49 protein-coding genes and 1 tRNA gene (1 of these 50 running past the window's edge) are annotated in these 56,593 nt (G+C 74.7%); 23 read left to right on the top strand and 27 right to left on the bottom strand.

Annotated features, from left to right (window positions below; genetic code table 11):
- The 3 genes in view from IE271_RS21815 to IE271_RS21805 are tightly spaced (at most 10 nt apart) and all read right to left on the bottom strand, a layout consistent with a single transcriptional unit that may run on beyond the window.
- Positions 1-330 carry the 5' portion of an FAD:protein FMN transferase gene (locus IE271_RS21815; protein WP_190192063.1) on the bottom strand. Its footprint begins 420 nt before the window's first position, so the window shows 330 of its 750 coding nt (coding positions 1-330); its start codon is at positions 328-330; its stop codon lies beyond the left edge, outside the window.
- Position 331: 1 nt separating this feature from the next.
- A complete protein-coding gene (locus IE271_RS21810) occupies positions 332-757 on the bottom strand; it encodes an FMN-binding protein (protein WP_190192062.1) in 426 nt (141 codons plus the stop codon).
- A gap of 10 nt (positions 758-767) precedes the next feature.
- Positions 768-2,105, bottom strand: a complete 1,338-nt coding sequence (locus IE271_RS21805; RefSeq protein ID WP_190192061.1) for a ferredoxin reductase family protein — start codon at positions 2,103-2,105, stop codon at positions 768-770.
- A gap of 152 nt (positions 2,106-2,257) precedes the next feature.
- Between IE271_RS21805 and IE271_RS21800 the strand changes: the two genes are divergently transcribed.
- Together IE271_RS21800 and IE271_RS21795 are read left to right on the top strand one after the other, a co-directional pair.
- Positions 2,258-2,983: a response regulator transcription factor gene (locus IE271_RS21800; protein ID WP_190192060.1), complete on the top strand. Its 726-nt coding sequence runs from the start codon at positions 2,258-2,260 to the stop codon at positions 2,981-2,983.
- Positions 2,980-4,455, top strand: coding sequence for a sensor histidine kinase (locus tag IE271_RS21795; RefSeq protein ID WP_190192059.1), 1,476 nt, complete (start codon positions 2,980-2,982; stop codon positions 4,453-4,455). The genes IE271_RS21800 and IE271_RS21795 overlap by 4 nt, the downstream gene beginning before the upstream one ends.
- A 417-nt stretch (positions 4,456-4,872) precedes the next feature.
- On the opposite strand, the gene IE271_RS21790 is transcribed toward IE271_RS21795, so the two are convergent.
- Positions 4,873-6,087 carry a sensor histidine kinase gene (locus IE271_RS21790; protein ID WP_190192058.1) on the bottom strand — a complete coding sequence of 405 codons (1,215 nt, stop codon included), beginning with the start codon at positions 6,085-6,087 and terminating at the stop codon, positions 4,873-4,875.
- Positions 6,088-6,195: 108 nt separating this feature from the next.
- On the opposite strand from IE271_RS21790, the gene IE271_RS21785 reads away from it, so the two are divergent.
- The 5 genes from IE271_RS21785 (at position 6,196) to IE271_RS21765 (ending at position 12,234) form a co-directional block, all read left to right on the top strand.
- Entirely contained in the window at positions 6,196-7,137 is a 942-nt protein-coding gene (locus IE271_RS21785; RefSeq protein WP_190192057.1) for an ABC transporter ATP-binding protein, read from the top strand.
- Between the two features lie 2 nt (positions 7,138-7,139).
- A complete protein-coding gene (locus tag IE271_RS21780; protein ID WP_190192056.1) occupies positions 7,140-7,874 on the top strand; it encodes an ABC transporter permease in 735 nt (244 codons plus the stop codon).
- A gap of 301 nt (positions 7,875-8,175) precedes the next feature.
- A complete protein-coding gene (locus IE271_RS21775; RefSeq protein ID WP_190192055.1) occupies positions 8,176-8,607 on the top strand; it encodes a PPOX class F420-dependent oxidoreductase in 432 nt (143 codons plus the stop codon).
- Positions 8,608-9,023: 416 nt separating this feature from the next.
- The gene (gene selA / locus IE271_RS21770) at positions 9,024-10,433 is read left to right on the top strand and encodes an L-seryl-tRNA(Sec) selenium transferase (protein WP_190192054.1); all 1,410 of its coding nucleotides are present in this window, start codon (positions 9,024-9,026) and stop codon (positions 10,431-10,433) included.
- 7 nt (positions 10,434-10,440) lie between these two features.
- Complete coding sequence (locus IE271_RS21765; RefSeq protein WP_190192053.1) at positions 10,441-12,234, top strand: selenocysteine-specific translation elongation factor; 1,794 nt, start codon at positions 10,441-10,443, stop codon at positions 12,232-12,234.
- Between the two features lie 80 nt (positions 12,235-12,314).
- Here IE271_RS21765 and IE271_RS21760 read toward each other — a convergent pair.
- Positions 12,315-12,407 (bottom strand) — tRNA-Sec (locus IE271_RS21760).
- Positions 12,408-12,542: 135 nt separating this feature from the next.
- Between IE271_RS21760 and selD the strand changes: the two genes are divergently transcribed.
- From selD to IE271_RS21740, 4 genes are all read left to right on the top strand, one after another.
- Positions 12,543-13,571 carry a selenide, water dikinase SelD gene (selD, locus tag IE271_RS21755; RefSeq protein ID WP_190192052.1) on the top strand — a complete coding sequence of 343 codons (1,029 nt, stop codon included), beginning with the start codon at positions 12,543-12,545 and terminating at the stop codon, positions 13,569-13,571.
- Between the two features lie 225 nt (positions 13,572-13,796).
- Positions 13,797-14,978 carry an acyl-CoA dehydrogenase family protein gene (locus IE271_RS21750; RefSeq protein ID WP_190192051.1) on the top strand — a complete coding sequence of 394 codons (1,182 nt, stop codon included), beginning with the start codon at positions 13,797-13,799 and terminating at the stop codon, positions 14,976-14,978.
- Positions 14,975-15,826, top strand: a complete 852-nt coding sequence (locus IE271_RS21745; RefSeq protein WP_190192050.1) for a phosphate/phosphite/phosphonate ABC transporter substrate-binding protein — start codon at positions 14,975-14,977, stop codon at positions 15,824-15,826. The genes IE271_RS21750 and IE271_RS21745 overlap by 4 nt, the downstream gene beginning before the upstream one ends.
- Complete coding sequence (locus tag IE271_RS21740; RefSeq protein ID WP_229919475.1) at positions 15,823-17,085, top strand: ferritin-like domain-containing protein; 1,263 nt, start codon at positions 15,823-15,825, stop codon at positions 17,083-17,085. The genes IE271_RS21745 and IE271_RS21740 overlap by 4 nt, the downstream gene beginning before the upstream one ends.
- 39 nt (positions 17,086-17,124) lie before the next feature.
- Here IE271_RS21740 and nrfD read toward each other — a convergent pair whose 3' ends face one another.
- Genes nrfD through fdh form a run of 3 tightly spaced genes read right to left on the bottom strand, consistent with a single transcriptional unit; the run spans position 17,125 to position 22,519 of the window.
- The gene (gene nrfD / locus IE271_RS21735; protein WP_190192049.1) at positions 17,125-18,210 is read right to left on the bottom strand and encodes an NrfD/PsrC family molybdoenzyme membrane anchor subunit; all 1,086 of its coding nucleotides are present in this window, start codon (positions 18,208-18,210) and stop codon (positions 17,125-17,127) included.
- Positions 18,207-19,226, bottom strand: coding sequence for a 4Fe-4S dicluster domain-containing protein (locus IE271_RS21730; protein WP_190192048.1), 1,020 nt, complete (start codon positions 19,224-19,226; stop codon positions 18,207-18,209). The genes nrfD and IE271_RS21730 overlap by 4 nt, the downstream gene beginning before the upstream one ends.
- The gene (gene fdh / locus IE271_RS21725; RefSeq protein ID WP_229919474.1) at positions 19,223-22,519 is read right to left on the bottom strand and encodes a formate dehydrogenase; all 3,297 of its coding nucleotides are present in this window, start codon (positions 22,517-22,519) and stop codon (positions 19,223-19,225) included. Before fdh ends, IE271_RS21730 begins: the two co-directional genes overlap by 4 nt.
- 612 nt (positions 22,520-23,131) lie before the next feature.
- On the opposite strand from fdh, the gene IE271_RS21715 reads away from it, so the two are divergent.
- From IE271_RS21715 to IE271_RS21695, 5 genes are all read left to right on the top strand, one after another.
- Positions 23,132-24,979, top strand: a complete 1,848-nt coding sequence (locus tag IE271_RS21715; RefSeq protein WP_190192046.1) for a sensor histidine kinase — start codon at positions 23,132-23,134, stop codon at positions 24,977-24,979.
- A 125-nt stretch (positions 24,980-25,104) separates the two neighbouring features.
- The gene (locus tag IE271_RS21710; RefSeq protein ID WP_190192045.1) at positions 25,105-25,524 is read left to right on the top strand and encodes a roadblock/LC7 domain-containing protein; all 420 of its coding nucleotides are present in this window, start codon (positions 25,105-25,107) and stop codon (positions 25,522-25,524) included.
- Positions 25,521-25,877, top strand: coding sequence for a DUF742 domain-containing protein (locus IE271_RS21705; protein WP_190192044.1), 357 nt, complete (start codon positions 25,521-25,523; stop codon positions 25,875-25,877). The genes IE271_RS21710 and IE271_RS21705 overlap by 4 nt, the downstream gene beginning before the upstream one ends.
- A complete protein-coding gene (locus IE271_RS21700) occupies positions 25,858-26,472 on the top strand; it encodes a GTP-binding protein (RefSeq protein WP_190192043.1) in 615 nt (204 codons plus the stop codon). Before IE271_RS21705 ends, IE271_RS21700 begins: the two co-directional genes overlap by 20 nt.
- Positions 26,469-27,734: a cytochrome P450 gene (locus tag IE271_RS21695; RefSeq protein WP_190192042.1), complete on the top strand. Its 1,266-nt coding sequence runs from the start codon at positions 26,469-26,471 to the stop codon at positions 27,732-27,734. The genes IE271_RS21700 and IE271_RS21695 overlap by 4 nt, the downstream gene beginning before the upstream one ends.
- 123 nt (positions 27,735-27,857) lie before the next feature.
- Here IE271_RS21695 and IE271_RS21690 read toward each other — a convergent pair whose 3' ends face one another.
- Both IE271_RS21690 and IE271_RS21685 read right to left on the bottom strand, forming a co-directional pair.
- Positions 27,858-29,084 carry a cytochrome P450 gene (locus IE271_RS21690; RefSeq protein ID WP_190192041.1) on the bottom strand — a complete coding sequence of 409 codons (1,227 nt, stop codon included), beginning with the start codon at positions 29,082-29,084 and terminating at the stop codon, positions 27,858-27,860.
- A 188-nt stretch (positions 29,085-29,272) separates the two neighbouring features.
- Positions 29,273-30,523 carry a cytochrome P450 gene (locus IE271_RS21685; RefSeq protein ID WP_190192040.1) on the bottom strand — a complete coding sequence of 417 codons (1,251 nt, stop codon included), beginning with the start codon at positions 30,521-30,523 and terminating at the stop codon, positions 29,273-29,275.
- 273 nt (positions 30,524-30,796) lie between these two features.
- Here IE271_RS21685 and IE271_RS21680 point away from each other — a divergent pair, with 273 nt between their 5' ends.
- Positions 30,797-31,336 (top strand): hypothetical protein, encoded by a 540-nt coding sequence (locus IE271_RS21680; RefSeq protein ID WP_190192039.1) that lies wholly within the window; start codon positions 30,797-30,799, stop codon positions 31,334-31,336.
- Positions 31,337-31,373: 37 nt separating this feature from the next.
- On the opposite strand, the gene IE271_RS21675 is transcribed toward IE271_RS21680, so the two are convergent.
- A complete protein-coding gene (locus IE271_RS21675) occupies positions 31,374-33,749 on the bottom strand; it encodes an ATP-binding cassette domain-containing protein (protein WP_190192038.1) in 2,376 nt (791 codons plus the stop codon).
- 220 nt (positions 33,750-33,969) lie between these two features.
- Positions 33,970-35,070 (bottom strand): carboxylate-amine ligase, encoded by a 1,101-nt coding sequence (locus IE271_RS21670; RefSeq protein ID WP_190192037.1) that lies wholly within the window; start codon positions 35,068-35,070, stop codon positions 33,970-33,972.
- A 673-nt stretch (positions 35,071-35,743) separates the two neighbouring features.
- Between IE271_RS21670 and IE271_RS21660 the strand changes: the two genes are divergently transcribed.
- Positions 35,744-35,923 (top strand): hypothetical protein, encoded by a 180-nt coding sequence (locus IE271_RS21660; RefSeq protein ID WP_190192036.1) that lies wholly within the window; start codon positions 35,744-35,746, stop codon positions 35,921-35,923.
- Between the two features lie 184 nt (positions 35,924-36,107).
- Positions 36,108-36,551, top strand: coding sequence for an SPW repeat domain-containing protein (locus IE271_RS21655; protein ID WP_190192035.1), 444 nt, complete (start codon positions 36,108-36,110; stop codon positions 36,549-36,551).
- Between the two features lie 86 nt (positions 36,552-36,637).
- Here IE271_RS21655 and IE271_RS21650 read toward each other — a convergent pair whose 3' ends face one another.
- Complete coding sequence (locus IE271_RS21650) at positions 36,638-37,039, bottom strand: STAS domain-containing protein (protein ID WP_190192034.1); 402 nt, start codon at positions 37,037-37,039, stop codon at positions 36,638-36,640.
- 108 nt (positions 37,040-37,147) lie between these two features.
- Here IE271_RS21650 and IE271_RS21645 point away from each other — a divergent pair, with 108 nt between their 5' ends.
- Positions 37,148-37,492: a helix-turn-helix transcriptional regulator gene (locus IE271_RS21645; protein ID WP_190192033.1), complete on the top strand. Its 345-nt coding sequence runs from the start codon at positions 37,148-37,150 to the stop codon at positions 37,490-37,492.
- Between the two features lie 93 nt (positions 37,493-37,585).
- Here IE271_RS21645 and IE271_RS21640 read toward each other — a convergent pair whose 3' ends face one another.
- The 5 genes from IE271_RS21640 to IE271_RS21620 form a co-directional block, all read right to left on the bottom strand.
- Positions 37,586-38,359 carry a ferredoxin reductase gene (locus IE271_RS21640; protein ID WP_190192032.1) on the bottom strand — a complete coding sequence of 258 codons (774 nt, stop codon included), beginning with the start codon at positions 38,357-38,359 and terminating at the stop codon, positions 37,586-37,588.
- Complete coding sequence (locus tag IE271_RS21635) at positions 38,352-38,957, bottom strand: sulfite oxidase-like oxidoreductase (protein ID WP_190192031.1); 606 nt, start codon at positions 38,955-38,957, stop codon at positions 38,352-38,354. Before IE271_RS21635 ends, IE271_RS21640 begins: the two co-directional genes overlap by 8 nt.
- 172 nt (positions 38,958-39,129) lie before the next feature.
- Positions 39,130-41,076 (bottom strand): glycoside hydrolase family 15 protein, encoded by a 1,947-nt coding sequence (locus tag IE271_RS21630; RefSeq protein ID WP_190192030.1) that lies wholly within the window; start codon positions 41,074-41,076, stop codon positions 39,130-39,132.
- 326 nt (positions 41,077-41,402) lie between these two features.
- On the bottom strand, positions 41,403-42,587 hold the full coding sequence (locus IE271_RS21625; RefSeq protein ID WP_190192029.1) for a GDSL-type esterase/lipase family protein: 1,185 nt from the start codon (positions 42,585-42,587) through the stop codon (positions 41,403-41,405).
- Between the two features lie 244 nt (positions 42,588-42,831).
- On the bottom strand, positions 42,832-43,401 hold the full coding sequence (locus IE271_RS21620) for a TetR/AcrR family transcriptional regulator (RefSeq protein ID WP_190192028.1): 570 nt from the start codon (positions 43,399-43,401) through the stop codon (positions 42,832-42,834).
- 119 nt (positions 43,402-43,520) lie between these two features.
- Here IE271_RS21620 and rfbB point away from each other — a divergent pair, with 119 nt between their 5' ends.
- Positions 43,521-44,513 carry a dTDP-glucose 4,6-dehydratase gene (rfbB, locus tag IE271_RS21615; protein WP_190192027.1) on the top strand — a complete coding sequence of 331 codons (993 nt, stop codon included), beginning with the start codon at positions 43,521-43,523 and terminating at the stop codon, positions 44,511-44,513.
- 221 nt (positions 44,514-44,734) lie between these two features.
- A complete protein-coding gene (locus IE271_RS21610; RefSeq protein WP_190192026.1) occupies positions 44,735-45,346 on the top strand; it encodes a flavin reductase family protein in 612 nt (203 codons plus the stop codon).
- 155 nt (positions 45,347-45,501) lie between these two features.
- Here IE271_RS21610 and IE271_RS21605 read toward each other — a convergent pair whose 3' ends face one another.
- The 8 genes from IE271_RS21605 to IE271_RS21570 form a co-directional block, all read right to left on the bottom strand.
- Positions 45,502-45,795 (bottom strand): hypothetical protein, encoded by a 294-nt coding sequence (locus IE271_RS21605; RefSeq protein ID WP_190192025.1) that lies wholly within the window; start codon positions 45,793-45,795, stop codon positions 45,502-45,504.
- 178 nt (positions 45,796-45,973) lie between these two features.
- Complete coding sequence (locus IE271_RS21600; RefSeq protein WP_190192024.1) at positions 45,974-46,459, bottom strand: DUF3618 domain-containing protein; 486 nt, start codon at positions 46,457-46,459, stop codon at positions 45,974-45,976.
- On the bottom strand, positions 46,456-46,827 hold the full coding sequence (locus IE271_RS21595) for a phage holin family protein (protein ID WP_190192089.1): 372 nt from the start codon (positions 46,825-46,827) through the stop codon (positions 46,456-46,458). Before IE271_RS21595 ends, IE271_RS21600 begins: the two co-directional genes overlap by 4 nt.
- Positions 46,828-47,118: 291 nt before the next feature.
- Positions 47,119-48,204, bottom strand: a complete 1,086-nt coding sequence (locus IE271_RS21590) for a YihY/virulence factor BrkB family protein (RefSeq protein WP_190192023.1) — start codon at positions 48,202-48,204, stop codon at positions 47,119-47,121.
- Between the two features lie 174 nt (positions 48,205-48,378).
- Entirely contained in the window at positions 48,379-48,615 is a 237-nt protein-coding gene (locus IE271_RS21585; protein WP_190192022.1) for a hypothetical protein, read from the bottom strand.
- 268 nt (positions 48,616-48,883) lie between these two features.
- Positions 48,884-49,759, bottom strand: coding sequence for an aminoglycoside phosphotransferase family protein (locus tag IE271_RS21580; RefSeq protein ID WP_190192021.1), 876 nt, complete (start codon positions 49,757-49,759; stop codon positions 48,884-48,886).
- Positions 49,760-49,830: 71 nt separating this feature from the next.
- A complete protein-coding gene (locus tag IE271_RS21575; RefSeq protein ID WP_190192020.1) occupies positions 49,831-50,139 on the bottom strand; it encodes an STAS domain-containing protein in 309 nt (102 codons plus the stop codon).
- Positions 50,139-54,326 carry a SpoIIE family protein phosphatase gene (locus IE271_RS21570; RefSeq protein ID WP_190192019.1) on the bottom strand — a complete coding sequence of 1,396 codons (4,188 nt, stop codon included), beginning with the start codon at positions 54,324-54,326 and terminating at the stop codon, positions 50,139-50,141. The genes IE271_RS21575 and IE271_RS21570 overlap by 1 nt, the downstream gene beginning before the upstream one ends.
- A 286-nt stretch (positions 54,327-54,612) precedes the next feature.
- Here IE271_RS21570 and IE271_RS21565 point away from each other — a divergent pair, with 286 nt between their 5' ends.
- Positions 54,613-54,975, top strand: coding sequence for an STAS domain-containing protein (locus IE271_RS21565; RefSeq protein ID WP_190192018.1), 363 nt, complete (start codon positions 54,613-54,615; stop codon positions 54,973-54,975).
- A gap of 61 nt (positions 54,976-55,036) precedes the next feature.
- On the opposite strand, the gene IE271_RS21560 is transcribed toward IE271_RS21565, so the two are convergent.
- Positions 55,037-56,524, bottom strand: a complete 1,488-nt coding sequence (locus tag IE271_RS21560; protein ID WP_190192017.1) for an MFS transporter — start codon at positions 56,522-56,524, stop codon at positions 55,037-55,039.
- Positions 56,525-56,593 lie beyond the last annotated feature (69 nt).

Raw genomic sequence — 56,593 nt, 5'->3', positions numbered from 1 at the left:
GGCCCGCTGCACCGACCAGCCCTTCACCACCGCGCAGGGGTCGAGGCCGCGGCCGGGCAGGCGCACGTCGAAGGCGCCCCCCGTGGCGACGCGGTAGTGCTCGCACAGATCGAGGACCTCCCGCAGGTCCGCGCTGATCCCGTCGGCCGGCAGCTCGCCCCGGTCCAGCCGGGACACCTCGCTGTCCGCCTTGAAGGGGCTGAAGCGCGCGTCGGTCTCGTGCAGCCAGGCGAACACGGCGTCCACGGCGTCCGCGACCCGCGCGGGAGGACCGGCGTCGTCGATCCGCAGCGACACCGGGAAGCCCATGACGTGCTCGACGCGCCGCACCTCAGGCGCCCTTCGCGTCGAGGGCGGCCTGGAGGGACTCCCTGTACCCCTCGCTGGTGATCGTGGCGCCCGACACCGTGTCGATGTCGGCGCTCTGCGCCTGGAGGGTCTCCTCGATCAGGGTCGGCACCGCGGCCGTGGTCTGCGGGTGGTTCGGCTGCTGGAGCATCCGCACCGAACCGATCCGGTCGCCCTCGAAGACCACCTCCACCTGCACGGTGCCCTTCTCGGTGTCGACGGCGGTGCCCTGCACGGTCCGCGGGGCGTCGCCCGAGGACGAGGAAGCCCCTGAAGACGACGTCGGCGACGGTGCGGGGGCCGGTGCGGCCGGCTGCGCCGTGGCGGCCGTGCCGGCCGACGGCTCGTAGCGCCACAGCGGGACCAGGCCCGCGACGGTCAGGATCAGGACGGGCAGTGCTCGCTTCATCGTGTCTTCCTCATCCCGCCAGGCTGAAGCGCTCGAAGTGGATCTGCTGCTTGGGCACGCCCAGCTCGCGCAGGCTGCCGAGCACCGCGGTCGTCATGCCGGGCGGCCCGCACACGAAGACGTCCCGGTCGGCCACGTCGGGCACGAGCCGCGCGAGTTCCGCGGGGGCCAGCCGGTCCGGTACGGCGGGCCCGGTCACCAGGTGCAGCTCGGCACCCTTGGCGTGGGCGAGTTCGCGCAGTTCGTCGTAGAGGACCGCGTCCCGGTCCGCCCCGACCCGGTAGATGACGACCGCGTGGCCGTGCAGCTCCTCCAGCAGGGCCCGGATCGGGGTGACGCCCACGCCGCCGGCGATGAGCAGGGCCTCGGGGCGCGTGCGGTGCAGGGCGGTGAAGGCGCCGTACGGGCCCTCGGCGAACACCCGGGTGCCCGCCTTCAGGTGCCGCAGCGCGGCGGTGGCGTCACCGGCCGTCTTGGCGGTGAGCCGCAGCGTGCGGCCGTCGGGCGCGGCCGACAGCGAGAACGGGTTGGCCTTCCACCAGCGGTCCCGGGTGAGGAAGCGCCACAGGAAGAACTGGCCCGCGCGGGCCGGCAGCCGGTCCAGGTCGCGGCCGGTGACGTAGACGGAGACGACGGTGTCGGACTCGGGGACGACGGCGCTGACGCGCAGTTGGTGGCGCAGGTTCCGCCACAGCGGCAGCGCCACCCGGCCCGCGAGCAAGGCGCCGAGCGCGACGCCCCACAGGGCGTACCAGTACGCGGTGGCCGCGGACGAGGCGGTGAAGGTGGTGCCCACCGCGACCTGGTGGGTGAAGGCCAGCACGACCGCGACGTAGGTGTACAGGTGGATGAAGTGCCAGGTCTCGTAGGCGAGGCGGCGGCGGGCGAAGCGGGCCGAGACGGCGCCGACGGCCAGGATCAGGAAGAACGCGACGACCGCGCGCAGCACGCCCTCCACGGTCCCGGCGAGGTCCACGATCTGGTTCACCGGGTCCATCGAGGACAGCTCGGCGTAGCCGAAGGCGATGAACACCGCGTGGCCCAGCAGCGTCCACAGCAGGCCGAAGCCGACCCAGCGGTGCCAGGAGGTCAGCCGGTCCATGCCGATGCGGCGGTCGAGCCACGGCAGCCGGGCCACCAGCAGCAGCTGGAAGGCCATCAGCAGCGCGCCGTAGAGCCCGGTCAGCCGGCCCAGCACGATGAGGGCGTTGGAGCCGAACCCGGCCTGTACGAAGAAGAAGGTCACCACGGCCGCGTTCGCGGCCGGCACGGCGTACAGACCCGTGCGGGCCACCACCCTCGGGCGTATCGCCGTGGGGGGCGCGGGGGGCGATTGGACGGTCGTCACGGGCGGCAGCTCCTCGATCGGGTCCGGGGGGACCAAGCTTCTCCGGCGGAACCTGTCGATCTGCTGTCGTAGAACTTTCAAGTGGTTATCGATGTGGCCACGGAGGGCGGCCGGGAGGCGGCCCGCGCGAGCGCGTGCAGCACTATGAACGGGTGGAAAAAGTACGCCTGCTCGTCGTGGACGACGACCCGCCCATCGCCGACCTCGTCGCGACGGTCGCCCGCTACGAGGGCTGGGAGGCGGTCACCGCGAACTCCGGCGAGGAGGCGCTGCGGAAGGCCGCCGGGTTCCGTCCCGACATCGTGGTGCTCGACCTGATGCTGCCCGACGTGGACGGCTTCGGCGTCCTGGACCGGCTGCGGCGTTCGGGGACGATGGTGCCGGTGGTGTTCCTCACCGCGCGCGACGGCGTCGCCGACCGGGTGGCGGGGCTGACCCGGGGCGGCGACGACTACCTGGTCAAGCCGTTCGCCGTGGAGGAGCTGATGGCGCGGCTGCGGACGGTGCTGCGGCGCAGCGCCGGGCCCTCCTTCCAGCGGTCGGTGCTGCGGGTGGCGGACCTGACGATGGACGAGGACACCCGGGAGGTGCGGCGCGGCGGGAGCCCGCTGACGCTCACCCCGACCGAGTACGAGGTGCTGCGCTACCTGATGCGCAAGTCGCCGACCGTGCTCACCAAGGCGCAGATCCTCGACCACGTGTGGGAGTACGGCTTCGGCGGCCGCTCCAACGTCGTGGAGCTGGCCGTGAGCCGGCTGCGCCGCAAGCTCGACGAGACCGGCGCGGGCGGTGCGGACGATGCGGGCGGTGCGGGCAGGCCGCCGCTGATCCACACCGTGCGCGGCTTCGGGTACGTGATCCGGCAGGCGGCCGAGTGACGGGGCGGCTGCGCCGGGCGCACCCCGGGGTGCGGCGGGCCTACCGGCGGCTGCGCCTGGGCACCCGGCTGGCGCTGGGCGTCGGCGCGCTGTCCCTGGTGATGTTCGCCGCCGTCGGCACGGCGCTGACGGCGTACATGCGGGACTACCTGGAGCATCAGCTCAACGACCAGCTGAAGCTCGTGCAGGTCCTGCAGTCCAAGGACGCGGCGGTCCACGGCACGGTGAAGCGGCAGCCGTACTACGGCTGGTACACGGCGGTCTACGACGTGTCGGGCGGCTCGGCGGTGCTGCGCAGGCCCGCCGACGTGCCGGCCGACACCAGCGCGCTCACCGCCCTCGCCGAGCGGATGGCGCGCTCGGACGCCGACCTCACCCGCACCGCGTGGATCGACGACGAGGGCACCTACCGGCTGCGGGCCTGCGAGGTCGAGTCCGGTGTGGTGCTGATCAGCGCCGCGCCCACGGAGAACATCGACGCCACCCTGCGGCAGCTGATCACCGTGCAGGTCGTGGCCTTCGTCCTGGCGGCCCTGGCCCTCGTGGTGCTCGGCCGGGCGCTGCTGCGGCGCGGCCTGAAGCCGCTGAGCGACATGGCGCACACCGCGCACGGCATCGCCTCGCACGACCTGACGGAGTCGGCGGCGCGGCTGCCGCTGCGCGCGGGCGGCCGGGACGGCGGCCCGGAGGTCGAGGAGCTGCGCACGGCGTTCAACACCATGCTGGAGCACATCGACGACTCGCTCGCGGTGCGCGCGGAGGCCGAGCGGCGGCTGCGCCGGTTCGTCGCGGACGCCTCGCACGAGCTGCGCACCCCGCTGATGTCGGTGCGGGGGTACGCGGACCTGTTCCAGTACGCGGCCGCCAACGCCCCCGAGGAGCGGGAGCGGCACCTGGCGCGGCTGCGCGCGGAGGCCGCGCGGATGGGCGTCCTCCTGGACGACCTGCTGCTCCTCGCCCGCCTCGACGCCGCCGAGGTGGAGGCGCCCCTGCAGCTGGAGGAGACGGACCTGGCGGAGCTGGTCCGGCAGGCCGCCGACGCCTTCCGGGCGGGCCGCCCCGGGCATCCGCTGACGGTATCGGGGACGCCCGGGCCGCTGCGGCTGCGCCTGGACCCGCAGCGCATCCGCCAGGTGCTGGACAACCTCCTCACCAACGCCGCCGTGCACACCCCGCCGGGCACGCCCGTGTCCGTGTCCGTGTCGGTCGCGGACGGCACCGCGCTGGTGCGCGTCGCCGACGCGGGCCCCGGCATCCCGGCCGCCGACCGGGAGCGGGTCTTCGACCGCTTCTACCGCGTCGACAAGGCCCGCAGCCGCGACCGCGGCGGCAGCGGCCTGGGCCTGGCGGTCGCCTGCTCCCTGGTCCGGGCGCACGGCGGCACGATCGAGCTGAGCAGCGAGCCGGGGGCGACGGTGTTCACGGTCGCCGTGCCGGTCGGCGGGGGGACGGGGGGACCGCAGGGCCGCTGACACACCGTCAGCGCTGTTCACGGCCGCCGTACCGGTCGCCGCGGAAGCAGGGAGCCGCAGGGCCGCCGACGTGCCGCCGACGGCGCTTACGGTCGCCGTACCGCCGGCGGGGGGACGAGGAGACCACAGGTCGGCGCTGTGCACGGCCGCCGTACCGGTCGCCGCGGGGACGGGAGGACCGCAGGGCCGCTGACATGCCGTCAATGGTGTTCCCGGCCGGCACGAAGGCGGGGAACCGCAGAGGCGGTGACACGCCGTCAGGTCCGAGCGGCGGCTCGGCCAGGACGTCACGGAAGGGGTCCCGTACGTGAACCGGGCGGCGGTGTCCCCGGTCACCGGGAGTGGGCCGCAGAGCCGTCGGCGTGCCGTCAGTCCCTCGCGGCGGGGCCGCGGCCCGCCCGCCGCGGCCCGTCCGGGTCACCGCAGCGGCAGGTCGACGCGGAGCAGCCACTGGCCGTCGTCCCGTCCCGCCCGGGCGTCGCCGCCGAGCAGGGCGGCCCGTTCTCGGATGCCGCGCAGGCCGCTGCCGAGGCCCGCGCCGGCCGGCGGCGCCCCCGCGGCCAGCGGGTTGCGCACCTCCAGGCGCAGCCGGGCCTCCTCCACGGCGACCCGTACGCGGACCGGGACCGGACCCGCGTGCCGCAGCACGTTGGTGAGGGCCTCCTGGAGGATCCGGTAGCCCTCGCGGGAGACCGGACCCGGCACGTGCTCCAGCGCCCCGCTCACCTCGGCGTCGACCTCCGCGCCCGAGGAGCGCGCGGAGTCCAGCAGGCGGTCCGCCTCGGCCAGGCCCGGCCGGGTGCCGGCGGGCCGCGACGTCTCGCGCAGCACGACCAGGACCCGCTCCAGGTCCTCCAGCGCCGCCCGCCCCGTCTCCTCGATGGCCCTCAGCGCCCGGTCGGTGAAGTCCGGTGAGCCGGCCGCCCGGGCGGCGCCCGCCTGCACCACGGCCAGGGTCAGCGCGTGGCCGATGGAGTCGTGCAGCTCCCGCGCGATGCGGTTGCGCTCCAGCAGCCGCTCGGTGCGCTCCTCCAGTACGGCCAGCCGCTCCTTGGCCGAGGGGCCGAGCAGCCGGCGGGCGGCCCGTGCCATGAGGGCGCCCGCCCCGGCGACGATCATGAGCAGCACCAGTACGGGCACCGGCGCCAGCAGGGCGTACGCCCAGCCCGGCTCGGCGGAGCGCAGCAGCGGCGCGGTGGGGCCGGGGTCCCCGACGGCCGCCCCGGTGAGCGTCAGCGAGAGGGCCATCAGCTGTCCCGACACCAGCGCGACGGCGAGCCCGGCCTCCAGGCGCAGCACCATCCAGACGGCGGTCCTGCCCCGGTCGCTCCACGAGGCGGACGGCGTGGCGGAGACCCCCGGGTCCTCGTCGCCCTTCACGCGCGCGTGCGCCCCGGGGAACAGCATCAGCCGCGCCTGCAGCCCTTCCGCCCGGCGCGTCCCGGGCACCGCGGCCGCGGCCAGGGCCAGGGGGACGGGCAGGACCGCGATCAGCGCCCAGTCCGCGAGCGACGGGTCGACCAGCCCCGGGTAGACCATGGCGCACACGAACGGCACGACCGACCCCACCAGCAGGTGGAGCCAGCGGGTGTAGGTGACCGCACGGGTCAGCGGCGACAGGATGCCTGGCATCCCGTCATGGTCGCAGGGCGGGCGGGAGCGCCGCCTCCCCCGCGCGGGGGAGGCGGTCTCCTCCGGCGGGGGAGGCCCGCCGCTCCCCCGCGCGGCCAAGCTGGGGCCATGACCAGCATCGACGTCAAAGACCTCACGAAAAGGTACGGTGCCACCCGGGCCGTGGACGGTCTGACCTGCCGCTTCGAACCGGGCCGGGTCACCGGTTTCCTCGGCCCCAACGGCGCCGGCAAGTCCACCACCATGCGCCTCGTCCTCGGTCTCGACCGGCCCACCTCCGGCACCGCGACCGTCGGCGGCCGCCCGTACGCGGCGTACGGCGAACCCCTGCGCGCGGTCGGCGCCCTGCTGGACGCCCAGGCGGCCCACGGCTCCCGCACCGCCCGCGACCACCTGCGCCTCCTCGCCGTCAGCAACCGCATCCCGGACCGCCGCGTGGACGAGGTCCTCCAGGACACCGGTCTGGCCCCGGCGGCCGGCCGCCGTGTGAAGACCTTCTCGCTCGGCATGCGCCAGCGTCTGGGCATCGCCGCCGCGCTGCTCGGGGACCCGCCCGTGCTGATGCTGGACGAGCCCGCCAACGGCCTGGACCCGGAGGGCATCGTCTGGATCCGCCGCCTGCTGCGCCGGCTCGCCGACGAGGGCCGCACGGTCCTGGTCTCCAGCCACCTGATGAACGAGACCGCGGCCTTCGCCGACCACCTCGTGGTCCTCGCGCGGGGCCGGCTCCTGGCCGACCTCCCCGTGGAGGACTTCATCGACCGGTACAGCCACCCGCGCGTCCGCGTGCGCACCGGAGACCCCGTCCGGCTGCGGGCCGCCCTGCGCGCCGCGGGACACACCGTCGAGGAGGGCGCCGACGGCCGCTGGACGGTCGAGGGCGCCAGAGCGGAGGAGGTCGGGGCCGTCGCCGCCCGCGAGGGCGTTCCCGTGCTCGAACTCGCCGACGAGCGCGCTTCCCTGGAGCAGGCCTACCTCGCCCTCACGGCGGGCGGGACGGAGTTCGCCGCCGCTCCCTCCCCCTCCCCCACCGCCCCTCAGGAGGTCTGACCATGTCCGTCACCGCGGTGCTCCACTCCGAATGGATCAAGATCAGGTCGGTCCGGGCGAGCCTCGGGTCGCTCGTCGCGGTCCTCGCCGTCGCGCTGGCCGTCACCCTGCTCGTCTACTCCACCATCGGCAAGGCGGAGGCGGAGAACGGCGGGGACCCCGTCTTCGAGGCCTTCTACCCCGTCAACTTCACGCAGATCGCCGCCCTTTCCTTCGGGGCCACCGCCGTCTCCTCGGAGTACGCGCACAACGCCCTGCGGGTGTCGCTGTCGGCCGTGCCGCACCGGGGTCTGCTCTACGCGGCCAAGACGGCGGTCCTGGCCGGTGCCGCCCTCTGCGTGGGGCTCGTGTCGTCCTTCGCCACCTTCCTCACGGGCCAGGCGTTCCTGGACGAGTACGCCGTCGGCATCGGCGAGCCCGGGGCCCTGCGGGCGTGCGTCGGCGGGGGCGTCTACCTCGCGCTGATGACGCTGTTCGCCGCGGGACTCACCTTCCTGCTGCGCAGCGCCGTCGCGGTGCTGAGCCTGCTCATCCCGTTCATCCTGATCGTGTCGTTCGTGATCGGGGACATCGCCGACGGCGTCTCCCGGTACCTGCCGGACCGCGCCGGGCAGCAGGTGCTGTACCAGCACCCGGCCGGGGAGGTGGGCCCGTGGGCGGGGCTCGGGGTGACGGCGCTGTGGGCGGCGGCCGCGCTCCTGGCCGGATGGCTGGCGGTGCGCCGACGCGACGTCTGACCTTCCGGCGCCCGGCTCCTCGGCCCCGGCCCGCCGGCGCCCGGCCCGCCGGCGCCCGGCCCGCCGGCGTCCGGCCCGTCGGCGCGCGGTCCCACCGTCCGCCCGGTCCCACCGTCCACGCGGTCCCACCGTCCGTGCGGTCGCGCCGTTCCCGGCGGGCCGGGCCCGCCGGGAGCACACGGTGCGCCGTCGCGGTACACGCCGTACGCTCGTGGCGCTCACGCCGAACGACGCCGTCGCCCGTGGCCGGTTCCGCACCGTGCGGGAATACCGGGCGCCCGCCCATGACTTGGAGCCGGACATGACCACCACACCGTTCGACCCGCGCACGCTTCTCGCGGAAAGCCGGCTCGGCGTCCTCGCGACGATCAAGTCGGACGGCCGCCCCCAGCTCTCCCCCGTCATGCCCTACTACGACCGGGAGTCCGACGTCCTCTACGTCTCGATGACCGAGGGGCGCGCCAAGACGGCGAATCTGCGCCGTGACCCGCGCGCCACCCTGGAGGTCACCGCCCCCGACGGCCGCTCCTGGGCCACCGCCGAGGGCACGGCCCTGCTCACCGGGCCGGGAACCGACCCCGGGGGACCCGAGGTCGAGGCCCTGGTGCGCTACTACCGCGCCGCCGCCGGGGAGCACCCGGACTGGGACGAGTACCGGTCGGCGATGGTGTCCGACCGCAGGGTGCTCATGACGATGACGGTGGACCACGTGTACGGCGCCCACATCGGCTGACGGCGCTTCCGCACCGGCCGGGGGCGCGCTTTCACACCGGCAAGGGCACGCTTCCGCACCGGCCGGGAGCACGCTTCCGTACCGGCTGACCGCGCTTCCGTGCCGACGGAGGCGCGCCTCCGCACCGGCAGGGACGCGTCAGGCCCTCGCCGTCCGGCGCCGCCTTCCCCGCCGGACTCCGTCCGCCGCTGCCGCCCGTGCGCTCGGCGGCGGCAGCGGCGAGAGGACGGCTTTCCCCCGATGGTGTCGGGGACCGGCGCGCCCCGGCGCGGCTGCGCCGCCGCGCGTCCCCGCGCCCGTACGCTCGCCGCGCCGGGCGACGGATCCGGAAGAGCGGCGCACCGGCCCGGCCCGGGCCGCCGGGCCCCTCTCCGCCGCCTCCCCGGCTGCCCCGCAGCACAGTGAAGGCGCAGGAGATGGACAGCGAGCACACCTCGGCCGTGGCGGCGGACGTACCGGCCGCACCGCGGGACGTACGGCGGCGGCCGCCGCGCACCGACGCGGTCCTGGCCGACCCCCGGCTGGCGGCGGCCGCGGACCGGCTCGGGCGCGGGCTCGTGAAGGCCGCGGTGGCCGGTGCGCAGGAGCGGGTCCGGGCCGGTGAGATCCCGCCCCACGAGGTCGCCGAGCACGCGGTGGCCGCGCTGCCCGCCACGGCGTCCCGGCTGCGTCCGGTGATCAACGCTACCGGCGTGCTGCTCCACACCAACCTGGGCCGGGCCCCGCTGTCCGCGGCGGCGTGCGAGGCCGTCCTCGCGGCCGGCGGCACCACGGACGTCGAACTGGACCTGGCCACGGGCCTGCGGTCGCGGCGGGGCCGGTCGGCGGTCGAGGCGCTGCTGGAGCGGGTGCCGCTCGCGGAGGCCGCCCACGTGGTCAACAACGGGGCGGCGGCGCTGGCGCTGGCGGCGACCGCGCTGGCGCGGGGCAAGGAGATCGTCGTCAGCCGGGGCGAGATGGTGGAGATCGGGGACGGCTTCCGGCTGCCCGACCTCCTGGTGAGCACCGGCGCCCGGCTGCGGGAGGTCGGCACGACCAACCGCACGTCCCTCGCGGACTACGCCTCGGCGGTGACGCCGGAGACCGGGTTCGTCCTGAAGGTCCACCCCTCCAACTTCCGCGTCACCGGCTTCACGCACGCCGTCGGCGTCGCGGACCTGTCCCGCCTCGGCGTGCCCGTGGTCGCGGACATCGGCTCCGGGCTGCTGGCCCCCGAACCGGTGCTCCCGGACGAGCCGGACGCGGCCGGCTGGTTGCGCGCCGGCGCCTGCCTGGTGACCGCCAGCGGCGACAAACTGCTGGGCGGCCCGCAGTGCGGCCTGCTGCTGGGCCGGGCCGATCTCGTACGGCGGCTCGCCCGCCACCCCCTCGCGCGGGCCCTGCGCGTGGACAAGCTGACGCTGGCCGCCCTGGAGGCGACCCTGCGGGGACCGGCGACGCCGGTCCACACCGCGCTGCACGCGGACCCCGGACGGCTGCGCGAACGGGCCGAGGAGCTCGCGGCGCGGCTGCGTCGCCACGGCCTCGACTGCCGGGCGGTGCGGAGCGAGGCGGTGATCGGCGGCGGCGGCGCGCCCGGCGTCGCGCTGCCGAGCGCCGCGGTGTCGGTGCCCTCCTCCTGGGCCGGTCCGCTGCGCCGGGCGACGCCCCCGGTGGTGGGCAGGGTCGAGGGCGGCCGGTGCCTGCTGGACCTGCGGGCGGTGCCCGAGACGGCGGACGCCGCACTGGCGGACGCCGTGCGGCGGGCGTGCCCCGCGGCCGCAGGCGGGCGTGCCCACGGCAACCCCGACGGCCGTCCCGCCGGCCGTCCCGAACGGGAGGGGTGACCTCCGCGTGCACGTCCTCGCCACCGCCGGACACGTCGACCACGGCAAGTCCGCCCTGCTGCGCGCCCTGACCGGGACGGAGCCGGACCGCTGGGCCGAGGAGCGGCGCCGCGGCATGACCCTGGACCTGGGGTTCGTGTGGACCCGGCTGCCCGGCGCCGGGGACGTGGCCTTCGTCGACGTACCGGGGCACGAGCGGCTGGTGGGCAACATGCTCGCCGGGGTCGGACCGGTCCCGGCCGTCCTCTTCGTGGTCGCCGCCGACCAGGGCTGGCAGCCGCAGTCGGAGGAGCACCTGGCGGTCCTGGACGCGCTCGGCGTGCGGCACGGCGTGCTCGCCGTCACGCGCGCCGACCTGGCGGACCCGGCGGCGGCGCGCGCGGAGGCGCTGGCCCGGCTCGCGAAGTCCTCGCTGGGAGCGGTGGAGTGCGTGGCCGTCAGCGCGGTGACCGGCACCGGTCTTGACGGCCTGCGGGCGGCCCTGGCCCGGCTGGCCCGCGCGCTGCCCGCCGCCGACACCGCCGCGGACGTCCGCCTGTGGGCCGACCGCGTCTTCACGGTGCGCGGCCGCGGCACGGTCGTCACCGGCACCCTCGGCGCGGGCACGGTCCGGGTCGGCGACCACCTCGAACTCGCCCGGGACGGCAGGCCGTTGCGGGTAAGGGGCCTGGAGACGCTCAAGGAGCCGCGGACGGAGGTGGGCGCCCTCGCCCGGGTCGCGGTCAACCTGCACGGCCCGGGGGCCGGGACGCTGCGCCGCGGGGACGCGCTGCTCACGCCGGGGCGGTGGCTCACCACGGACACGGTGGACGTACGGCTCGACGGCGATCCCGCCGGCGAGCTGCCCCGGCACCTCACCCTGCACGCCGGGTCCGCGGCCGTCCCCGTGACGGTCCGTCCGCTGGGCCGGGACACCGCCCGCCTGCGCCTGGCAGGACCGCTGCCGCTGCGGATCGCCGACCGGGCGCTGCTGCGCGACCCGGGCCTGCACCGCGTCCCGGCCGGGGTCACCGTGCTCGACGTGCGCCCGCCGGCGCTCACCCGGCGCGGCGCGGCCGCCGCCCGCGCCCGTGAGCTCGACGCGGTGGGCGGGCCGCCGGACGCGGCCGGGGAGCTGCGCCGGCGCGGCCTGGTGCGGCGCGGCGAGCTGCTCGCCATGGGCCTGCGCCCGCCGGCCGACCCGGTCGCCGGGGAGTGGCTGGCCGACCCGGAGCACTGGGCCGGGCTGCGGGACGGGCTGCGGCGCGCCGTCGAGGAGCACGCCGCCCGCCACCCCCTCGATCCGGGCCTGCCGCTGGAAGCCGCCCGGCAGGCGCTCGGCCTGCCGGAGCGCTGCCTGGTCGAGGCGCTGCTGGCGGCCGGCCCCGGCCTGCGGCAGCGCGAGGGGCGCCTCTACGGCAGCCGGGCCCGGCCCGTCCTCCCGCCCTCGGTCGAGGCCGCCGTGGCGGCGGTCCGTGCCGATCTGGCCCGGGCGCCGTTCCGCGCCCCCGAGGCCGCGCGGCTGGCGCAGCTCGGCCTGACGTCCCGTACGCTCGCCGCCGCCGCGGCGGCGGGGGCCCTGCTGCGGATCGCCGACGGCATCGTGCTGCTGCCGGGGGCGGACGCGCGGGCCGCGGCGGTCCTGTCCGGCCTGGAGCAGCCGTTCACCGCCAGTCAGGCGCGCCGCGCCCTGGACACCACCCGCCGCGTCGTCGTCCCGCTGCTGGAACACCTCGACCGGCGGGGCCGCACCGTCCGCCTGGACGGCGCCCTGCGCCGCTGCGCGGCGGGCGGTCCCCCGGGCGGCGGGGACGCGGACTGATGCGGGCCGCGCCGCCCCGCGCGAAGGCGCCGGCCGGGGTGCGGACCGTCGCGTCCGCGCACCCCGGCCGGGCCGCTCGGCGGAGACGGACGGGAATCGAACCCGCCTGCCCGAGTTGCTCGGACACCTCGGTTTTGAAGACCGGGAAGGCCACCAGGCACCTTTACGTCTCCCCGGCCGGACGCGCGCCCGCGCGGCCCGGCCGGGCACCCATCGAACCCCCGCGGCGGGCGGACGGCAACGCGCCGCGCCGCGCCCACCTCCCCTCGTCCACCCCCCCGGGCGACGGCCGGCGAAGGAAGGCACGCATGACGACGACAGCGGTCCGGCAGGGCGGTGTCCGGCTGACGCAGTACGCCCAGGGGGGCGGCTGCGCCTGCAAGATCCCGCCGGGCGAACTGGAGGAGGTCGTCGCCGGGCTGACCGGCGGCGCCCCTCGTACGGAGCTGGCCGGGGACCTGATCGTCGGCCTGGACAGCGGGGACGACGCCGCCGTGGTGCGGCTGCCGGGCGGGGCCGGCGGGCGGGCCGTCGTCGTCACCGCCGACTTCTTCACCCCGGTGGTCGACGACCCCTACGACTGGGGCCGGATCGCCGCGGCCAACGCGCTGTCCGACGTCTACGCCATGGGCGGCTCCCCGCTGGTCGCCACCAACCTGCTGGCGTGGCCCCGCGGGACGCTGCCCCTGGACCTGGCCCGGGAGGTGCTGCGCGGCGGCCTGGACGTCGCCGGCGAGGCGGGCTGCCACGTGGCGGGCGGCCACAGCGTGGACGACCCGGAGCCCAAGTACGGCATGGCGGTCACCGGGGTCGCCGACCCCGAGCGCCTGCTGCGCAACGACGCCGGCCGGGCCGGGGTGCCGCTGTCGCTGACCAAGCCGCTGGGCCTCGGCGTCCTCAACAACCGGCACAAGGCCACGGGCGAGGTCTTCGCCGAGGCGGTGGAGACCATGGTGGCGCTCAACCGCGACGCCGCGGCGGCCGCCCTGGCCGCGGGGGCGGTCTGCGCGACGGACGTCACCGGGTTCGGCCTGCTGGGGCACCTGTACAAGCTGGCGCGCGCCTCGGGGGTGACCGCCGTGGTCGACGCCGCGGCGGTGCCCCTCCTCGACGGCGCCCGTGAGGCCGTGCGGGACGGGTACGTCAGCGGCGGCACCCGCCGCAACCTCGGCTGGGTCGCCCCGCACACCGACTTCGGCCGTACGGACGAGCCGGCCCGGCTGCTGCTCGCGGACGCCCAGACGTCCGGCGGTCTGCTGGTGGCCGGGGAGGTGCCCGGGGCGCCGGTGGTCGGCGAGCTCGTCCCCGAGGGGGAGCACCGGCTGGTCGTGCGCTGATCCGACGGTCCGCCGGCTGGTCGTACGCCGGCTCGTCGGTCCGGTGGTCCGACAGTCCGGTGGTGCGACGAGACCCGCAGGTCAGCGGGCACCTTTCCGAGGGCGTCCCTTCGGGTGAACCCGGCCCGGGACATCCTCGGGAGCGCCCCGGCGGCCGGGACGGGGCCCTTAGCGTTGCCCGCGGTCCTCAGCGAGGCCCTCCCCGACCCCTTAGGCAGGCAGCCCATGCTCTCCACCGCCCCCGCGACCACCGTCCCGTCCCCCGGCGGCCCGCCGGGGGACCTCGACGAGATCCTGAGCCGGGTGATCGGGTCCACCGTCGCCCCCGCGGCCGCCGCGGTGGACCGCGACGGCGCCTTCCCTGCCGAGGGGGTGGCGGCGCTGGGCCGCGCGGGTCTGCTGGGGCTGCTCAGCTCCCCCGAGGCCGGGGGCCGGGGGGCGTCACTGGCCACCGCCGCGCACGTGATCGAGCGGCTGGCCGGGACCTGTTCGTCCACGGCCATGGTGGTGCTCATGCACTACGCCGCGACGGCCGTGGTCGAGGCGCACGGCGGCGAGGAGGTACGGCGGGCCGTCGCCCAGGGGCGGCACCTGACCACGCTGGCCTTCTCCGAGGCCGGGTCCCGCAGCCACTTCTGGGCGCCGCTGGGGACCGCCTCGGCGGAGGGCGGCGAGCTGGTGCGCCTCGACGCCGAGAAGAGCTGGGTGACCGCCGCCGGGCACGCCGACAGCTACGTGTGGTCCAGCCGCCCCCTGGCCGCCGAGGGCCCCATGACGCTGTGGCTGGTCCCGGGGGACGCGCCCGGTCTGACGGTCAGGGGCGCCTTCGACGGCTTCGGACTGCGCGGCAACGCCTCGAGCCCGGTCACCGCCGAGGCCGTCACCGTGCCCCGCGCGGCGATGCTCGGCGCCGACGCGCAGGGCATGGACATCGCTCTGGCCACCGCGCTCCCCCACTTCCTGGTGCTGAACTCCGCCTTCTGCCTGGGCCTGTGCGAGGCGCTCCTGGAGCAGGCGGGCGCCCATCTGTCCCGTGCCCGGCTCGGGCACCTGGACCAGACCCTCGCGGACCAGGCGCAGGTGCGCGACGCCTACGCCCGGCTGCGTACGCGTGCCGACTCCGCGCGGACGTTCCTGGCCGACACGCTCGCCGCGCTGCAGACCGGCCGGGAGGACGCGATGCTGCGCGTCCTGCAGGTCAAGGCGGTCGCGGCCGAGACTGCGGCCGAGGTCGCGGACGGGGTCATGCGGCTGTGCGGCGGTGCGGCCTTCCGCCGCGGCCTGGGCGTCGAGCGCCGCTTCCGGGACGCCCTCGCGGCCCGCGTCATGGCGCCCACCACCCAGGCCCTGTACGACTTCACCGGCCGCGCCAGCCTGGGCCTGCCGCTCTTCGGGGGGACCGCATGACACTGCTGATGGGTGCCGTCGCCTACGACCCCAAGGTGGTGACCGTCTGGACGGGCTTCCGCTCCTGGCTGACCCGGCGGGGCCTGCCCTTCGACTTCGTCCTGTACTCCCACTACGAGCGGCAGGCGCAGGACCTGGTCGAGGGGCGTGTCCACGCGGCCTGGAACTCCCCGCTCGCCTGGATCCGCTGCCGGCGCCTGGCGGCGGACCGCAGCGCGCACCTGCGGCCCCTGGTCATGCGGGACACCGACCGCGGTCTGCGCTCGGTGGTCGCGGTGCGCGCCGACGCCCCGTACGTCAACCTGCACGACCTGAAGGGCGGCACGGTGGCCGTCGGCGCCGTCGACTCGCCGCAGGCCACCCTCCTCCCCCTGTCGCTGCTGCGCGCCGAGGGGCTGGTGCCCGGGGAGGACGTGCGGGTGCGCCGCCACGACGTCGGGGTCGGCCTGCACGGCGACCACGTCGGCGGCGAACGCGACGCGGCCCGCGCGCTGCTGGCGGGCGAGGCGGCGGCCGCCTGCCTGCTGGACGCCAGCCACCTGCTGTTCGGCCGGGAGGGCACGCTGCCGGCCGGCAGCACCCGGATCCTGGCCGCGACCGCCCCGTACGACCACTGCGTGATGGCCGTCAACGACGCGGCGCCCGCGTCGCTGACCGACCGCTTCGGCGACCTGCTGCTCGGCATGGACCCCGCCGACCCCGAGGTCAGAGGGCTGTTCGACCTGGAGGGCCTGAACGCCTGGCTGCCGGGGCGCACCAAGGGCTTCACGGCCCTGGAGGCGGCGGTCGAGGAGACGGGCTTCTACGACGCGGCGGGCCGTGTGACGGCCGAGGACTACCGGCCGTGAGCGGGGGCCCCGACCGGGACGGCCCGCACGGCCTGCGGACCGTCTGCGACCTGGCGGACCTCCCCTTCGACCAGGGCGGGCACCTGCTGGTGCGGCGGGCGCTGACCGGGCTGGGGCCCGGGCGGGAACTCGCGGTGACCGGCCGGGACCCGGCCCTGACGGTCCATCTGGCCGCGTGGTGCCGCGGCCAGGGGCACCAGGTGCGCCCCGTGGACGGCCCGGACGGCTGCGGGGCCCCGGGCCGGGCACCGGGCGGTCCCGTCCGGGCGGTGGTGCGCCGCGGCCCCGACGGCCTCGACCGCTGGGCGCGCGCGGCGCGGGCCGGGGGTCCCTCGCCGGACGGGATCGTCGCGTCGCCCGACCCCGGCTGGGGGCTGGCCGCCCGGGGCGCCCTGGTCGAGGAGGGGGCGCCGGCCCCGGGCTTCGACCTGGCCGAGCGGGACCTGGTGTGGGCCGACCTCGCCCCCCGGCTGTACGCCCACGCGGCCGCGGCCCAGTGGGACCCCGCCACCGCGGTGCCCTGGGACGCGCCCTTCGACCTGCCACCCGCGATCGAGGAGGCGGTGGTGCAGGTCATGACGTACCTGGTGGAGAACGAACAGGCGGCCCTGGTCGTGCCGGCGCGGCTGCTGACCCGGGTCCACCCGCACTTCCGGGAGGTCGTCCAGCTCCTGGCGGTGCAGGCCGCGGACGAGGCCCGGCACGTGGAGGTGTTCACCCGGCGGGCCCTGCTGCGGCGGCCGGCGATGGGCACCTCGTCCGCCGGCGGGCGCGCCTCCCTCGCGAGCCTGCTCACCGAACCGGACTTCGCGCTCGCCTCGTTCCTGCTCTCCGTCCTGGGCGAGGGCAGCTTCCTGAACCTGCTGGCGTTCCTGGACCACCACGCGCCCGACCCGGTGACCCGCGCGGTGGCCCGCCTCGCCCACCAGGACGAGGCCCGCCACGTCGCCTTCGGGGTGGCGCACCTGGAGCACCGGGCGTCCGCGGACCCGGGGCTGCGCGGCCGGCTGCGGGGCGCGGTCGAGCGCCGTCACGACGTGCTGCGGGACACCGCCGGGCTCAACCAGGACGTCCTGGACGCGCTCGTCGTCCTGGCCGCCGGGAGCTGGGAGCCCGCCGCCGTCGGCCGGGGGCACCGCCGCGTCCAGCGGCTCCTCGCGGACATGGACCAGGGGCGGCAGCGCCGCCTCGTCCGGCTGGGGTTCCCCGCCGACGAGGCGGCCGAGCTCTCCGCCCTGCACACCCGCAACTTCATGTGAGGGGCGGGGGTCCCGGCGGACGGCGCCGGAGCCCCCGGGTCACGTCCCGTCGGGCCGGGCGGGCCCGGGGTGCCCGTCCTGCGCGGCCTTCCTCCGCTCCAGGCGCTCCCGCTGCGGCACCACGACGTAGGCGGGGTCCCTCGTGGACGCCACGCCCGCCTCGAAGACGCCGAAGCGCTGCAGGGCGCTGCCCGCGAGCAGGGCCAGGCCGGCCGCGGCGGCGACCGGCCGGCTGCGGCGCGCGAGGGTCACCGCGGCCACCGCGCCGCCCAGCGTGAGGTACTCCGACGCCCTGCGCAGCCGGTGGGCCCGCCCGGTGGTGTACGCCCCGGCCTCCAGGGTGGGCCGCCGGTCGATCGCCCGGGCCGTGAGGATCTCCGCCGCCGCCCCGGCCGCGGCGAGCCGGCGCGCCGGGGCGGCCTCGGCCACCGGCGCCACCAGCATGCCGAGGCCGCCGCCGCTGGCCGCCGCGGAGCCGGTGAACAGCAGCGGCAGGTGGCGGTGGGCGTCGTGCCAGGCGGGCACGGCGGTCTGGGAGAGCAGCACCGCCGTGTAGGAGGCGACCGCGGGGGCGAGGGCGGCCGAGGCGAGTCCGGCCGGGCGGGCGGCCAGGCGCAGCAGCCGCCCCGGCAGGGTGGCGCGCACCCGGGCGGGCAGCACGTCGGCCGCGGCCGCCAGGACGTTGCCGGGCCCGTAGGCCACCAGGATCCAGGTGCCGACGGACATCGGGGAGCTCGGCTTGGCGACCCGCAGCATGTGGTGGAAGCGCTCGGGCCGCCCCAGGTCCGCGACCAGCAGGTACATGCTGGCCATCAGGGCGGCGGAGCTGCCCGTGCGGCTCCACCGGCGCAGGACGGGGCGCCCGGTCAGGTCGGCGCCGGCCGCGAGCAGGGCGGCGCCGGCCGACAGGCCGCCGGTGAACAGGTACGCGGCGATCTTCCAGTTCCACACCGGCGGCTTCAGCACGGGCCGGCCGTAGTAGGAGCGGAACTCCGCGCGCGGCACGACGGGCCGCTCGCGTCCGCCGTCGTCGCCGCCCCGGCCCGAGGCGAACACGCGCGCCGTGAAGTCGGTCGCGCCCGCGTCGCTGCGCGGCTCCCGCAGGGTCCCGTCGTCCTGGCTCATCGCTTCCCTCCGCCCACGAACACGGCGGCGGCCGCGGCCAGCAGCGCCGAGGCGGCCACGCCCGCGTACTTCCACATCCGAGGCAGGTCGCGGGTGGGCACGACCGGGTCGGGCGGCAGTCCGTAGACCTCCGGTTCGTCCAGGAGGAGGAAGAAGGCGCCGTCGCCGCCCACGCCGTCCTCGGGGTCGCGGCCGTAGAGCCGGGCCTCGGCCACGCCCGCCCCGTGCAGCTGCTCCAGGCGCCGGTCGGCGCGCTCGCGCAGTTCGTCCAGCGGGCCGAACTGGATGGAGTCCGTGGGGCACGCCTTGGCGCAGGCCGGTTCCAGGCCGCCGCGCAGCCGGTCGTAGCACAGGGTGCACTTCCAGGCCCGGCCGTCGTCGGGCCGCCGGTCGATCACCCCGTACGGGCAGCCGGACACGCAGTAGCCGCAGCCGTTGCAGATGTCCTGCTGCACCACCACGGTGGAGAACTCGGTGCGGAACAGCGCCCCGGTGGGGCACACGTCGAGGCAGCCGGCGTGCGTGCAGTGCTTGCACACGTCGGAGGACATCAGCCAGCGGAAGTCGGTACGGCCCTCCGCTCCGGTGCTCGCGCCGGGCAGCTCGAAGGAGGGGAAGCCCACGTCGACCGGTCCGGTGCCCAGCTGGGCGCCGCCCCGTTCGGCGTGCCGCATCCCCTCGGCCACCACGTCCTGCTGGACGCCGGTGACGGAGGGGCCGGTGGGCAGGGCGGCCAGGCCCGGGTCCTGGCGGCCCAGCGGGCGCTCCTGCTCGACGAAGGCGACGTGCCGCCAGGAGGAGGCGCCCAGCATGCCGGTGTTGTCGTACGACATGCCCAGCAGGTCGAGGCCGTCCTCGGGCACGTCGTTCCACGTCTTGCAGGCCACCTCGCAGGCCTTGCAGCCGATGCAGACGGAGGTGTCGGTGAAGAAGCCCACCCGGGGCGGGTGGCCGACGTGGCCGGCGTCGGCGGCGGGGTCCTCCAGCGGCCCGTGGAGGCTGTGCTCGTTCGTCATGGGGACTCCTCCGGTGGGCCCGGTTCCATGTGGGGCGGCCCGGGGTCGTCGCCGGCCGTCGCGATGCGGGTGCCGGTGCGCGGTGTGATGCCGGCGCGCTCGCGGTACTCCCGGACGTACTCCAGGAGGGCCGGGCCGCGCGGCCGGCGTCCGGGCCTCACGTCGCAGGTCAGCACCTTGCTCTCCTGGATGAGGACGTTGGGGTCGGCGACCACGCCGATCAGGTCGTTGACCACGTCGCCGCTGACGAGGCCGGTGTGCCCCCAGTGGTAGGGCATCCAGACCTGGTGGACCGTGCGGCCGTCGACGCGCAGCGGCGCCATCCGGTCGGTGACGAGCACCCGGGCGTCCACCGCGGACCTGCTGGTGATCACGTGGGCCCAGTCCAGGTGGACCAGGCCGCGCTCGGCCGCCAGCTCCGGCGACACCTCCACGGTCAGCTCCGGCTGGAGCTCCGAGAGGTACGGCAGCTGCCGGCTCATGCCGCCCGCGGTGTGGTGCTCGGTGAGCCGCGAGGCGGTGAACACGTAGGGGAAGACCTCGCCGTGCGCCTCGGGCGGGGAGGGGTTGGACGGGTTGTCGGCGCGCCCGTACACCTTGCGCACCGGGCTGCCCTGCTGGCCGTACAGGAGGTTGCGCGCGGGCGACTCGTGCGGCTCGTAGTGGGTGGGCAGCGGGCCGTCCAGCAGGCCGGACGGGGCGAACAGCCACGCCTTGCCGTCGCTCATCATGATGAACGCGTCGTCGCCGCGCAGCCCTTCGGGTCCCGACGCCCCCTCGGGGGGCCGGTAGGAGGGCGGCTTGTCCTTCTCGAAGTCCGGGATGTCGTGCCCGGTCCACTCGCCCTTGTCCTCGTCCCACCAGACCAGGGCCTTGCGCTCGCTCCAGGGCCGCCCCTCGGGGTCGGCCGAGGCGCGGTTGTAGAGCACACGCCGGTTCAGCGGCCAGGTCCAGCCCCACTCGGCGTCGTACGGTCCCTGCTCGAAGCGGGGCTTGCGGCGCCGGGCCTGGTTGACCTCGTCGGCGTAGACGCCGCTGTAGATCCAGCAGCCGCAGGCGGTGCTGCCGTCGGCCTTGAGCTCGGTGTAGCCGTCGACGGCGCGGCCGGTGGTCAGGTCGACGCCGTTGATGCGGCGCAGCACGTCGGCGGCGTCCGGTTCGTCGCCCTCCACCCGGTAGTCCCAGGCGAGGTCGAGCAGCGGGCGGTCGCGTTCGTCGGTGGAACCGGCCAGTCGCTCCTTCAGCTTGCGGCCGAGGTGGTAGAAGAACCACAGCTCCGAGCGGGCGTCGCCGGGCGGCTCGACGGCCTGGTCGCGCCACTGGAGCATGCGCTGGGTCTGGGTGAAGGTGCCGGACTTCTCCACGTGCGAGGCGGCGGGGAAGAAGAACACCTCCGTGCGGCAGCGCTCGGTGACGATCTCCCCGGTCTCGATCTCGGGCGCGTCCTTCCAGAACGTGGCGCTCTCGATCATGGTGAGGTCGCGGACGACCACCCAGTCGAGGTTGGCCATGCCCAGCCGCTGGAGGCGGCCGTGGGCCGAGCCGACCGCGGGGTTCTGGCCGAGGACGAAGTAGCCGAAGACCTTGTCGCCCTCGACCATGTCCATCACGGTGCGGTAGGTGCCGTGGTCGCCGTTGATGCGCGGCATGTGGTCGAAGCAGTAGTCGTTCTCCGCGGTCGCCGCCTCGCCCCAGTACTCCTTGAGCAGCGAGACGGTGTAGGCGTCGGCGTGCCCCCAGAAGCCCTTCTCGTGGCGGGGCGCGACGGACTCCAGGTAGGCGGCCAGGCCGTCGTGGGTGACGTCCGGCATGGGCAGGTAGCCGGGCAGCAGGTTGTACAGGGTGGGGATGTCGGTGGAGCCCTGGATGCTGGCGTGCCCGCGCAGCGCGTAGATGCCGCCGCCGGGACGGCCGATGTTGCCCAGCAGCAGCTGGACGATGGCCCCGGCCCGGATGTACTGGGCGCCCACGGAGTGCTGGGTCCAGCCGACGCTGTAGACCAGCGCGGTGGTGCGCTCGCGGCCGGAGTTGGCCGTCCAGGCGCGGCACACCTCCAGGAACGCCTCCTGCGGCACGCCGCAGATCCGCTCCACCATCTCGGGTGTGTAGCGCGAGAAGTGCCGCTTGAGCACCTGGAACACACAGCGCGGGTGCTCCAGGTCGGGGTCGCACGCGATCTCGCCGGCGCCGCCCGCGACGGCCGGGCCGCTCGCGCCGTGCTTGAAGGGCGCGGAGTGCTCCTTCTCCCGGTCGCCCGGCCGTCCCTCCTCCTGCTGCACGCTCTCGTAGGCCCAGCTGGAGGAGTCGTACGAGGCGGTGTGCGGGTCGTAGCCGCTGAACAGCCCGTCCAGGTCCTCGGTGTCCCGGAAGTCCTCGCTCAGCAGGAACGAGGCGTTGGTGTACGCCCGCACGTACTCACGGAAGTCCAGGTCGTGGGAGAGGATGTGGTGGATCACGCCGCCGAGGAAGGCGATGTCGGTGCCCGCCCGCAGCGTCACGTGCTGGTCGGCCAGCGCGCTGGTGCGGGTGAAGCGCGGGTCGATGTGGATGACCCGGGCACCGCGCGCCTTGGCCTCCATCACCCACTGGAACCCGACCGGATGGGCCTCGGCCATGTTCGAGCCCATGATGACGATGCACTCGGCGTTGACCAGGTCCTGCTGGTAGTCGGTGGCGCCGCCGCGCCCGAACGAGGCTCCCAGACCGGGAACCGTGGCGGAGTGTCAAATACGGGCCTGGTTCTCGACCTGCAACGCGCCCAGGGCCGTGAACAATTTCTTGATCAGATAATTCTCTTCGTTGTCCAGCGTGGCCCCGCCGAGGCTGGCGATCCCCATGGTGCGCCGGAGCTTCCTGCCCGACTCGTCGGTGTCCTGCCAGCCTTTGCGCCGCGCGTCCAGCACCCGGTCGACGACCATGTCCACGGCCGTGTCGAGGTCCAGGTCCTGCCACTCGGTGGCGTAGGGCGGCCGGTAGCGCACCTTGTGCTCGCGCTGCGGGCCGGTGACGAGCTGCTTGCTGGCCGATCCCTTCGGGCACAGCCGGCCGCGTGAGATCGGGCTGTCCGGGTTGCCCTCGATCTGGACGACCTTCTCGTCCTTGACGTAGACGCGCTGGGCGCAGCCCACCGCGCAGAAGGGGCAGACCGAGTCCGCGACCCGGTCGGCGGTGTCCGTCCGGGGAGTCAGGGCCGCCGAGCGCGCGGACTGGGCCGCCTTGCCCCGTCCGAGGGGGTCCGTCCCGGTCAGCTGCCGGTACACCGGCCATGCGTCGAGCCAGCGCTTCACGCCCATCCACCTGCTCCTTCGTGGGGCGGCGTCCACTGTTTGGGACTGTACGCGCCGGCCCGCGGTCCGCAAGTCGGGACGTCCGCCGCGGAGGGCGGGACGGGGAGACGACGGGACGGAGAGGCGGAGAGACAGTGGGGCGGGAAGACGGTGGGGCGGGAAGACGGTGGGGCGGGGACACGCGCGGGCGCGTCACGCTTTCCGGTGAAGCGGCCGCGGCGGGGCGAGGCCGCCGGACGGGCCCGTACAGCGGCACGGCTCCGTCGGGGAGGCTCTCGCGACGGACCGTTCTTCTCCGCCGTTCGAGCGGTCCGGCCGAACGGATCGAGCCACGGGGGCCGGAACGCGCAGGACGGGGACCGACGATCGGTGCGCAACACACCCGGTGTATGACGAAGCCCTCTATCACGCCTCTGCGTTCACACGGAAACTTCTTCGCGAAATTCATTCTTGAGTGGGCCGGACACTTTCTTCGCTCCCCGTATTCGGCACGATGACTAGCATGAAATCCATGGCCGAAACGGGGGACCGACCTCCTTTAAGCGACCCCTTGTACGGGGTGCGGAGGCCTTTTCACCTGTCTTTTCCCCCTGCTCCCCCGGACCGAGGAATCGCGGAATGCCAGTGCCTGCCCACCCCAGTCAGCACCGGTCCGTGAAGGGACCGCGCTCCGCGTCGGCCGCGCTCCTGACGCTGGCGCCGGTCACCGCCGCGGCCGTGGGCGTGACGGCCGCGGCGGCGCCCGCGCCGGCCCGCGCCTGGGCGCTGACGACGGCGCTCGTCGCCTGGGTGTGCCTCGCCGCCGCCCTCGGCACCGCCTGGCTCCTGGTCCGGCGCGCGCGGCACTCCGCAGCCGCGCGCGGCGGCGAACTCCTGGCGGTCAGGCAGCGGTTGGCCCGGCAGGGAGGCGAGGCGGCCCACCTGGTGAACGTCACGCTGCCGGCCGCCGCCAAGCGGCTGCGGGACGGGGCGGACGCGGACGAGGTCCTGGAGGGCACCGCCGCGCCGGCCGACCCCCAGCTGCGCCAGGTGCTGCACGCGTTCGTCACCGCCGTCGACGAGGCGGAGCGGCGGGCCGCGCGGTGCGAGGGCGAACTGCGGGACGTGCGCCGCGAACTGGCGCGGGCAGGCGACGAACTCGACCGGCTCGTCGAGAAGACGCTGCCCGCCGCGGTGGCCGCGCTGCGCGAGGGGAGTTCGGCGGACACCGTCCTCGCCGGGTTCGACTGGCCGCACACCCCCCTCCTGCGCCTGCCCGCCGAATCGTTCGTCCGCGAACTGGCCCACAGCGAGCGCCGCTCCGCCGCCGCGCAGGCCGCCTCGGCCAAGGCCCTGGGCCGGGTGCAGGCGAAGACCGTGGGCATGCTCGCCGACCTGCGGGAGATGCAGGACCGGCACGGCGAGGAGGTCTTCGGCGACCTGCTGCGCCTGGACCACAGCACCTCGCAGCTCGGCCTCATGACCGACCGCCTGGCCCTGCTCATGGGCGGCCGCTCCAGCCGCGCCTGGAACAAGCCGATCGTGATGGAGAGCGTCCTGCGCGGCGCCGTCGGCCGCATCGCCGCCTACCGGCGGGTGCGCCTGCACTGCTCCAGCCGGGCCGCCATCGCCGGGTTCGCCGCCGAGGGCGTGATGCACCTGCTGGCGGAACTCATGGACAACGCCGCGAACTTCTCGCCGCCGATCGACGAGGTCCACGTGTACGCGGAGGAGCGCAGCGCCGGCATCGTCGTCACCATCGAGGACAGCGGTCTGAAGATGGCCGACGCGGCCATGCGGCGGGCCGAGGAGGCGGTGGCCGGCCGGGTCACCGACCTGGCCTCGCTGCAGGGCACCCGGCTCGGCCTCGCGGTCGTCGGACGCCTCGCCCTCAAGTACGGCGTCAGCGTCAACTACCGGCCCTCCTCGCACGGCGGCACCGGCGTCGTGGTGCTGCTGCCCCAGCAGCTGGTCGCCCAGCAGCGCGACGCGGCTCCCTACCAGCGCACGCACGGGCCCGCCGCGGCGCCTCCCGCGCCGGTCCCCGCCGCCGAGGAGGCCGCGGTGCCGTCTCCCGAGGAGGCCGCGGTACCGTCCCCCGAGCCGGCGGCACGGCCGGACGGGCCGGTCCGGGCCGGCCTGCCCGAGCGGGCCGAGCGCACGGCGCCGCGCCGTCCCGCCGGCGCCACGCTCAACGGCCTGCCGGTCCGCGCGCCCGGCCGCACCATGGCCGACGCCGAGCGCGAGCAGCAGCGCCGGGCGAGGTCCGAGGCGGCCGGGGCGGACCACGACCGGCGCACCGGCACGGACCCGGCGCGCACCGCCGGATCCCGGTTCGGCGCCTTCCACCGCGGCCGGCTGGCCGGGAGCACCGGCGGCACGGCCGCGGACGGCACATCCGGCACCGGCACGTCCGGCACCGGCACGGGCGGCGGCACGTCCGGCGCCGGTGCGGAGGGGACCGGGGCCGGCGGCCGGCCCCTCTGACCGCCCTCCCCCGCCGGGCCCGGCCCGGTCCGGCCCCAGGCACCGACACCCAAGCCCCCACCGATTCGCTGGATTGGAGGACGGGGCCGGGTGACCGACGACCGGTCACGTCCGGCCCACCCACCATGCAGACCACCGACAACAGCCTCACCTGGCTCCTGCAGAACCTGCTGGAGCGCACCCCGGGCACACGTCACGCCCTGGTCCTCTCCCGGGACGGCCTGAAGCTGTGCTGGACGGAGCACCTCACGCTCGACCGGGCGGACCAGCTGGCGGCCATCTGTTCCGGCATCCAGGCCCTCGCCCAGGGCGCGTCCATGGAGTTCGGCGACGGAACCGGCGGCGTACGGCACTCCATGACCGAGTTCCACGGCGGCCTGCTGTTCATCGTGGAGGCCGGCCAGGGCGCGCACCTCGCGGTCCTCGCCGACGAGAACGCCGACCCCGGCGTCGTGGGCCACCAGATGACCGAGCTGGTCGAGCAGATCGGCGACCACCTGAGGGCCGCGCCCCGCACCCCCGCCGCCCGGAGCGCCTCGTCATGATCCGCAAGCCCGTGGACACCGGCGCCCCCGACCGGCTCTACACGGTCACCGGCGGCCGCAGCCACGCCGACGACACGTTCGACCTGGTCACCCTGGTGGTCAGCGAGTGCGAGCCCGCCGCCGGGACGCAGTCGGAGCACGTCCGGATCCTGGAGATCTGCCGGCACCCCACGGCCCTGGTCGAGATCTCCGCGGAGCTGAGGCTGCCGATCACGGTCGTCCGCATCCTCCTCGGCGACCTGCACGCCACGGGACGGATCACCGTCCGCCACCCCCGCGCGGCCGGGTCCGTCGCCGCCCTCCCCGATACCGCCCTGCTCCAGGAGGTGCTCCATGGGCTCCGCAACCTCTGAGCTGCCCGCGCGGCGCACGCCGCTGGCCGACGCCGCCGAGACCGGTCTGAAGATCGTCGTCGTGGGCGGCTTCGGGGTCGGCAAGACGACCATGGTCCGCTCCGTCAGCGAGATCCGGCCGCTGAACACCGAGGAGGTGATGACGCAGGCCGGCGTCGGCATCGACGAGACGACCGGTGTGCAGGAGAAGACCACGACCACCGTGGCCTTCGACTTCGGCCGCATCAGCCTCACCGAGCGCATGGTGCTCTACCTGTTCGGCGCCCCCGGCCAGGAGCGCTTCTGGTTCCTGTGGGACCGGCTGTTCTCCGGGACGCTGGGCGCGGTCGTCCTCGTCGACACCCGCCGCATGGACGACTCCTGGTACGCCATAGACCGCCTTGAGCACCACGGGACGCCGTTCGTGGTGGCCGTCAACCGGTTCGACGGCGGGGGCCGGCACTCGCTCGACGAGATCCGGCAGGCCCTCGCGCTGCCCGAGCACGTACCGATGATCGACTGCGACGCCCGGGTGAGGTCCTCGGTCAAGCACGTACTGATCACCCTCGTGGACCACCTCTACGACATGGCCCTGGCACAGGAGAGGACACCATGAGCGACACCGGATCGCCTTCCGCCCCCGCGGCCCCTTCGCCCGGCTGCCCCGCGCACGCGGGCGCGGTGCGCCTGGCCGGCCTGGAGTACCGGCAGACGCCCGCCCGGCTCTACCGCGACCTGCGCCGGGAGCACGGCGCGGTGGCGCCGGTGCTGCTCGACGGCGACATCCCCGCCTGGCTCGTCCTCGGCTACTCCGAGCTGTGCTACGTGACCGGCCACGACGAGCTGTTCGCGCGGGACTCCCGGCGCTGGAACCAGTGGCCGGCCATCGGGCCCGACTGGCCCCTGCTGCCGTACGTCGGCCACCAGCCGTCGGTGCTGTTCGCCGAGGGGGACGAGCACCGGCGCCGGTCCGGGGTGATCACGCAGGCGCTGGACGGCGTGGACCAGTTCGAGCTGGCCCGCGAGTGCCGGCGGATCGCCGGGCAGCTCATCACCTCCTTCGCGGGAAGCGGCCGGGCCGAGCTGATGGGCGCCTACGCGCACGTCCTCCCGGCCCGCGCCGTGCTGTGGATGTGCGGCATGCCGCAGGGCGGCCCCGACACCCGGCGGCTCGTGGACGACCTGCGGATCTCGCTCGACGCGGCCGAGGGGGACGACCCGGTGGCGGCGTACGCGCGGGTCGGCGAGCGCATCCGGCAGCTGGTGAAGGAGAAGCGGGAGCGGCCGGGTGCGGACGTCACCTCGCGGATGGTCCTGCACCCGGCCGGGCTCGACGACGAGGAGATCGTGCAGGACCTGATCTCCGTGATCGCGGCCGCCCAGCAGCCCACCGCCAACTGGATCTGCAACACCCTGCGGCTGCTCCTCACCGACGAGCGCTTCGCGGTCGACGTCTCCGGCGGCCGGCTCAGCGTCGGCGAGGCGCTGAACGAGGTTCTGTGGCTGGACACGCCGACGCAGAACTTCATCGGCCGCTGGGCGGTGCGCGACACCCAGCTCGGCGGTCGGCTGATCCGCGCCGGCGACTGCGTGGTCCTCGGTCTCGCGGCGGCCAACACCGACCCGCAGATCTGGCCCGAGGCGCACGTCGGCGCCGAGAACTCCGCGCACCTGTCGTTCAGCAACGGCGAGCACCGCTGTCCCTACCCGGCGCCGCTGCTCGCCGACGTGATGGCGCGCACCGCGGTGGAGACGCTCCTCGAACGGTTGCCCGACCTCGTCCTCGCGGTGGAGCCGGAGGAGCTGACCTGGCGTCCGTCGGTCTGGATGCGCGGTCTGACGTCGCTTCCCGTGCTGTTCACACCCGTGGTGCAGTAGTCCGCCGGCCGGAGCCCGGTACGCGGAGTCCCGACGCGTACGGTCCCGGTGCGCGGAGTCCCGGCGCTCGGGGTCCCGGTCCGGCGGACGGTGCGAGGACGTGCGGGGTGCGGGTGGCGCGGGTCAGGCGGCGACCGGGGTGAAGCGCACCGGCAGCGACTGCGGGCCGCGGGTGAACACGCCCTGCTCGACCGGGTCGAAGCCGTCGGCGAGGCGCATGTCCGGCATCGCGTCCAGGAGCTGGTTCAGCCCCGTCTCGACCTCCGCCCTGGCCAGCAGCGCGCCGACGCAGAAGTGCCGGCCGAGCGCGAAGGCGAGGTGGTCGGCGGCGGCGGAGAACGCGGACGTCGTGCTGAGATCCTCGCGGAAGATGTCGAAGCGGTCCGGGTCGCGGTAGCGGTCCTCGTCCCGGTTGGCGGCGCCGATCAGGCACGTCACCGTGGCGCCCGCCGGAATGGTGCCGCCGGAGACCGTCACGTCGGTGGCCGCCTGACGCATGATCATGTGCACCGGAGGGGTGTACCGGAGGGTCTCGGCGAAGGCCGCGGATATCAGGCTCCGGTCCTCCCGCACGGCCGCCAGCTGGTCCGGGTGGAGCAGCAGGTTGGCGAGGATGCCGGCGATCGCCTTGTCGGTCGTCTCCCCGCCTGCCGCGAGCAGCAGGCTGCAGAACGCCTTGATGTCCTCGTCGCTCATCCGCACGCCGTCCACCTCGGCGGCGCACAGCGTGGAGAGCAGGTCGTCGCCGAGGTGCTCCCGCCGTTCGCGGATGATCGGGAGCATGTACTCGGCGAATTCAACGCGGGTGCGTTCGCCGGCCGCGGTCACCTCCGGGTCGCCGGAGAGGTTGCCGAGGAAGGCGATGACCGCCGTGTACCAGCCGTGGAAGCGGTCGTGGTCGGCCTTGTCCAGGCCCAGCATGTCGGCGATGACGTCGACCGGGAAGCGGGTCGCGTAGTCGGTGACGATGTCGGCGGAGCCGGAGTGCCGGAAGGCGTCGATGAGTTCGCGCGAGTTGCGCTCGATGACCGGCATGAACTTCTCCCGCAGGTCGCCGCCCCGGAACGCGGGCGCGACCAGCGCGCGCCGCACCGCGTGCTCACGGCCGCTCATCTGCAGGATCGTCCTGCCGTGCACGGGTTCGAGCTGCCAGTCGTAGTTGTCGGTCGTGAACTCGGACTGCCTGTCCTTGAAGATGCGCTCGACGTCCTCGTAGCGGGAGACGAGGTAACTGCGGGTCGCCTCGTGCCAGATGAGGGGCTCCTTCTCCCGCATCGCGCGGTAGGCGGGGTAGGGGTCCGCGGCGAACTCGGCCGAGAGGATGTCGGGTATCTCCTGGAGTGCGGACATCGAGCCAGCTCCTTGTGTACGTGGGGTACGTCCTGTCGGCGCGGTCACCCTCAGCGTCGCGGACGGACGCGGTACGTCACAAGGGGGCGGTGGGGCGGCGGTGCCACCGGGCGCCCGTGGGGCCGGTGGCACCGGTTCGCTCCCCGGAGCCCTCGGTCGCCGTCCGAGGGCTCCTTCACGGGGCCGCGTCAGTGGACGGGCGGCTTCCGGACATCGGTGACGACGAAGCCGCTGCGCGGGCGCGCGGGGATGCGGTGCAGCGGGATGGAGAGGTCCTGCTCCGGGACGTCGTACTCCAGGCGCGCCAGGTGGGTGGCGAGGGCTTCCAGCAGTCCGATGGTGAGGCCCTCCCCCGGGCACCGGTGCTGCGAGCGCGCCTCGGCGCCGCCCTGCGGGATCAGCTCGTCGGGCCGGACCGGCCGCTCCAGGAACCGGGACGGGCGGAAGGCGTACGGGTCGCCCCACAGCTTCTCGTCGTGGTGCTGCCCGAAGACGTCGAGGAGCACCAGTCCGCCCTCGGGCACGGAGGCGCCGTGCCAGCTCAGGTCACGGACGGCCCGGCCGCCCAGGAAGGGGGCGAAGGGGTAGAAGCGGCGGACCTCGTGCGCGAACGCGGCGACGTAGGCGCTGTCGTCGGCCTGGAGCCGCTCGCGCGTCTCCGGCCACCGGTGCAGCGCGTGCGCGGTGAACGCGACGAACCAGCTGACGGCGACGGTGGGGCGGATGACGTTGAGCAGTTCGACCGCGGCCGTCTTCGGGTCCAGCGGGCCGTCCGGCTCGTCGCGGTGGCGGGCCACCAGATCCAGCACGGAGCCCTCGGGGACGGTCACCTCGCCGGAGCGCACCCGCTCCACCAGCCGGGCGAACCGGTCCTCCTGACGTCCGCGCGCCCGCCGGGCGCGCCAGTGGCGCGGGCCGAGCGTCGCGAAGCCGTCGACCATCGCGATCAGGTCGCGGGCCAGCGGCTCCGCCTCCTCGTCGGTCAGCGGCACCCCGGCCCACCGGCAGACGCCGCGGGTGAGCACCACGCTCGCCGCGTCGAACAGCACGACCCGGCCGAGCCGGCTCCAGAAGTCCACCGCCTCGTCCCACTCGTCGGTGACGTGCTCGACCAGACCGGCGATCCGGCCGACGTCCAGCAGGGGCAGGAACAGCTCCTTGCGCGCGCGGTGCGCGTGCCCGTCCAGGGTGTGGACCGCCTCACGGCCGAACAGTGTGCCCAGCACGGGCTCGGGGATCGCACCGTGGCGGCGCACGTTCTTCTCGTCGTAGAAGAACGACACCGCCTCGGGGCCGCGCACGGCGAGGGCGGGCCGGCCGAGCACACGGGTGCGCACCACCTGGTCCGGGCTCTCGCGCATCCGGTTGGGCAGCCAGGCGTACCCCTCCGTCAGGGCCTCCAGGGAACGGTCGATCAGGGGGCGGGTTCGTACGTCCATGACGGCCGGGTTCCCCGGCTCGCCCCACACACGCACCGGTCCCCCCTCCGCACCGCCCTTCGCGGCACGCACCGCCGCCCACCACTGTCACGGCGTGCACCGCCGCCCGCCGTCGTCGCGGCGCGCACCGCCGCCCGTCGCCGTCCTCCGCACCGCGCGCCGCTGCCGCGGGGGCCGGGCGGCGGCCGGGAACCGGTGTGAGCGTGCCCCCGGGGGTACTCGGCAGCCGCCGGGCGCCGTCCGGCACACCGTCCGATCCCGAAGAGAGGCCCGATGGACGACACACAGCACCCTGCCCACACGGACCTGCTCGGCGTCTACCTCAACGACCACCTCGCCGGCTGCGCGCTCGGCGTCGAACGGGCCCGCTGCCTCGCCGAGGCGGAGCGCGGCACGTCGCTCGCCGAGGCCCTGCGGCCGGTCGTCCGCGAGTTCACGGAGGACCGGGTGGGCCTGCTCCAGCTCATGCGGAGCCTGGACGTGCCCGTACGCCGCTACAAGATCCTCGCGAGCCGGCTGGCGGAGCGGGCGGGCCGGCTCAAGAGCAACGGCCGGATCGTCCAGCGCTCACCGCTCACCACGGTGGTCGAACTGGAGGCGCTGCGCCTCGTCGTGGAGGGGAAGGCCGCCTGCTGGCGGATGCTGCGGCGGCTGGCCGGCACCGACGGGCGGCTCGACCCGGTACGGCTCGACTCCCTGCTCGAACGGGCCGGCCGCCAGGCGGACACCCTGGAGCGGCTGCGCCTGCGGCACGCCGAGAAGGTCTTCCGGCCGGCCGGCGAGGGGTCCGCGCGGTACGCGACGCAAGGGTGAGTGCCCCGGTCCCGTCTCCCGCGTACCCGGACTCCGGTCACGGCCGGTGCGTGCCCCGGCGCCGGTCCCAGTCCCGTGGGAGGGCGCGCGCGAGGTACGGTGCCGTCGCGCTGCCCTCCGTCCGGGCGACCTCCGCCGGCGGGCCCGCCGCCACGACGCGGCCGCCCGCGTCACCACCGCCGGGCCCCAGGTCGATCACCCAGTCCGCGCCCGCGACGACCGCCATGTCGTGCTCGGCCACGACCACGGTGTGCCCGGCGTCGACGAGTCCGTGCAGCTGCCGCGTCAGCACCTCGACGTCCGCCGGGTGCAGGCCGGTCGTCGGTTCGTCCAGGAGGTAGAGGGTGTGACCGCGGCGGCCGCGCTGCAGTTCGCTCGCGAGCTTGATGCGCTGCGCCTCGCCGCCCGACAGCTCCGTCGCGGGCTGGCCCAGGCGCAGATAGCCGAGGCCCACGTCGAGGAGGGTGTCCAGACTCCGGGCCACGGCCGGGGTGTCGGCGAAGAACTCCGCCGCGGCCTCCACCGTCAGGTCGAGGACCTGCGCGATGTTCCTCCCCCGGTACGTCACCTCCAGCGTCGCGGCGTTGTAGCGGGCCCCGCCGCACTCCGGGCAGGGCGCGTACGTGCTGGGCAGGAACAGCAGCTCCACGCTGACGAACCCCTCGCCCTGGCAGGTCTCGCACCGGCCGCCCGCCACGTTGAAGGAGAAGCGCCCGACGCCGTGACCGCGTTCGCGCGCCGCGTCGGTGGCCGCGAACACCTTCCGCACGGCGTCGAAGAGGCCGGTGTAGGTGGCCAGGTTGGAGCGCGGGGTGCGCCCGATGGGCTTCTGGTCCACCGAGACGAGGCGTCCCACGCCCTCCAGGTCCTCGGTGATCTCGCCGATGAGGGTGGACTTCCCCGACCCCGACACACCGGTGACCGCGGTGAAGGCGCCGAGCGGGAACTCGGCCGTCACCCCGCGCAGGTTGTGCCGGGACACCGGTCCCACCTTCAGCCGGTCGCGGAAGGCGCGGGCGGAGCGCACGGGCGCGGGCGGGCGGTCGAAGAGGAAGCGGGCCGTGGCGGACCCGGAGACCTTCGCGAGGTCCTCGACGGGGCCGCTGTGCAGCACCCGCCCGCCGTGCTCGCCCGCGCCCGGACCGACCTCCACGAGCCAGTCGGCGCCGCGGACGACGTCGAGGCGGTGCTCCACGACGAACACCGAGTTGCCCGCCGCTTTCAGCCGTCCCAGCAGGGTGAGCAGGGCCTCCGTGTCTGCCGGGTGCAGCCCCGCGGACGGCTCGTCCAGGACGTACACCACTCCGAACAGCCCGGAGCGCAGCTGCGTGGCGAGCCGCAGGCGCTGCAGCTCGCCCGCCGAGAGGGTGGGCGCGGCGCGGTCCAGGCCGAGGTGGCCGAGGCCGAGTTCGACGACCGGGGCGATACGGGAGACGAGGTCGCCGATGAGGGCCCGCGCGGCCTCGGAGGTGTCGTCCGCACCGTTCAGGACGCCGGCCAGTTCCGTGAGCGGCAGCGCCGCCAGCTCGGCGATCGTACGGCCCGCGAAGGTCACCGCCAGCGCCTCGGGGCGCAGTCCGCCGCCGCCGCACACCGGGCAGGACTCGCTGGTCAGGAAGCGCTCCGCCCTGGCTCTGAGGGCGGGGCTCCTCGAGTCCGCGAACGTCTTCATCACATACCGCCGGGCGCTCATGTACGTGCCCTGGTACGGCCGCTGGATCCGGTCGGCGTCGCGCACCGGATGCACCGTCACCACCGGCTGCTCGTCCGTGAACAGGATCCACTCCCGCTGTGCGGCGGGCAGCTCGCGCCACGGCCGGTCCACGTCGTACCCCAGCGCGTCGAGGACGTCCCGCAGGTTCTTGCCCTGCCAGGCGCCCGGCCAGGCGGCGATCGCGCCCTCCCTGACGGACAGCCCCGGGTCGGGAACCAGCAGTTCCTCGCTCGTACGGTGCACCCGGCCCAGGCCGTGGCACTCGGGGCACGCCCCGGCCGCCGTGTGCGGGGAGAAGGCGTCGGAGTCCAGGCGCGCGGCGCCCGGCGGGTAGGCGCCGGCCCGCGAGAACAGCATCCGCAGGGAGTTGGAGAGGTTCGTGACCGTGCCCACGGACGAGCGGGAGGTCGGTGCCGCACGGCGCTGCTGGAGCGGGACGGCGGGCGGCAGCCCGGTGATCTCCCCGACCTTCGGCGCGCCCACCTGGTGGATCAGCCGGCGGGCGTACGGCGCCACCGACTCGAAGTACCGGCGCTGCGCCTCGGCGTAGACCGTGCCGAACGCCAGCGACGACTTGCCCGACCCCGACACGCCCGTGAACACCGCCAGCACGTCCCGCGGGATGTCCACGTCCACACCCTGGAGATTGTGCTCGCGGGCACCGCGGACGCGGACGTACGGATCGTGGGGGCTGTGCATGACGGGAACTCCGGACGGAGAGGTGAACGGTGGGTCTTCGGAACACTGTGTCACGTGCACCGTGCGTCCTGCCGGAGGCCACGGTCCTGCCGGAGAGCACGGTTCTGCCGGAGGCTGCGGTCCTGCCGGGCGGTGACGGCCCCGGTCCCCATCGGGCCGGGAGGGCGCCGTCGCCGTGCACCGGGGGCTCCGGTGCGACGAGCCCCCGGGTTCCCGGGCGTCAGCTGGCCGGGCTCTCGACGAGGACCATCTCCGTGAGCGCCCGCACGCCCCCGCGCGCCAGGGCCTCGCGCTGGCGGTCCGCCGGTGCCCCGTCGCGCAGCAGCCGGTGGACGAGCGCCGTGATCTCGCGGCTGTCGCCGGCCGCGTCGAGGGCGGGGGCGATGTGGTCCATGAGCCGCGCCACCATGTCGCCGGCGGCCTGCCGCCGGCCCTCGCCGTCCACGAGCGACGCGCTCAGCCCGTACCGGGCGGCGTGCCAGGTGGCCGCCTGCAGCAGCTCGGGCGGCGCGTCCGGCACGGGGACGCCGTCCTTGACGTCCCCGATGGCGGTGGCCACGAGCGCCCGCACGACGCCGGCGAGCAGGACCGCGTCGGCCGCCCCGGGCTGTACGTCGAAGCAGCGCACCTCGACGGTGGGATAGTGGTGCGACAGGCGTGCCTGCCAGTAGATCTGGCCGGTGTCCAGGATCGCCCCGCAGGACCGCAGCCGCTCCAGACGCTCCTCGTACTCGGTGTGGTCGCGGAAGTACGGCGGGGGCCCGCTCACCGGCCAGCGCCCGAACACCACGGTGCGCCAGCTCGCGAACCCGGTGTCGTGCCCCGCCCAGAAGGGCGAGTTCACCGACATCGCCACCAGGACGGGCAGCCACAGCCGGATGCGGTTCAGGACGCCCACGCCGGTCTCGGGGTCCGGTATGCCGACGTGCACGTGCATGCCGTTGATCAGCTGCTCGGCCACCAGTTGCGGGGCCTGGGTGCGCATGGCCTGATAGCGCGGGGCGCTCGTCACCGCGGGCGGCGCCGCTCCCGTGTGCCACGGTGTGCCGCAGGCCGCCACGTGGCAGCCGTGGCGTGCGGCCGCCTCGCTCACCGCGTGGCGCAGGCGCAGCAGGTGGCCGCCGACCTCGTCGAGTTCCGTGCACACCGGGGTGGCGACCTCGATCTGCGGCTGGATCAGCTCCGGCTGCACCTCCTGCTCGTCGGTCATCGAGAGCAGGCCGGCGGTGGCCAGCACCTGGTCGGCCTTGGGCACAGGAAGTCCCGTCCCGGTGTCCAGCAGAAGGTACTCCTCCTCCACCCCCATGGTGATCAGCCCCATGACAGCGCCGTTCTCCCGGAGCGGACGGTGGCACGGTCACGGGCAGCGGCGCGACCGCGGTCCGTCGTACGGCTGCGTACCGTCGTACGACTGCGGTCCGTCGTACGGTCACCGGCGTCGGCGGCCGGTGGCCACGGCCTGTGGCGCCGGGGCGCGGCGGCGACCGGCGCCCCCTCCACGGCCCTCATGCGACGACCCTGATCGTGCCCGGCCCGGGGGCGGCGGCCTCCGTCACGCGCGGGTCGGCCCCGCGGCCCCGCTTGCGGCCCGGCGACCCGTGGACGACGTCCCCCGGCCGCCGGAACTCCTGCAACGCCTCCGGAACAGGGGCACGAGAGCGGTCCATCGGTGGCACCTCCTGCGGTGTCCCGGGGCGGGGCCACCCGCCCCGGGACATATCGTGCCAGGGGGCGGGGGATGCGGTGCGCCCCTGGCGGAAGCCGGGTACCCAGCGTGCGTCATGTCTCCCGGGACGGCACGTCATACCGCGCGGCGCGCTCGGCGCACGCACCGCGCCCGCCCCACCCGCCGCGGGCGCGGGCCGACGAGGACGCACCCTCGGGGACCGGCCGTGCGGCCGGCGCGGCCCGGACGACGGAAAAGTCGGGATTTTCCAGCTTTCGGACACGGTCGTCCTGGGGACTCGGCACGCACGACCTCGAAAGGAGCCGACATGGCCGGGCAGCACGACGAAAACCTGTCCCATCCGCTGGAGCAGGTCACCGGCGAGAAGGACGTCCACCCGGAGGAGGAGCGGAAGAACCGGCACCGGGCCGCGCCCGGCACCGACGACAAGGGAGGCGTCAGCGGGTCGGACCCGGAGAACGCCACCGAGGACGACACCGAGCAGTGACGGCCCCGGCGGGCCCGTGGGACGCCGCCCCGTACGGGGCCGGGCGGCGTCCCACCGGCCGCCGGCGGCGCGGTCGCGCGGACCGCGCCGCACCGTCCGCCCGGGCTCCCGGCAGCGCCACGTCGGGACGCCCGCCCCTCCCTCCGGCCCCGGTGTACGACAGGAGACGACCGTCATGACACACATGGCCCACTCATCCGCGGTCACCAGGGCCCGCCCCGACCCGGCGGTGCTGCGCCGGGCGGCGCGCAAGGAGATCATCGGGCTGCTCCTGGTGCTGGCCACCGTCGTGCTGCTGGTGTCGCCCTGGCTCACGGGCGGCTCCCCCGACCAGGCCAAGGACATCCACCGCAACGAGGTCTTCCTCGGCATCGGTGTCCTGCTGGTCGTCATCGACCGCTTCGGGCGCGAACCCGCCGTCTGGCACGATGTGCTGGTGCTCCTGTCCGGGGTGTGGCTGGCCGTCTCGCCCTGGGCCATCGCCCTGCAGGACACCGTCGTCTTCGACGGCGCGCCGATCGTCGACGTCACCGTCGGCAGCCTCTACGTCCTGCTCTCGGCCGTCTCGCTCCTGATGCTGTGGCGCATCAGGCGCCACCAGGACGGCGACGGGGCCTCGGCGCGCTAGACGGACACCGTCCGGGCGCGCCCCGGACGGCGGCCGGTGTGCGCCCACGGGGCCGGGCCAGGACGCCGGTACGTGACCGGCACCGGTCACGTACCGGCGTCCTGGCCGAAGAGTGTGAGCGCCCCCGCCAGGGACAGGAGCCGTACGACGGCCGGCCCGGCGGTCCGGACCACCACCGTCTTGCCGTCCCGCAGCGCCCGCCGGCGCAGGTCGAGCAGGACGTTCAGGCCGGAGCAGTCGATGAAGGAGATGCCGCCGAGATCCAGGTCCACTCCCCGCCGGGAGCGGCGGAGGGCGTCGTGGAGCGAGCGGCCCACCGCCTCCTGGGCCTGCCGGTCGATCTCGCCGCGCAGCACGACGGCCGTTCTGTCCCCGTCGGGCCGGCAGTCGGCGGTCAGCGGGTAGGGCAGGTCCGCGGCCAGGTCGACCGGTCCGGCGGGCCGCGCCGCGCACACCTGCTCCGGCACGGCGGCCTCTCCCCAAGACACTCGCACGCCCTCCTCGCGGCTCGGCCCCCTCGGTGACACGTCAGAAGTTACACGAAAAATATGTCATGTATTTCGACCTGCCGAGGCGGGGTCGCTAGGATCACACTCATGGAAGGAGTGCCCGAACCCCACAGCGGTTGGACGTTCGTCACCAACCACGCCCGCGTACTGGCCGCCGTCGCCGACGACCCGAACGTGCGCATCCGCGACATCGCCGCCCACTGCCGCCTCACCGAGCGCGCCGTCCAGCGGATCATCTCCGACCTGGAGCAGGACGGCTACCTCTCCCGCACCCGGGAGGGGCGTACGAACGTCTACAGCATCGTCCCGGGGAAGGTCCTGCGGCACCCCGCCGAAGCGGGCCTCTCCGTGGCCTCCCTGCTCTCGCTCCTGGTCCAGGACGAGGCCGACCGCGGCAAGCAGGTGGCCGAGCCGGAGGGCGCACACGCGTAGGCGCGCGGCGCGGAACACGCAGGACGGCCGGAGGGGCCGGCGTACGTGACGTACGCCGGCCCCTCCGGTCCGCGTCCCCGGCCCGTGCGGCCGTCAGCCGAAGCGTTCGATGCGGATGCGGTCCACCGGCTGCCCCGCCGCCACGAGCAGCCTCGACGCGTGCTCGGCGAAGGCGTTGGAACCGCAGACGAACGCCTCCCAGCCGCCCTTCGGCCGCTCGGCCACCAGCGGCGCCAGGTGCGCGGCCGTCATCCGCCCCACGGACACACCGTGCGGAGCGCTCCGGGTGAAGACGGGCGTGGTCTCCGCACCGTACTCCCGCGCGTAGATCAGCTCTTCAGGGCTGCGGGCGGACACCAGCAGCCGCAGCGGCACGGTCAGGCCGCGCGCCCGGTGGTGGCGCACCATCGACATCAGCGGCACGACGCCGGAACCGGCGCCGAGCAGCAGGGCGGGCCGGTCGCCGGGCCAGGCGAAGAAACCGCTCAGCGGGCCGCGCAGCTCGACCCGGTCGCCGACCCGGGCCTCGGAGTGGAACCAGCCGGAGACCTCGCCGCCCTCGACGTGGTCGAGGGTCAGCTCGATGTGGCCGGAGTCGTCGGGCGCGGACGCGATCGAGTAGTGGCGCTGGGCCGTGTAGCCGTCCGCGGCGGTCAGCCGCAGCAGCAGGTGCTGGCCGGGCAGGTGCCCCGCCCAGGCGGGCACGGCGAAGCGGAAGGTGGCGGCGCGCGGGGTCTCCCGGCGGATCTCGGTCAGTGTGGCCGTCTGCCACACCGCCGCCGCCCGGTCGTCCACCGCGATCCGCCCGGGCACGGCGAAGCGCGTGGGCGGTACGAAGGCCGTCCCGGCGACGGTGGTCTCAGTCACCGGAGTACCTCTGCTCCTCCCAGGGGTTGCCGCGGGCGTGGTAGCCGTTCTGCTCCCAGAAGCCCGGCTCGTCGTGGTCGAGGAGGCGCAGGCCCGCGATCCACTTGGCGCTCTTCCAGAAGTACAGGTGCGGCACCACCAGCCGGGCCGGGCCGCCGTGCTCGGGGGCGAGCGGCCGCCCGTCGTACTCCCAGGCGATCCAGGCGCGCCCGCCGGTCACGTCCGCGAGCGGGAGGTTCGCGGTGTAGCCGGTGTGCGCGTAGGCGACGACGTGCGTGGCGGACGGCAGGGGGCGCACCGCGTCCAGGAAGGCGTCCAGGGACACGCCGGCGAACCGCACCCCGAACTTCGACCAGCCGGTGACGCAGTGGATGTCGCCCTCGTACGCCGACGCGGGCAGCTCGTGCGCCTGCTGCCAGGTCCAGGTGCGGGGCTCGGCGACCAGTCCGTCGACGCGGAAGGTCCAGTCGGCGGCGGCCAGGTCCGGTGTGACCTCGGCGGAGAGCACGGGCCAGTCGTCGCGCGCGTCGTACTGGCCGGGCGGCAGCCCGGGGTCGGCGACGCGAGGACGTCCGGTGAAGCCTCGGGTGACGTTCATGCGGGTGGTGCCTGCCTCCGTAGCCGCGCCTGTTCGTTCGTTCCGTCCCCCCATTCAACCGTACGCGCGGCGCCGGGGTGTGCCGCCCCGATACCGGGTGGCCTGCGGTGACGTGCCGATACCAGGGTCGGCCGCCGCCCCCGGCGGGGGCGGCGGCGGGGACCGGCCCGCCTCAGCCGCTCCGGTCCCCCCGGCCCCCCGCGCCGGCCTCGCCCGCGGCTTCCGGGGGCGCCGTGAAGCCGTGGGCGGGCGGGCGCAGGTCGCGGCCGGCGCCCGGCCTCCTCTCCGCCCCGGCCAGTTCCTCGTCCAGCGCCATGGCCGCGGTGACCAGGGCGAGGTGCGTGAACGCCTGGGGGAAGTTGCCGAGCTGTTCGCCCGAGGGGCCGATCTCCTCGGCGAACAGGCCGACGTGGTTGGCGTAGGTGAGCATCTTGTCGAAGGCGTGCCGGGCCTGTCCGAGGCGCCCGGTGCGGGCGAGCGCCTCGACGTGCAGGAAGCTGCACAGGTTGAAGGTGCCCTCGGAGCCGCGCAGGCCGTCGGGGGACGCCTCGGGGTTGTACCGGTACACCAGGCTGTCGCTGACCAGTTCCTCGTCCATCGCGTCGAGGGTGGTGAGCCAGTTCGGGTCGCGCGGCGAGAGGAAGCCGACCCGGGGCATCAGCAGGAGCGAGGCGTCCAGGACGTCGGTGTCGTAGTGCTGCACGAAGGCCCGGCGCTTCTCGTGCCAGCCGCGCTCGACGATCTGCCGGAAGACCCTGTCCCGGGCCGCGGTCCAGCGCGGGACGTCGGCGGGGCGGGAGAAGCGGGTGGCCGCGCGGACGGCGCGGTCGAAGGCCACCCAGGTCATCAGCCGGCTGTAGGTGAAGTCCTGGCGGCCCCCGCGGGTCTCCCAGATGCCCTCGTCGGGCCGGTCCCAGTGGTCGGCGAGCCAGTCCACGACGCCGCTCAGCGCCTGCCAGCCGCGGATCGCGCCGATGTCGCCGCCCACCACCAGGGCGTCGCAGGCCTCTCCGTAGATGTCGAGCTGGAGCTGGCCGGCCGCCGCGTTGCCCGCCCGCACCGGCCGCGACCCCCGGTAGCCCTCGAGATGGTCGAGGACCTCCTCGCCCAGGTGGGGGTCGCCGTCCACCCGGTACATGATCTGCAGCGGGTCGCCCGAGGTGGTGCCCCCGGCCTCGACGCGGTCGCGCAGCCAGCGGCGGTAGGCGTGCGCCTCCGCCTCGAAACCGAGGTCGATCAGGGCGGCGACGGACAGCGAGGCGTCGCGGATCCAGGTGTAGCGGTAGTCCCAGTTGCGCTCGCCGCCGATCTGCTCGGGCAGTCCCATGGTCGCCGCGGCGACGGGCGCTCCCGTGGGGGCGTACGTGAGCAGCTTCAGTGTGATCGCCGAGCGGTTCACCATGTCCTGCCAGCGTCCGCGGTAGGTGCAGGGGCGCAGCCACGACAGCCAGAAGGCGCGGCACGCCTCCAGTTCCTCGGCGACGCCGCCCAGGGACGGCGGGGCCGGGGCCGGGCCGCCGCTCGCCGTGCCGGTCAGCACGACCGCGGCCGCCTGCCCCGCCGAGAGGGTGAAGCGGGCCGTGACGTCGTCGCCGTCGGCCCGCAGCGGGACGCCGGTGGTGGACTGGAGGTGCAGGTCCGTGCCCGGACCGCGGAAGACCGCCGCGTGGTCGCCCGCCCGCGTGAGCGTGTGCGCGGCACGGCCGTAGTCGAAGCGCGGACGGCAGGCGAGGGTGAACGTCAGACGCCCGCGGACCACCCGGGCGATCCTGACCAGGCGGTGCCGGTCCGTCGGCGCCGGGGAGTCCACGGGCTTCATGAAGTCGGCGACCTCGCCCACGCCGCCGGGCGCCATGAACCGGGTGACGAGGACGGCCGTGTCGGAGAGGTACAGCTGCCGTACGGTCATCCCCTCGCCGTCGCCGCCGCTGTCGTCCGGGGGCTCCGCCGCGAGGCGGCAGTGGCCGCCGCGCTCGCTGTCCAGGAGCGAGGCGAAGACGCTGGGCGAGTCGAAGCGGGGCGTGCACCACCAGTCGACGGATCCTTCGGAGGACACCAGGGCGGCGGTCTGGAGATCGCCGACCATGCCGTGCTCCGCGATGGGCGGGTACCGGTTCACGAGATCGCCTCCGTCGGGCCGGTGCGCCCGGGCGGCCCGGTCGGGCGCCCGTCACCGGCCTGCACACGCCCAGCGTTCGGCCGCGCCGCGGCGGCCGGCCTCACCCACCGGGGGTGAAACCGCCCGGGCACGGGCGTGCAGCGGGCACGGACCTGCGGGGAACCGGGGCGCACGGGCCTTCGGCGACCGCGGCGCACCGATCCCCGGGGACCGGGACCCGCAAGCCCTCGGCTCAACGGAGCCCGCAGGCCCCGGGTCCACCGGCCCCCGCAGGCCTTCGGTCCACCGGGACCCGTAGGTGCTCGGTCCCTCCAGCACCCGGGCCTTCAGGCCGCCCGGGCCGCGAAGGGGCCGCCGTCGCCGAAGACCCGCTCGGCGAAGCGCTCACCCATGAGCCGGTGGGTGGCGGCGTCCGGGTGGATGCGGTCGGGCAGCGGCAGTCCTGCGGAGTCGGCCTCGCCGTAGAGCTCGCGGCCGTCGAGGTAGTACAGGTGCGGGTCCTCGGCCGCCCGCCGCTCCACGATGCGGGACAGCTCCTCCCGGACCACGGTGAGCGTGAGCTTTCCGGCGGCGGTCTCCGCGGGGTCGCCCGCCGCCTCGAACAGGAGCCGTCCGGCGCCGAGTCGGCTGAAGTCGGGGACGGAGGGACCGGGCGTGTCCTCGTGGATGGGGCAGAGGATCGGCGAGACGACCAGCAACGGTGTGACGGGGTGGCCCTCGCGGACGGTGTCGAGGAAGCCGTGGACGGCGGGACCGAAGGCGCGCAGCCGCATCAGGTCGGCGTTGACCAGGTTGATGCCGATCTTGACGCTGATCAGGTCGGCGGGGGTGTCGCGCAGGGCGCGGGCGGTGAACGGGTCGAGCAGGGCGCTGCCGCCCAGGCCGAGGTTGACCAGTTCCACGCCGCCGAGGGACGCGGCCAGCGCCGGCCAAGTGGTGGCGGGGCTCTCGGCGTTGGAGCCGTGGCTGATCGAGCTGCCGTGGTGCAGCCACACCCTGCGGCCCCGGTCCGGCACCGCCTCCACGGGCGCGTCGGTACGCAGGGCGACCAGCTGGGTGATCTCGTTGTGGGGCAGCCAGACCTCGACGTCCTTGGCCTCGGCGGACAGGCCCTCGAACCGGACGGTGGCGACGGGGCCGGGCCGGGTCTCCGAGGTCCCGGTGGCCATGTCGACGGTCATGACGCCGCCGCCGTCCGCGTGGGCCCGGCCGGCCGGGCGGCCGTCCACGAGCAGGTCGTACACACCGTCGGGCCGGGGCGGCGCCCCCTTGTAGACCTGCTTGGTGGGGAGCGTGTCCAGCTCGACGACGGTGGCACGCGTACGGAAGGCCACCCGCACGCCGGAGGGCTGGGCCTCCGCCATCGCCAGCTGCCCGTCGGCGCACTGCGCGCGGGCCCGGGCGGGCAGCCGGTGCGGCAGCACACCGTGTTCGGTGCGCTCCAGGTCCAGGGCGCCGCGCAGGATGTCCGCGGTGAGGGGTGTGGTGATCAGGTCGCGCTCGGCGTTCATGGTTCCAGCCTGTCGGTCGAGGGGTCCGAGGGGTGCGGGCGCGCCGACGCGCCCGGTACGCGCCGACGCGTTCGACGCGTGCCGACGCATCCGGTGCGCGCCGACGCGCCCGCAATGTGCTGACGCCTCCGGTGCGCGCCGACATCCCCGCAACGTGCTGACGCGTTCGAAGCGTGCCTACGCATCCGGTGCGCGCCGACGGGCGACGGCACGGCACTGCGCGGCCGGAGGGTGCGGGCCGCGGTCAGGAGAGGGGCCGGCCGCGCAGCAGGGCGTCGAGGCTGTCCACGACCCACGCCCAGCTCTCCTGGGAGTCCGGGGCGCTGTGGCTGAAGCCGCCGGCCGCCTCCAGGCTCACATAGCCGTGGCAGACGCTGCCCAGCAGCCGCACCGCGTGCGTCTGCTCCGGCTCCGTCAGGTCGTAGCCGCGCAGGATCGCGCGCGTCATCTGCGCGTGCCGGACGCCGGCGCTGGCGGCCGCCGTCTCCGGGTCCAGCCTGAACCGCGCCGCGTCGTAGCGGCCGGGGTGCTCCCGGGCGTAGTCGCGGTAGGCGTTCGCGAAGGCGGCCAGGGCGTCCTTGCCCGCGCGCCCGGCCAGCGCCTCGGCGGCCCGGTCGGCGAGTTCGCCCAGGGCCAGCAGGGCGATGCCCGTCTTGAGGTCGTGGGAGCTCTTCACGTGCGAGTACAGGCTCGCGACCTTCACGCCGAACCGTCTGGCCAGCGCCGACACCGTCACCTGGTCGAACCCGACCTCGTCGGCCAGCTCCGCCCCGGCCTTGACCAGGCGTTCCGTGGTGAGTCCCGCGCGCGCCATGACCGCCGCCCTTTCCTTTTCCTGAAAGGATTATGCAGCTTCCTAAAACCTTTAGGCAAGTCGGCGGCGGGCGGTCGGCGAGTGGTGCCCGCCGGCCGCGGCACGGTAGAGATCACGTCATGACCGCATCACCCACGAGGATCCTGGTGACCGGCGGGGCCGGGTTCATCGGCTCCCACTACGTCCGTACGCTGCTCGGCCCGGACGGGCCGGGCGGGGTGTCCGTCACCGTCCTCGACGCCCTCACGTACGCGGGCAACCCCGCCAACCTCGACGCCGTGCGCGGGCACCCCGGCTTCCGGTTCGTGCGCGGCGACGTCCGCGACGCCGCGCTCGTCGGCGCGCTGGCCGCGGAGCACGACCAGATCGTGCACTTCGCCGCCGAGTCGCACGTGGACCGCTCGATCGCCTCGGCGGGCGCCTTCGTCGGCACCAACGTCCTGGGCACGCAGGTGCTGCTCGACGCGGCCCTCGCGCACGGCCTGGACACGTTCGTGCACGTCTCGACGGACGAGGTGTACGGCTCCCTGGAGGAGGGGTCGTCGCCGGAGACCGCGCCGCTGCGCCCCAGCTCCCCCTACGCGGCCTCGAAGGCGTCCGCCGACCTGCTGGCGCTCGCCCACCACCGCACACACGGTGTGGACGTACGGGTGACGCGCTGCTCCAACAACTTCGGGCACCACCACTTCCCCGAGAAGCTGATCCCCCTGTTCATCACACGGCTGCTCGACGGCGGGACGGTGCCGCTGTACGGGGACGGACTGCACGTCCGCGACTGGCTGCACATCGACGATCACGTGCGCGGCATCGAGCTGGTGAGGACCAGGGGGCGGGCCGGGGAGGTCTACAACATCGGCGGCGGCACGGAGCTGACCAATCGGGAACTGGCGGAGCGTCTGCTCGACGCCTGCGGGGCCGGCTGGGCGAGCGTGCGGCACGTCGCGGACCGCAAGGGCCACGACCGGCGCTACTCGGTCGACTGCACGAAGATCCGCGAGGAGCTGGGCTACGCGCCGGTCACGGACTTCGACACGGCGCTGGCCGACACCGTCGCCTGGTACCGGGACAACCGATGCTGGTGGGAGCCGCTGAAGGAGCGGGCCGCGCTGTAGCCGGGCGGTGCCACGGCACCGGCACCGGCACCGGCACCGACACCAACACCGGCACCGGCACCGGCACCGGCACCGAAGGGTGCCGTGGCACCGAGCGGTTCCACGGCACCGGGTCACACCCTGGCACCGGATCGGGTCCTGGCACCCGGCGGCCCCGTGTCGCCCGGCAGGCCCGCGGCCCGGCTCGCGTCACCGCGCCCACAAGGCATAGCTTGGCTGTCATGCGCGTCGACTACTCCCCCGGTTCCATCGACCCCGGGTCCTTCTACCGGCTGCTCACCGCGGTGATCGTGCCGCGGCCCATCGCCTGGGTCTCGACCCTGACGGCCGACGGCGAGACCGCCAACCTCGCGCCGCACTCCTTCTTCACGGTCGCCTCCACCGATCCGCCCGTCGTCCAGTTCACCTCGGTCGGGCGGAAGGACTCGCTGCGCAACGTCGAGGCGACGGGCGAGTTCGTCGTCAACATCGCCTCCGAGCCGTTCCTCGACCAGATCAACGAGACGGCGACGGACTTCCCCCGGGACAAGGGCGAGTTCGACGCGGTGGGGATCGGGACGGAGCCGTCGCTGCGGGTGAAGCCGCCCCGGGTGGCCTCCTCCCCCGTCGCCCTCGAATGCACGCTGCACGCGACACTGGGGCTGGGCAACTCCACCGTGGTGTTCGGCCGGGTGGTGCACGCCGCCGTGAGCGAGGAGGTCCTGGTGGACGGAGACCCCGACATCAGGCGGCTGCGGCCGCTGGCCCGGCTGGGGAAGAACGAATGGGGCACGGTCGGCGAACTCCACGAGCGCGCCCGCATCCCGTACCGGGACTGGGAACGCCGGAACTGAGGCGGGAGAGAGAGGACGGGGCCTCGGGGCGCAGCCGGACGCGCCGTCCTTCGCGTACTTCTACTTCGCATGCTTCGCTCGACACCCGAGGCGGTACGCCGTGCACACGGGCCGGTGTCCCGCCGGACCGGTGTCCCGCCGGGCGGGCGCGTCCCTCACTCGGGCGGGTCGGAGTGCGCCCGGAGCTGCTGCCAGCAGCGGTGGACGTAGGCTTCCGCGTCCCGTACGACGGGCGGCTCGTGGTCGTCCGGCGCGGCGGGAGCGGGCGGCTCGGCCGGCGGCGGGGGCGGGGGCGGGCCGCCGGGGGCGGGCGGCACGGTGCGGTCCCACGGGGCGGTGGGGACGTCCGGCGACCGGCGGCGCCGGCGGCCGACGGCCCAGCGCGCGGTCAGGACGAGGGTGGCGGCCGCCGCGGCGACCAGGGCGGGTATCGCGTGATGAGCGGACACGGCCGTGGTGCTCTTTCCTTGCGGGTGACGGGGACGGGAGGGGGTGCCGGTGTCCTGCTCGTACCGGCACCCCTCCGTGTGCGCGGCCCGCCGGGCCGGTACCGAAGGACGGCCGGGGAGCGGAGCGGCCCCCGGCGGGCTTCGGACCGGGCCTCGGACGGCCGCCGGAACCCGGTGTTCAGCTCCTGCGGCGGCGGCAGACCAGATACACCGCGGCGGCCACACCGGCGGCCGCCAGCAGAGCCGTGCGGTTCTCCTGCGCCATCCGGGCCCCCTGGGACGCCTTCTGCCGCAGCGGCTCCGGCGCCTTCTCCTCCCACACCCGTCCGGCCTTGTCCACGCCGACGCGGCGGAGCTGCCCGCCGCTGCCCGCGGTCTTCGCCTTCACCTGGTCGGGCAGCTTGTCCTGGACCTGATGGGCGACGTCGGCGGCCTTGGCCTTCAACTCGCCCGCCTTCACCGCGGCCTGCGCCTTCAGCTCGCCGGCCTTGGCGGCGGCCTGCGACTTGACCTCGGTCGCCTTCTCCTGGGCGCGGGCCTTGACATCGGTCTTGGCCGCGAGGGCCTCGACCGTCTGCCCGAGCTCGTGCCGTTTCTGCTCGACCTGCTCGCGCAGCTTCTCGGGACTGGCGTCCGTCTGTTCGTCGTGGGCCGGCTTGCTCATCGGTGCGCGCTCCCCTTGATCTCGGCCACATCGGCCTTCACGTTCTCGATCGTCTGCTCCGGCTTCGCCGGTGAGGCCTTGCTGACCTGCTTCTTGCCGACCAGGGCCATGACACCGGCGATCACGCCGAGGACCGCGGTGACGATCAGCGCCGCGACCCAGACCGGCAGCGGCACGGCCAGGGCGGCGATGAGGGTGGCCACGAGGGACTGCAGCATCAGGAAGCCGACCAGTCCGGCCCCGCCGAACAGTCCGCCGCCCTTGCCGTAGCGCTTGCCCTTCTCCTTCATCTCCGCCTGTGCCAGCTGCAGCTCGCCGCGCACCAGCTCCGTCAGCTGCTGGGACGCCCGCTGCACCAGCTCGCCCACCGGCTCCGAGCCGGAGACACGCGTGCTGTGGTCGGGCCCGGCGTAACGCTGTTCCGTGGTCGCCACGGCGATCACCTCCTGTCGTCTCGACCTGTCGTCTCGCTCTGTCGTCTCGTCCTGTCGGGACCGGATCACCCGGGTTCCCGGCCCTCGGATGAATCCGCGAGTACCCCGAACCACTCAGTTCAGGTCATTTACATGTGTTTCCTGCACGAGTCGTTCACCGTCGCCGGGACGGACGGCCCCGCCGGGAGCGTCCGGCCGGGCCTCGTGCGCGCGATCGCGGGGCCGTCAGATGTCGTCCATGCGCCGCAGGTCCTCCTCGTCCCACTTCCTGGTGTCCCGCGGCTGGGTGTACGGCTCGGCCTCCGGCGGGTGGCCGCCGGCGATCGCCCGCTGCCGGACGGTCTCGGCGTCGAACTCCAGGCCCAGCAGGATCGCCAGGTTGCTGATCCACAGCCAGACCAGGAAGACGATGACGCCGGCCATCGTGCCGTAGGTCTTGTTGTACGAGGCGAAGTTGGCGACGTAGAACGCGAAGCCGGCGGAGGCGACCAGCCAGATCACCAGGGCCAGGAAGCTGCCCGGGGTGATCCACCGGAAGCCCTTCACCTTGGCGTTCGGGGTCGCGAAGTACAGGATCGCGATCATGAGGATGACCAGCAGGACCAGGACGGGCCACTTGGCGATCGACCACACCGTCAGCGCCGTGTCGCCGATGCCCAGGGCGGACCCGGCCTGCTTGGCCAGGCCGCCGGTGAAGACCACGATGAGCGAGCTGATCACGGCGATCACCATCAGGACCACCGTCACGCCGAGGCGCACCGGCAGGACCTTCCACACCGGCCGCCCCTCGGGCATGTCGTAGACGGCGTTCGCGGCGCGGATGAAGGCGGCGACGTACCCGGACGCCGACCACACCGCCAGCACCACACCGACGATCGCCATGACCGAGCCGGTGCCGGCGTTGCCCTGGAGCTGTTCCACCGCCCGGGTGATGATGTCGCGCGCGGAGCCCGGAGCGAGCTGCTCGATGTTCTTCAGCACCGAGTCCGTGGCCGACTTGCCGGCGACGCCGAGGAGCGACACCAGCACCAGCAGCGCGGGGAAGAGCGACAGCACGCTGTAGTACGTGAGCGCGGCGGCGCGGTCGCTCAGCTCGTCGTCCTGGAACTCCTTCAGGCTCCCCTTGAGCACCTGGACCCAGGACCGCTTCGGCAGCTTCGCCGGCGTGTCCGGGGCCGCCTCCTCCACGTCGGGTCCCGGCCCGACCTCTTCAGGCGCCGGGTTCTCCTTGGCCGTCGGCTTCTCGTCGCCCGCCGGATTCCCTCGGCCGCCATGGTGATTCTCTCGCCCTGGAAAATGGAGTTTCGCCATTTTCGCCGGGTATCCCTCGGCCACGGCCCTACGCCTCCCCGACCGGAGTATCCTGTCCGGCTTTCCGGACCGGTCCGCTCCAGTCCGCTCCGGCCCTCCGGACCGGCTTGCTCCGGACCGCTCCGGCTTTCCTGGGCCGGCCCGTGCCCGTCCGTCCCCGGTCCCGCCCGCGGCTCAGGCGGCCTCGGCCCTCCGCGCGGCCGGCGCCACCGGCCCGGCCGCGCGGCGGGCCGTCCGGCCCCCGGCGGCACCCTTCCCTGCGCCCCTCCCGCCGCCGACGATCAGGCGCAGGTGGCGGCCACGGGCGTGCCGGGGCGCCGTCGGCTCACGGAACAGGCGATCCTCGAAACGATCCATTCCGTACAGCAGGAGTCCCAGCACGGGCAGCAGCAGAACAGCGATGATGATCACGACACAGGTCCCTCCCCACCGGCAGTACTCCACCCGGTTGCCCGCCGCGCCCCGGCTCACCGCCCCGGCCGTGTGAAAATCCGGTGACCGGGGGGCCACGGCGCGGGAAAGCGGCCATCCTCCCCGTCTGCCGCGGCACCACGGTGTGCGCACGCGTCACCGCCGTCCCGTGGCGGGGCGCCGGAGAGGCTCCGCCTCCGCTCCCCGACCTGCTGAGGTGGACCCCGATCCGCTCCCGCACCGCGGCCGGGTCCTGCGGACCCGCTGCTCAGCGCGCCGTCTCCGCGAGGACCTCGGCGACGGCGCGGCGGCCCAGCTCCACCATGGCCGGATTGGTGTGCCGGTAGTAGTCGATCCCGCCGACGAAGGCGAGCGCCCAGCCCCTCCCCCGCGCCCACGTGGCGTCGTCGAACCCGGCCGCCTCCCGGAAGGTCGGCCGGGTCTCCGCGGTGAGCAGGGTCCACGCGGCGATCGCGTCGCAGGCCGGGTCGCCGACGCCCGCCGTACCGAAGTCGATCACCGCACGGAGCGTGCCGCCGTCCACCAGGACGTTGCCGCGGATGAGGTCGCCGTGCGTCCACACCGGCGGTCCGTCCCACCGCGGCTGCTCCAGGGCCCGTTCCCAGGCGGCGAGCACGGCGGGGGCGTCGACGACGTCCGCCGCCCCGGCCGCCGCCTCCCGTACGAAGGCGTCCCTGGTGCGCAGGGGGCCACCGCGGTGGCCCGGTGGTGCCCCCGCCGTGTCCACGCGACGCAGCGCGGCGACGAACGCGCCGAGGTCCGCGGCGAACCGGTGCCCGTCCCCCGCGTCCGTCGGCGGGTGCGCGCCGTCGATCCAGCGGCAGACCGCCCAGGGGAAGGGGTACCCCTCCCCCGGCCGTCCCAGGGCGATCGGCTCGGGCACGGCGACGGGCAGGAACGGGGCCAGCCGCGGCAGCCACTCGTGCTCGAACCCCACCTGCCCGACGGCTCCCTCGACGCGCGGGAGGCGGACCGCCATGTCGCCGCCCAGCCGGTGGATCGCGTTCTCGGTGCCGGCCTGGGGCACCTCCTCGAGCGGCAGGTGCGCCCAGCGCGGGAACTGCGCCGCCAGCAGCCGCCGCACCACCGCGGCGTCGGTCCGTACCTCGTTCTCGTGCATCATCGGGCAGGAACCCTAGAACGGCGGCCCGCCCCCGCGACACCGGTTTTCCCTTCCCCCCGGGGACGGCTCGGCTACTCCCGGGCGGGCGGTGCCTCCACGCCGTGCACGGTGGCCAGGTCGGCCAGGCCCGAGATGGTCAGGACGGGGGCCAGCAGGGGCGGGGCGATGAGTTCCAGGCGCTCGGCGTGGGCGAAGAGCACGTTCAGGCCCGCGCTGTCGAGGTATTCCACCTCGGTCAGGTCCAGGACGACGGGGCCCTGCGTGCTGTCGAGGGCCTCGCTGAGGACGTTGATGTTGCTCATGTCCACTTCGCCGACGACCGCGATCTCATGGGTGCCGTCCGGGCGCCGGCCTGGGGTAAGGATGAGCGGAGTGGTCATCAGGCGATCCTCGTGTGCATGTCGACGGTGGTGCCGGACGGGCCGGGTGTGATGGTGACCTTCTGCATCACGGCGCGCATCAGGCCGACACCGCGGCCGCGGTGGGTGTTGAGCTCGGGCTGCGGCGTCTTCCACCGGCCGGTGTCGGCGACGGTGAGGCGCAGGTCGTGGACCAGCGCCTCGGCCCGAAGACGAATGGTTTCTCCGGGGGCGTCGCGGTGACCGTGCTCGATGGCGTTGGCACACGCCTCCCCGGCGGCGATCAGGACGTTCTGCACGGTGTGCACGGGCAGGTCGCACTGGGCGAGCCAGCTCCGCAGGGCCTTGCGGACCGGCGCGAGCTGGGAGGACTCGGCGGGGAACGCCATCTCCAGCGGCGCGGGGTGGCGGTAGAGCAGCAGGGCGACGTCGTCGTCGTAGCCGTCCGCGGGCGCCAGCCGGGCCATGACCTGCGTGGCGAGGTCGTCGACCGCGGTGTCCCGGCCCTCCTGGACGGCCGCGCCCGCCTGGTCGATGCCCGCGTGGAGCGAGCGGCGGCGGCGCTCGACGAGGCCGTCGGTGTACAGCAGCAGCGTGGCGCGGGCGGGCAGGGTGCACTCGCCCTCGGGACGCGGCCTGCCCGGGCGGACCGCGAGGGGGATGGAACGCCCGTCCTCCAGCAGCAGGACGCTGCCGTCGGGGCGGGCGAGGATGCCGGGCGGGTGTCCGGCGCTGGAGTAGGTCAGCCGGCCGGTCTCGGGGTCCAGGACGCCGCAGAAGACGGTGGTGCACGTGGCGCCGGGGATGCTGGCGGCGAAGTGGTCGAGGGCCATGAGGGTGCGGGCGGGCCCGGCCTCCTGCAGCAGCAGGGCCCGGCAGGCGCTGCGCAGCTGCCCCATGACGGTGGCCGCCTCCAGGCCGCGGCCGACGCAGTCGCCGACGACGATGCCGATGCGGCCGTCCGGCAGGGTGATGGTGTCGTACCAGTCACCGCCGACCTCCAGGGGACGGGTGGCGGGCTCGTAGCGGACGGCGAAGCCCTCGGGGAGCCGGGAGGGGCCGAGGATGGCGCGCTGCAGCGCGAGGGCGGTCTCGCGCTGCTGGTCCATCTGGTGGACGCGGACAAGACCCTGGGCGAGGTGCCCGGCCAGCAGGGACAGCAGCAGCTGGTCCTCGCTGGTGAAGGGCCGGTGCTCGCCCAGGTCGATCCAGAGCGCGAGGGGCCCTTCGGGGTGCTCCAGCAGGATGCCCGCGCCGGTCCGGTCCTGCAGCACGGTCAGGAGCGGGCGCTCGCGCAGGCCGGCGAGCGCCGCGCGGCGCTCGCCGGGCAGCTCCTCCCAGCGCAGGCCGGGGCCGGTGGCGGTCAGGGAGGGGGCGTCACCGCGGTCGAAGACGGCGGCGAGGACCCTCCGGGCGCGCCAGAGCTCCTTCAGCTCCTCCAGAGCCCCGGACAGGGCCTCGGGGAGGCTGGTGGCCCGGGACAGGCCGGTGCTCAGCGCGGCCAGGGCGGTCTCGCGCTGGATGGCGTAGTGCTCGGCGGTCACGTCGCGGAAGGTGCCGACGGTGACGCGGCGGCCGCTCTCGGGGTCCTGCGCCTGGCTGAAGGACGCGGTCACCCACAGCCGGTGCCCGTCGCGGTGGGAGACCGGGATGGTGTAGGAGCCCTTGTTGTCGCCCATGAGCTGGGCGAACGCCTGCTGGACCTGCTGGTGGGCCTCGGGGTCGGCGTCGGGGCTCGGCCACCACGGGTGGACGGGCGCGTAGGGGAGGTCCTCGGGACCGTAGCCGAGGATGTCGGTGAAGGCGGCGTTGATCTCGATGACGGCGCCCTCCTCGTCGCAGACGAAGAATGCCTCCTGCAGCGACTCCACCAGGGCGGTGCGCCAGCGGGCGTGGTGGTTGCGCAGCCGGGCCAGGTCCACGTTGGCCCGGACCCGGGCCAGGAGCTCGGCGGCGGCGAAGGGCTTGACCAGGTAGTCGTCGGCGCCCGCCTGCAGTCCCTCGATGGACGCCTCCTGCCCGGCCCGCGCCGACAGCAGCAGGACGGGCACGGAGGCGGTGCGGGTGTCGGCGCGCAGGGCCTCGACCAGGGCCAGACCGTCCAGACGGGGCATCATCACGTCGCTGACGATCAGGTCGGGGGCGTTCCGGCGGACGGCGTCCAGCGCCTGCAGGCCGTCGTTCACGGCGTCGACCTGGTAGCCGGCGCTGTCCAGGAGGCGGACGAGGTACTCCCGCATGTCGGCGTTGTCGTCGGCGACCAGCACGCGGGCCGGGGTGGTGGGCGCGGGGGTGTGGGTGGCCGGCTCGACCGGGGCCGCGCCGGCGGATCCGGTGACGCCGGCGGATCCCACGGGCACGAAGGAGGCGTCGGCCGGCAGCCAGCGCATCGCCTCCTGCAGATAGGGGTCGGCGGTGGCCGAGACCGTGCTGGTGCGGGCCGCGGGCATCAGCGACTCGGGAGGCAGGTGCGCGGTGCCGAAGGGGATGCGCAGGGTGAAGCGGGTGCCCTCGCCCTCCGTGCTCTCGGCGGTGATGGTGCCGCTGTGCAGGCCGACCAGTTCCTGGACGAGGGCCAGTCCGATGCCGCTGCCCTCGTTGGAGCGGGAACGGGCGTTCTCGATGCGGTGGAACCGCTCGAACAGCCGGGGCATCTCCGCGGCGGGCACGCCGATGCCGGTGTCGGAGACGGTGACGACCGCGTGGGCGTCCTCGCTGCGGACGCGCACGCCGATGGAGCCCTCGAAGGTGAACTTCAGGGCGTTGCTGAGCAGGTTGAGGATCACCTTCTCCCACATGCCGCGGTCGAGGTGGACCGGCTCGTCGAGCGGGGGGCAGTCCACGTCGAAGGAGAGTCCGGCCTTCTCGATGGCGGAGCGGAAGACGCTGGCGAGCTCGGCGGTGACCGCGGCCAGGTCGACCGGTTCGAAGCCGGCCTGCATGCGGCCCGCCTCGATGCGGGAGAAGTCCAGCAGGGCGTTGACCAGCTTGCCCAGCCTGAGGCCGTTGCGGTGGATGACCTCCAGCTCCTCGCGCAGCTGCGGGTCGGCCTGGGCGTAGCGGTCGCGCAGTTCGTCCACCGGGCCCATGATCAGGGTGAGCGGGGTGCGGAACTCGTGGCTGATGTTGGAGAAGAAGGCGGTCTTGACCCGGTCCAGCTCGGCGAGCTCCTCGGCGCGCCGCTGCTGGGTCTGGTAGCTGCGGGCGCTGCCGATGCCGGCGGCGATGTGCCCGGCGACCAGCTCGACGAAGCCGCGGTAGCCCTCGTCCAGGGCCCGGTAGCGGTTCAGCCCGGCGACCAGGAAGCCGTACGGCTCGCTGCCCTGCCGCAGCAGCGGTACGACCAGGGCCTGGGTGGGCGGCACGGGCCAGTGCCCGGTGGGCAGGCCGGTGAACGCGGTACCGGTCAGGGGCACGAGGGCCGCCTCGCCGCGGGCCGGCGCCGCCGCGGGCCATACCGTGCCGGACCCGTCCGCGGGCAGGACGGCCGGGGCGGCCGGGTGGTCGGCGGGGATGCCGGTGGCCCCCACCCGCAGGCTCCGGCCCTCGTCGTCGACCAGGTAGGTCAGGGTGAAGGGCAGGTCCTGCGGGTTGCGGGCGAGCTGCCGGCCGACGAAGGCCAGCACCTCCTGCTCGGTGCGGACCACGCTGGGGTCGGACCCGAGGTCGCGCAGGGTGGCCATGCGCCGTTCGCCGATGACCCGCTCGGTCTCCTCGCTGACCACGCACAGCATGCCGACCACCTGACCGGCGTCGTCGCGCAGCGGGCTGTAGGAGAAGGTGTGGTACGTCTCCTCGGTGTAGCCCGAGCGCTCCAGGAACAGCAGCAGGCCCTCGTCCCAGGTGGCCTGTTCGGTGCGCAGGACGGTGTCGATGCGGGGGCCGATGTCCCCCCAGATCTCCGCCCACACCTCGCGGGCGGGGCGGCCCAGCGCCCAGGGGTACTTGCGGCCCAGGGTGTCGCGCCGGTAGGCGGCGTTGCAGAAGAACGTCAGCTCCGGCCCGTAGGCCATCCACATCGGGAAGCGTGAGGAGAGCAGGATGCTGACCGCGGTCCGCAGGCTCTGCGGCCAGCCCGCGGGCGGCCCCAGCGGGGTGGCCGCCCAGTCGACCGCGGCCAGGTGGCGTCCGACCTCGGGGTCGGCGGTGAACACCGTCTCCCCGCTCGTGGCCTGCGGCTCCTGCTCAGCGTCGTCACCACGCGTCACGCGACACCCTTTCCTACCCCCCGTGAGGGCACAGCGATGCCGGATCCGCCGCTTCCGCCCGGTCCCGGTCCCGCTTCCCGCGAGTCATTGCAGGTTCGTAGGATAGGGCAGGTGATCCGAGGGCCCGTCCGGTCCTCTTCGCAGCAATACCACGCATGGTGGGACCGTACCGGGAAACAAGGGAAGGGTTTCCGGCCCGACCGACGGCCGTCCGGCCGTCCGGCCGCGAGGACCCGGACGAGGCCGCGCGACCGCACCGGACCGCACCCGCCGCCCAGGAGACACGGTGACCGACACGAAGGACATACTGGCCCTCACCCGGCAGTCGCACCCCGCCGGGCCGATCCTGCTGTGCGTGGCCGGTGAGCTGGACCATTACACCGGTCCCCGCCTCAGCGAGGCCATCGACGAGCTGCCCTTCGGGTCCGGCACGGACGTCGTGATCGACCTCTCGGCGCTGGAGTACTGCGACTCCACCGGTCTGTCCCTGCTCATCACCGCCCACCACCGCGCCGAGGCGGCCGGCTCCTCGCTCTCCTTCGCCGGCCCCAGCCCCGAGCTGGCGCGCGTCTTCGCCATCGTGGGCCTGGACCAGGTGTTCACCCTGCACGCGAGTGTGGAGCGGGCCGTCGAGGCGCTGGTCCGCTGAGGGCGGCCCGCGCCGCGGACCGCCCCCGGGAGTTCCCGGGAGTCCCGGGGAGCCCGCCCGGTCATCCCGTCCTCGAGTACTCCCTCGAGAAGTGGTAGAGCTCCTTGGACGTGGTGATGAGCTCCCGCTGCTCCTCCTTGGAGCCGACCATCGGCTGGGAGCCGTTGAGGGGCACCTGTGCGCTCTCCGGCAGGAACTTCACCGTCACCAGGCCGATGACGCCGGCCAGCATCAGGTAGTAGGCGGGCATCAGGTCGTTCCCGGTGGTGTTCACCAGCGCCTCGGTGACCAGCGGGGTGGTGCCGCCGAAGGCGGCGACGGCGAAGTTGAAGCCGATGCCCATGGCCGCGTAGCGCACGGCGGTCGGGAAGAGCGCGGGCAGGGTCGCGGCGCTCGGCGCGGCGAAGCAGGCGAGCAGCGTCGACAGGATCAGCACGCCGAGGACCGGCGGCCAGGTCCCCTCCATCCTGATGAGCAGGAAGGACGGCACGGCCAGCACGATCATCGCGGCCGCGGAGACGGCGTAGACCGGGCGCCGCCCGATCCGGTCGCTGAACCGGCCGATGAAGGTGATCAGCAGCACGATCCACACCATGCCGATCAGCACCAGCACGTCGGCGGAGCTGCTGGAGCGGCCCAGGGTCTCCGTCTGGTAGGTGGGCAGGAAGCCGGTGACCATGTAGTTGGTGACGTTGTAGAGCAGCACCAGGCCCATGCAGACGAGCAGCGGCCGCCAGTGGCTCCTGACGATGGTCTTGAACTCGCTGCCCGCCGACTCCTGGGCGAGGCTCTGCTCGTGCTCGTCCAGCTGCTGCTGGAAGGCGGGTGACTCCTCCAGCTTGAGCCGCATGTACAGGCCGATGACGCCCAGCGGACCGGCGATCAGGAACGGGACGCGCCAGCCCCAGGAGAGCATCTCGGCATCCGTGAGCAGGAAGTTCAGCAGGGTCACCAGCGCGGAGCCGAGCGCGTAGCCGACGAAGGTGCCGAAGTCGAGCCAGCTGGAGAGGAAGCCCCTGCGGCGGTCCGGCGAGTACTCGGCGACGAAGGTGGTGGCGCCGCCGTACTCGCCGCCGGTGGAGAAGCCCTGGACCATCCGGGCGAGGAGCAGCAGGATGGGGGCGGCGATGCCGATGGTGGCGTAGCTCGGGATCAGGCCGATGGCGAAGGTGCCGGCCGCCATCATGATCATGGTGGTGGCGAGCACCTTCTGGCGGCCCAGGCGGTCCCCGAGGGGGCCGAAGACGAGACCGCCGAGCGGGCGCACCACGAAGGCTGCGGCGAAGGTCGCGAAGGAGGAGATCACCTGGGCGCCCGGCGAGGCGCCGGGGAAGAACACCTTCCCGATGGTGGCGGCGAGATAGCTGTAGACCCCGAAGTCGAACCACTCCATGCAGTTGCCGAGTGCGGAGGCGCCGACCGCCCGCTTGAGCAGCGGCGGCTCGACGACCTGGACGTCCTCCTTGCGGAAGGCGCGCTTGTTCCGGCGGAGCCGGCGGGTGAGTTCCTCACGGACCTGCCGCGGCATCTCCGCCACGGCCTTCGGCATCCTCGCCCGTCGCTGGGAATGGGGGTGCCCTTCAGGCATCGCGTCGGTCACGCTGCCGCCTTTCTCTCG

The organism is Streptomyces minutiscleroticus (genome assembly GCF_014650875.1).
GTDB classification, from domain to species: Bacteria; Actinomycetota; Actinomycetes; order Streptomycetales; family Streptomycetaceae; genus Streptomyces; species Streptomyces minutiscleroticus.
Note: the sequence above shows the minus strand (reverse complement) of the source record. Positions and strands in the feature narration are given on the sequence as shown.

Coding starts and splice junctions, on each gene's coding strand:
- IE271_RS21810 (WP_190192062.1), bottom strand. CDS start 757: ATGAAGCGAGCACTGCCCGTCCTGATCCTGACCGTCGCGGGCCTGGTC.
- IE271_RS21790 (WP_190192058.1), bottom strand. CDS start 6,087: ATGCCAGGCATCCTGTCGCCGCTGACCCGTGCGGTCACCTACACCCGC.
- IE271_RS21785 (WP_190192057.1), top strand. CDS start 6,196: ATGACCAGCATCGACGTCAAAGACCTCACGAAAAGGTACGGTGCCACC.
- IE271_RS21780 (WP_190192056.1), top strand. CDS start 7,140: ATGTCCGTCACCGCGGTGCTCCACTCCGAATGGATCAAGATCAGGTCG.
- IE271_RS21775 (WP_190192055.1), top strand. CDS start 8,176: ATGACCACCACACCGTTCGACCCGCGCACGCTTCTCGCGGAAAGCCGG.
- selA (WP_190192054.1), top strand. CDS start 9,024: ATGGACAGCGAGCACACCTCGGCCGTGGCGGCGGACGTACCGGCCGCA.
- selD (WP_190192052.1), top strand. CDS start 12,543: ATGACGACGACAGCGGTCCGGCAGGGCGGTGTCCGGCTGACGCAGTAC.
- IE271_RS21750 (WP_190192051.1), top strand. CDS start 13,797: ATGCTCTCCACCGCCCCCGCGACCACCGTCCCGTCCCCCGGCGGCCCG.
- IE271_RS21745 (WP_190192050.1), top strand. CDS start 14,975: ATGACACTGCTGATGGGTGCCGTCGCCTACGACCCCAAGGTGGTGACC.
- nrfD (WP_190192049.1), bottom strand. CDS start 18,210: ATGAGCCAGGACGACGGGACCCTGCGGGAGCCGCGCAGCGACGCGGGC.
- IE271_RS21730 (WP_190192048.1), bottom strand. CDS start 19,226: ATGACGAACGAGCACAGCCTCCACGGGCCGCTGGAGGACCCCGCCGCC.
- IE271_RS21715 (WP_190192046.1), top strand. CDS start 23,132: ATGCCAGTGCCTGCCCACCCCAGTCAGCACCGGTCCGTGAAGGGACCG.
- IE271_RS21710 (WP_190192045.1), top strand. CDS start 25,105: ATGCAGACCACCGACAACAGCCTCACCTGGCTCCTGCAGAACCTGCTG.
- IE271_RS21705 (WP_190192044.1), top strand. CDS start 25,521: ATGATCCGCAAGCCCGTGGACACCGGCGCCCCCGACCGGCTCTACACG.
- IE271_RS21700 (WP_190192043.1), top strand. CDS start 25,858: ATGGGCTCCGCAACCTCTGAGCTGCCCGCGCGGCGCACGCCGCTGGCC.
- IE271_RS21695 (WP_190192042.1), top strand. CDS start 26,469: ATGAGCGACACCGGATCGCCTTCCGCCCCCGCGGCCCCTTCGCCCGGC.
- IE271_RS21690 (WP_190192041.1), bottom strand. CDS start 29,084: ATGTCCGCACTCCAGGAGATACCCGACATCCTCTCGGCCGAGTTCGCC.
- IE271_RS21685 (WP_190192040.1), bottom strand. CDS start 30,523: ATGGACGTACGAACCCGCCCCCTGATCGACCGTTCCCTGGAGGCCCTG.
- IE271_RS21680 (WP_190192039.1), top strand. CDS start 30,797: ATGGACGACACACAGCACCCTGCCCACACGGACCTGCTCGGCGTCTAC.
- IE271_RS21675 (WP_190192038.1), bottom strand. CDS start 33,749: ATGCACAGCCCCCACGATCCGTACGTCCGCGTCCGCGGTGCCCGCGAG.
- IE271_RS21670 (WP_190192037.1), bottom strand. CDS start 35,070: ATGGGGCTGATCACCATGGGGGTGGAGGAGGAGTACCTTCTGCTGGAC.
- IE271_RS21660 (WP_190192036.1), top strand. CDS start 35,744: ATGGCCGGGCAGCACGACGAAAACCTGTCCCATCCGCTGGAGCAGGTC.
- IE271_RS21655 (WP_190192035.1), top strand. CDS start 36,108: ATGGCCCACTCATCCGCGGTCACCAGGGCCCGCCCCGACCCGGCGGTG.
- IE271_RS21645 (WP_190192033.1), top strand. CDS start 37,148: ATGGAAGGAGTGCCCGAACCCCACAGCGGTTGGACGTTCGTCACCAAC.
- IE271_RS21635 (WP_190192031.1), bottom strand. CDS start 38,957: ATGAACGTCACCCGAGGCTTCACCGGACGTCCTCGCGTCGCCGACCCC.
- IE271_RS21625 (WP_190192029.1), bottom strand. CDS start 42,587: ATGAACGCCGAGCGCGACCTGATCACCACACCCCTCACCGCGGACATC.
- IE271_RS21620 (WP_190192028.1), bottom strand. CDS start 43,401: ATGGCGCGCGCGGGACTCACCACGGAACGCCTGGTCAAGGCCGGGGCG.
- rfbB (WP_190192027.1), top strand. CDS start 43,521: ATGACCGCATCACCCACGAGGATCCTGGTGACCGGCGGGGCCGGGTTC.
- IE271_RS21610 (WP_190192026.1), top strand. CDS start 44,735: ATGCGCGTCGACTACTCCCCCGGTTCCATCGACCCCGGGTCCTTCTAC.
- IE271_RS21600 (WP_190192024.1), bottom strand. CDS start 46,459: ATGAGCAAGCCGGCCCACGACGAACAGACGGACGCCAGTCCCGAGAAG.
- IE271_RS21590 (WP_190192023.1), bottom strand. CDS start 48,204: ATGGCGAAACTCCATTTTCCAGGGCGAGAGAATCACCATGGCGGCCGA.
- IE271_RS21580 (WP_190192021.1), bottom strand. CDS start 49,759: ATGATGCACGAGAACGAGGTACGGACCGACGCCGCGGTGGTGCGGCGG.
- IE271_RS21575 (WP_190192020.1), bottom strand. CDS start 50,139: ATGACCACTCCGCTCATCCTTACCCCAGGCCGGCGCCCGGACGGCACC.
- IE271_RS21560 (WP_190192017.1), bottom strand. CDS start 56,524: ATGCCGAAGGCCGTGGCGGAGATGCCGCGGCAGGTCCGTGAGGAACTC.